The sequence below is a fragment of the Chromobacterium sp. LK11 genome (assembly GCF_001043705.1).
GTDB classification, from domain to species: domain Bacteria; phylum Pseudomonadota; class Gammaproteobacteria; order Burkholderiales; family Chromobacteriaceae; genus Chromobacterium; species Chromobacterium alkanivorans.
The window spans coordinates 166916-222510 of sequence record NZ_LDUR01000009.1; the positions used below are offsets into that span (position 1 = coordinate 166916).

Sequence of the window (55595 nt, forward strand, 5' to 3'; positions counted from 1 at the left end):
CCGGCGGCTTCGCCGGCTTTGCCGACGCCGAGGGCCAGGTGCGGGCCGGCCTCAGCGCCGCCGCGCCCTATCTCAACCCGGTGTTCAGCGAAAGCGCGTTCGCCGCGCTGCTGCATCAGCCGCTGGGCGGGCAGCGGCGGCTGACGGTGGAGGGCTTGCGCCGCGGCGGGGAAGGGGTGAGCTATCAATTGAACGCCAGCCAGCAAGCCAGGCTGACGCTGGCCGCGCCGGAGGGGCCGGCTTGCCGGCCGGACAAGGTGGACGGCGTGGCCGGCCAGCGCTGCGTGTTGCGCCGGCTGACGGCGGAGATCCGGGCGGGCGGCGACATCCGCTTGCTGGTCCGCGCCAAGCGCCCGCTGCCGGCGGGCCGTTTCCGCGCCGGCCGCGACTGGCACAGCCTGGGCGAGAGCGTGGCCATCGCCGAATTGAGCGGAGCGCGCGAGCTGGAGTTGTTCCTGCCGGCCGCGGACGGCTTGCTGCGCGGAACATCGGCGCCGGCGGCCGGCCAGCCCTTGGCCACGCTGGTGGACGCCTATTTCTATTCCAATGGCCGCCAGCATCAGGGCGACCGTTTTGCGCTGAGCCTGACGGCGAACATCCTGCCGCCGCCGCAAGCCAAGGCCGCCGCGCTCAAGCTGCTGACGATAGAGGACCAGCCCAGCCAGCAGCACTACATCACCACCTTGCAGGCCGAGCAAGGGCAAAGCCTGTACGGCGCGCTGCGGCCGCGGGCGGGCCAGCGCGCCGCCACCTGGTATGTGGAAGCGGACGTCGCCGCCGCGCGTGGCGGCGAGCTGCAAGCCAGGCAGGCCTTGCCGTCGGCCTTGATCGCCGGTTTCGCCGATCGTCAGGGGCGGATCAGCGTCGGCCGCGCGCAGCGGCAGGCGGGGCAGGTCCATCCGGTGTTCAATGAGCGCGCTTTTGCCGAATGGCTGCGCCAGCCGCTGGGCGGACGGCAGTTGCTGACGCTGGAGGCGGAACGTGGCGGCCTGCCGGTGACGCTGCGGGCGCAGGCGGAAAAAAGCGCGACGCTGCGCTTGGGTCCGCCGGCAGCCGGCTGCCGTCCGGAGACGGTGGACGGCGTCCCTGGGCAAGTCTGCGCGCTGCGCTCGGTAGCGGGCGAATCCCAGGCCCGGAGCGGCGGCGGCGTCCGCTTCAGCGTGCGCAGCCGGCAAACGCTGGCCAAGGCGCGCTTCCGGGTGGGCGCGCAGCCTTGGCATAGGCTGGGCGAGAGCGTGGAGCTGGAGCAGTTCGCCGGCGCCAAGACTGTGGAGCTGTTTCTGCCTTTGGCCGGCCGTGGCCGCCAGGCGCAGGGGATGGCGGCCGTGTTTTACTCCGGCGAGCGCGAGGATGTTCTGGCGCTGCCGCTGGAGGCGCACAAGCCGCTTGAGGCGGGAGGCCGGGTGAGCTTCGTCTTCGGCACCCGCCACGAGGGGGTGATGAAGGAGGTGCCGGCGTCGATCAATTTGGTGTTGAACGAGCAGGTGATGGCGGGCGGGCCGGATGAAATCGTGTTCGGCCAGGTGAGCGACTCGGTATCGGGGAAACAAGCGCATGTGAAGTTTTCGCCGGCGATTCTCGGCGAGCAGGACATCTCCCTGCTGGAGACGCTGAAACTGCCGGTGGGCACCCAGGCGGCGACTTTCGAGTTCAAGCACGCCTGCTTCAAAAATGAGGCATGCACCATTGATAAGGGCACCAACACCAAGGATGTCGGCGTGACCTTCAATGGTCAAAAAGCGCCGGACTGGTTCCGCTGGTTTGAGAATAAGGAGGCCAGGATCAAGCATGTCAGCGTCAACCCGGATATGGTGAGCACGGCCTTGGAGACCGAGGTCGAGTTCGCCATCGATATCATCGACGGGCCTGGCGCTGGGACTAATGACCACAAGCTGGAGTGCGATCTGAATCAGACCGCTGGGCTGTTTGGCGATCCCGATGCCGTCGAGCTTAGGGATAATCAGGGCCAATACATCGGCATGCTGCCCTTGAAGGGCCGCCAGACGCTGGAAATCCTGCCCAGCCAGCATCCGTTTCCGGTGAGGTTCAAGCTCCGAACCAAGACCGGCGGTTACACCGGCCTTAAAACCGTTTCCTGCGAGTACAACTATTCCGGCTGGTCTTATGCCTCGGTCAATGCCGTTGAGAAGGATCTGAAGCTGGTCTCCATCGATGGCCCGGACGAAGGCCGGGTAGGGGAGTCGCTGCAATACCATATTTTCACCGAAGGCGTGTCGCTGGGCGACCGCGACCTGACCGTCACCGTGGCGGGCCAGGGCGCGCCCTGGGGACTGGAGACGCCGACGTTGCAGGTGGGGGGAGTGAAGATCCCGCCGCGTTGCGACAAGGACTGCGTGTTCAGTTTGCGACCGGACAAGGGCGACCGGGTGGCCTTGGCGCTGGGCGTCAAGGCTCAGTCGGTGAGCGGCGGCCGCGACGGCTACCGCATCACGGCCAGCCTGGAGGGGGATAAGACGCTGAACAAGGATTTCGCGATTGTGCCGGCCTGGCGGCTGGAGTCGCTGGCATCCGACGGCGATGTGACGGTTGGCGCGCCGCTGCGCTACAGGCTGCGCTTGAACGCGCCGGCGTCCCAGGCCTTGACCTTGTGGCTGCGGACCCGGCCGCAGGATGGCCAGGCGCAGGACGATGGCTACGAGGGCGGCCGGGTGACGGTCAGAGACGGGGAACGCGTGTTGTCTTCGGGCTTGAATACCGGCGACTGGGGCGCGGTAGCCCTGCCGCAGGGTAGCGAAACCATTGAGGTGGAGGTGCCGACGCGGCGTTTTGACGACAGCGACCGCGCCACGCGCGCGCTCGAGTTGGGCGCGGTGTTGAGCGAGGAGAAGCCGGGCGCGGAGCCGCCGGCCGGGGCCAAGCACGCCACCGGACGCATCTACCAGCCCAAGCCCAGCGTCTCGGTGCTGCCGGCCAGCGAGGGTTCGAATCACGGCGGCGGCTGGGTGGGCGCGCCGGACGGCCGCATCCGGTTGGATTATCTGATCCGCGCGCAAATGGCCAATCTACCGCCGGCGGACAGGCTGGAACGCGGCGCGACGCGGCGCTATTTGAGCCAGCGCGGCTTGGGCGCGGTCAAGGCGAGCTTGTCGCTGGACGGTAAGCACGGCGCGAGCCAGCGAGAGGGCATGTGCCGTTTCGCGCTGCAAAGCGATGCGCGGCAAGGGGTGCTGTTCCCGGCCTGGGTCAGCTTCGACGCCGACGGCGGCGGCCGGCGCGAGCCGGACAATTGTTCCGGTACGGTAAGCCACGAGCTGGGCGCGGGAATCTGGCTGGATGATGGCAGCGATCCCGCGCAGGGGCTGGAGAAACGGAAGCTGCCGTTCAGCCTGTGGTTCCAGCTGGACGACCCGGCATCGCTGCAGACGGTTCAAGGCGCGCCCTGGTACGGTCGCGCGCTTGGCGCCGGCATGGTGCGGGTGGAAATGGGGCTGGAGCTTGCCAAGTAAGTAGAGGCGATGCGCGCGGCCGTTACGGCCCGGCGCATCGGCGAAAGGAAACGAGATGTTGATGAGTATGCGAAAGGCCTGGCCGGCGCTGCTGTGCGCTGTGTCGGCGCTGCCGGCCTGGGCCTTGCAGATGGCGCCGCTGATCGAGCTGGATGCCGATCAGAGCGAGATGCGGGTGGAACTGAAGAACGATTCGCGCCAGCCGCACAGCTACCGCATCGGTTTGCGGCCGCTGGCCGGCCTGGAGGCTGGCGCGGGCGAGGCGGAGGAGGCCGGCGCGGCCACGGTGGCGGTAGCGCCGGCGCGCTTGACCTTGCCGCCCGGCGCCAGCGGCGCGATCAAGCTGCGTTACCGCGGCGCGGCGATGGAGGCGCGGGAACGCTATTACCGGCTGCAAGTGGAGGAGGTGGCGACGGCGGCCGCCGCGCGGGGCGCGCGCCGGGCCGGCGCATGGGCGGACTATCCGCTGTCTCTGAGCAGCGTGTTGATCGTCCGGCCGCGCGCGGCCTATCTGGATTTCCATCTGGAGGGCGGCGTGCTGCGCAATACCGGCAACGCGGCCTTCTGGCTGTTGCAGGATGAAGCCTGCGGCCGACAAGCCGGCAGCACCAAGATACAGACGCCGGGGAGCGCGGCGCGGCTGGCGCCGCTGACGGGACGCTCGCTGGTCCGGGTGGGCCTGAGCGACGAGATCCGGGTGGTGGTGGATCAGTGCGGCGGGGAGCGCGGCTAAGAGCCTGTTCTTTGAACCGGCGCTAAGCGCCGCTCTCGGGAGTTTCTTCTCGCCACTGGGTTAGCGCCTGTTCGAACGCCTGGTGCCAGGCCAGCAGCGCGGCTTCGTCGGGGCGTCCGCCCTCGGCCTGCAGCGCTTGTTCCATATTGGCGGCCAGCCGCGTCAGCGCTTCCGCGCCCACGGTCAGCGCGCCGCCCTTGAGCCGGTGCACATGGTGGAGCATGGCCTCGGGCTGTTGGTCGGCGACGGCTTGCCGGAACTGGAGCAAGTCGTGCCGCGCGCTCTGGCTGTACAGCCGGGCCAGGTCCGGGGCCGAAGCGGGCAGGGCCGGCGGCGGCGCGAGCTCCTCCGTCATCAGCCACAGCCGGAGAATATCCTCCAGATCCTGCAAGCTCAGCGGCTTGGACAAGATGCCGTCCATGCCGCTGGCGATGCAGCGGCTCTTGTGCGTGAGGTCGGTGATCGCGGAGATGGCGATGATGGGGGTGAAGGGCAGGTTTCGTTCTGTTTCCAGTGCCCGGATTCGCCTGGCGGTTTCGTAGCCGTCGATGCCGGGCAGATGGCAGTCCATCAAAATCATCGAATAGACTTCGCCCTGGCGCAGTCGTTGCAAGGCGGCCAGGCCGTTTTCCGCTATCGTGACGGCGCAGCCCAGCTGGGCGAGCTGCCGGCGGATGGCTTGCTGATTCACCGCCATGTCTTCCACCACCAGCAATCTATGGCGCGGCAGGGCGGCGGGCATGGCGTCGGGAGCAGGGGCCTCGTCGACGGGCGGGTCCGCCACCTCGACATGCAGGACGAAGCTGACGGCGGTGCCCTTGCCCTCGGCGCTTTCCAGCAGAATGCTGCCGCCCATCAGCTCGATCAGCTGCTTGCAAATGCTCAGTCCCAGTCCGCTGCCGCCGTAGCGGCGGCTGGTGGAGCGCTCCGCCTGGCTATAAGCGCGGAAGAGCTTGTCCTGCCGCGCCTTGGCGATGCCGACCCCGGTATCGCGCACCGTGACCAGGAGCTTGCCGGACTTCTCGCTTTGCAGATTGAACTGCATCAACAGCGCCACCTCGCCGCGATCGGTGAACTTGATGGCGTTGGACAGCAGATTGGTCATGATCTGGCGCATGCGCATCGGGTCCAGCAGCAATAGCCGGTTTTCCAGTCCGTCCGCGGACAGCGTCAAGTCCAGGCCCTTGCGGCTGGCGCTCAGGCGCTGGCTGTCGCTGATCCCTTTCGCCAACTCCAGCAAATCGGTGGGCAGTTTTTCCAGCGCCAGGTGTCGCGCCTCCAGCTTGGCGGTGTCCAGCACATCGTCCAGCAGCTCCAGCAGATTGTGGGCGGAGGAGCTGGCCAGCAAGGACAGCTCCTGCTGTTGCCGGCTTTGTCGGGTCTGTTGCAAGAGCTCGATGGCGGCGAGGATGGCGTTCATCGGCGTTCTGATTTCGTGGCTCATCATGGCGAGGAACTTCGACTTCGCTTCCTCGCTGGCCACGGCGCGGCGTTTGGCCCAGCGGGCCTGCATGAACAGGAAGACCATCACCGACAGCACCGAGAGCACCAGCAGGATTTCCGGCAGGTAGTAGCGGCTGATCTGATGCATCGACGGTTTTCCGAAGTCGATGTCGGCGACCCAATCGTCAAAGATCTCGTCGGTTTCGGACGGGCTCAGCTGCAACAGGGATTTGTCGATGATGGAACGCAGTTCCGGATATTGCCGCGCCACCTTGATGTTCAGGCCGGTGAACATTTCCGGCATGGTGCCGGAGATTTGCAGCGTTTTGGGGAAGCGGCCCTGCAATACCGGCCGGAACACGATTTCCGCGCCGATGGCGGCGAACACCTTGCCGTCGGCGACGGCCTTCAAGGCCGCCACCGGGTCGTTGATCAACACCAGTTTCAAGTAAGGGTAGTGCGCGCGCAGATATTGCTCATAGCCGCCTCCGCCCTTGACCGCGACGGTCTTGCGTTCCAGCTGCGAGGGATTGAACAGGCCTTCGGCGCCCGCCCTGGTGATGATGATGGTGGCGGTGGAGGCGTAAGGCTGGCTATTCAGCAGCGGGATGCCGTATTCCTTGGGAATCAGCTGCGTCGCGCCCATGGTGGCCAGATAGATCTGACCCCCTTTCAACTTGCCTATCATGTCTTGGGTATTGTCTGCTTTAACCAGCTGGAACTGCAGGCCGCTCTTTTTGGCGATGGCTTTGAGGTAGGCGCAGCTGAGTCCCTTATGGTGGCCGTTTTCAATGTATTCCAATGGCCAGTAGGGGTCGATGGAGTAGGGGATGGTGGGATGGCTCTTGATCCAGGCGATTTCCTCCGCGGTATAGAGCGAGGGCTGTTCCTGAGCGGCAGCGCTGGCCATGGCCGGCCAGCAAATAAACACAATAATCCAGGCCATCGCACGAAGTGCGGGTGTAATGGCATGGCGCAGGGCCAGGGTGAGAGGGGGGAGAATAAATGGGTTAAAGGGAGTTTTTGCCATGCGGCCGCCATCTTGGGTAAGTTTGCTTGAACATTATAGTGGGTCGGGCTGATTTTACGATGCGGCGCCGTTTGACGGCCATTCATCGTGGCATGACTGTAAAATGATTTGCGAGAGAATTCCAGCCGTTTGAGAATGCTCTTGTTGACGTGGCTTTGTTGCCGAATTTAGCATTTTTCCCCATTTGACGCACACTCTGCGGTATATGCGTTTACGGTATGGCTTTGTATTGTGGTGTGTTGGAAATACCCATTTGGTTTGAATGGCGGTGATTATGGGGTTTTGGATTGGCAAAGGGTGTTTTTACTCGTTTTGGCAGCTGATTTATTTTGGCTTGCTGAATATATGCTGACGATTTGCAAACGATGTTGATGCTTGTGATTAAAACGGGGTTGTATGGGGTGGAGGACCTGCCGCAAGTTGTGGATGGCCATGATCTCTGCTAGATGGTTTTGCATGCTATATTGAGGCGATGATTAAAAAAATGAGTATTTGAATCGAATGAGAGAGGGTTTGGAGACGGTGGAGGGGAAATGAAGGAAAGCAAAATCAAAGTGATGCTGTTGGACGATCATGAGGTGGTCAGGCAGGGCCTGGGCTTTAGATTGTCGCGGGAGAGCGATATCGTCTTGACCGGCTGTTTCGGCGACAGCCGCTCTTTTCTGGCGGCGTTGAGCCAGGGCAGTCCGGATGTGCTGGTGCTGGATTATGCGTTGCAGCCTCAGGACATGGATGGTTTGAACCTGATCCGCGCCATCCGCGCGCGCTTCCCCGAGGTGGTGATCCTGATCATGTCCTCTTACTACAACACGGCCACGGTGTCCCTGGCCTTGCGGGCCGGCGCGCGCGGTTTCGTCGGCAAGCAGCAGGATCTGGACGAACTGGTGCGCGCGATCCGGGTGGTGGTGGCCGGGCGCGTCTATCTGACGGCGGAGATGGCGCTGGAACTGGCTGAGGCCCAGCAGGCGGACAGCGTGCCCGCCGACAGTTCCACGCACGCGCCGGCCGCGATGGACCGGGTGGTCCGCCTGTCCGCCTTGTCGCCGCGGGAGCTGGAAGTGCTGCGCTGTTTTCTCGACGGCATGACGGTGAGCGAGATCGCCGAAAAATTCTCTAAGAGCATCAAGACCATCAGCGGCCAGAAGCAGGCCGCGATCAAGAAGCTGGGCTTGAAGTCGGACCACGAGCTGTACTTCATCAAAGACGAAATCCAATAGACGGGCGGGCCTGGAGCCCGCCCTTCATCGCGGCCCGCCCGCGCTCAATCCCGTCCGTCCGCGCCGTAGCGCGCGTCCAGCTCGTCGTAGAACGGCTTGTTGACCAGGCGCTGGCGTTCGGAAAACGGGGTCACCAGTTGCGGGTCTTCCTGCAGGATGCCGTCGCGGGACAGCGCGCCCAGCGCCCGCTGCATGCCCAGCACCGCGCCTTGCAGCGCGGCGTTGGCGTACAGCACCAGGCCGTAGCCCAGTTCTTTCAGGTCGGCGGCGCTCAACGCCGGGGTTTTGCCGCCGATGACGATGTTCATCAGCAAGGGGTGGTCGAACAGCGCCGGCAGGCGGCGGATGTCGTCCAGCTCGCGCACCGCTTCGATGAACAGCACGTCGGCGCCGGCCTCGGCGTAGCGGCCGGCGCGTTCGATGGCGGCGTCTATGCCGTCCACCGCGCAGGCGTCGGTGCGGGCGATGATCAGCAGCTTCTCATCCTGGCGCGCGTCCGCCGCCGCCTGCAGCTTGCCGCACATTTCGGCGGCGCTGATCAGGTTCTGGCCGGCGAAATGGCCGCACTTCTTCGGCAGCACCTGATCTTCCAGCTGGATGGCGTCGGCGCCGGCGCGCTCGAGCACGCGCACGGTGCGGCGGACATTGAGCGCGTTGCCGAAGCCGGTGTCGGCGTCGACGATGATGGGGATGGACACCGCGTCGCGGATGGCGGCGGTCTGGTCCGCCACTTCCTTCAGGCCGACGAAGCCGAGGTCCGGCAGGCCCAGCTGCATATTGGTCAGGCCGGCGCCGGTCAGGTAGAGCGCGCCGAAGCCGAGGTCTTCGACGATGCGCGCGCTCAGCGCGTTGTAGGCGCCGGGCACCAGCAGGCCGGAGCGGCTGGCGATCAGACTGCGCAGGACGTGTTTGCTGTTTTGCGTCATGGTTGCGGTTCCAGGGAGGCTAGGGGATGGGTTTGATGGTACTGGCCGCGCCAGTAGACCAGCGGCTGGCGGGCCGGATCGTGATGGGCGGCCAGGACTTCGCCGATCAGAATCAGGTGGTCGCCTTCTTGGTAATGGCTTTTGCGGCGGCAGGCCAGCCAGGCGGCAGCGCCGTCTATCAGCGGCGCGCCGTGGCGCTCCAGCGTGAAGCGGGCGCGCTTGCGTTCGGCGTGGCCGGGGGCGGCGAACAGCCGGCACACGTCCAGCTGCTGTCGGCTCAGCACCTGGATGGCGAAGCGATCGGCGGAGAGAAAGCTGGCGGCGGCGCGCGATTGCCGGCGCAAGTACCACAGGATCAGCGGCGGTTCCAGCGACACCGAGCTGAAGGCGTTGATGGTCAGGCCCAGCGGGCCGTGTTCGGGGTCTAAGACCGAGGCGACGGCGACGCCGGTGGCGAAGCTGCCCAGGGTTTGGCGCAGGGCCTGCGGGTCCTGGCTCATCAGACGGCGATGGCGTAGCCGAAGTCGATGTCGCTGGCGGACTGGCCGCCGCGCATGCCCCAGTTTTCGGCCGGCTCTTCGCGCAGCAGGATCAGCACCGAGGCGGGCGCGATGTCCAGCAGCGCGGCCAGGTCGGCGGCCAGTTTGGCGTAGAGCTTTTTCTTGGTGTCCGGTTTGCGGCCGGCGAAGACGGTGATCTCGATGTGCAGGTAGTCCGGGTCGCCGCCCGGCGGCAGCAGATCGTCCGGCGCGAAGCGCTGGTAGCGCGCTTGCAGTTCCTCGTCGCTGACGCCGAACACGGCGCGCAGCGCGTCGTAGACGCAGTGGACGATGGCTTGGCGCTGGGCCGGCGTGCGCGCGGCGGCGTCTTCGATTCTGACTATTGGCATAGCGGGCTCATTTCGATGGGGGCGGCGGCGGCGAAGGAGGCGGATTGCATTTCGGCGAGCCGGCTCAGCGTGCGGTGGGTGTCCGCGGACAGCGTGACTTCGCGCAGCATGGTTTCGATGGGGCGTTCGGAAATCAGCAGCAGGCGCTGGCGGCGGTCGTAGAGCACGTCCACCAGCCAGATGAAGCGGCGCAGGCCGTCCGCCTTGTTCAACTGCGCCTGGGCGATGTCGGAGACGACCACGGTGTGCCAGCGTTCCGACATTTCCAGGTAATCCAGATGCGAGCGCGGGCCCAGGCAGAGGGTTTCGAAGTCGAACCAGACGCAGTCCGGGCTTTGCGCCCGCGCGGACAGCGGCCGGCCGGACAGCGAGACGGCGGCGGCGGGGCCCACGCTCCGGCCCTGCTCTTGCAGCAGCCGGCGCAGGTGTTGTTCGGCGTCCGCGCCGCAGGGGTGTAGATAGTGTTCGCCGGCGGCGGCTTCGCGGTAGCGGTAGTCGCGGTCGCCGTCCAGGTGCAGCACCTGCATGTGGCGCTGGATCAGCGCGATCACTCGCAGCGCGTAGCGGTGCAGCTGCGGGTCCGGCAGCAGTTGCTCCGGCGCGTAGTTGGAGGTCAGGATCACCAGCACCCGCTCTTCCAGCAGCACGGTCAGGAAGCGTTCCATCAGGATGGCGTCGGCGATGTCGTGCAGATGGAATTCGTCCAGGCAGAACAGGCGGCTTTGTGCGGCCACGCGCCGCGCCAGCGCCGGCAGGTAGTTGGCTTGCTCGCCGCCGGCCTGGGCCAGGCCGCGGTGCAGGTCGCGCAGGAACTGGTGGTAGTGGATGCGTTGGGCCGGCGCGTCGGACAGCGAGAACAGGCCGTCCATCAGCATGGTCTTGCCGCGGCCGGGCTCGCCCCACAGATAGGCGCCGGTTTGCGGCGGCGGCCGCCGCAGCGGCCAGCCGGGGCCGGGCCGCGCCTGGAGGCGCAGCGCGTCCAGCGCGTCGGCGGCGCGGCGCTGGCCGGGGTCCAGCGCGACGCCTCTGTCGATGAAGCGCCGGGCCAGCGCGGAGGGCTCAGCCATGCGCCGGCTCCGCGGTTTCGGCGAAGCGCAGCAGTTCTTCCAGCAGCGCGCGCTCCGCGGCTTCGTCGCGGCGCAGCAGATGATCCAGCGCCGCCTGCTGGTCCGCCGGGGTCTTGTCTTGCGACAGCTTGAAGCGGCCTTCCTCGTGGAGCACGTGGATGCGCAGGCCGAGGATGTGCGGCGCGTTGGCGATCACCCGGGGATCGGCGGCCTGGTATTGGAACGGCGCTTGCGGCGGCTGCAGCCGCTCGCAGGTGTCGCGCAGCGCGCGGCGGGCGGATTCGAGGTCGTCGAGGACTTCGATCTCGACGTCCATGTGCACCGCGACGTAGTTCCAGGTGGGCAGCAGCCGGCTGCGGTAGGCTTCCGGCGGGATATAGCTTTGCGGGCCCATGAACACCAGGCGCGCGGGAAAGCGGCCGCGGCCCTGGAATTGGGGGTTGCGGCGGTCGACGTGGCCGAACAGGCTGCGGTCGGCGACGCGGAACAGCGGGATGTGGCTGGCGTGGTGCCGTCCCTGGTGTTCGCTGCTGATCAGCGCCAGCGGGTAGCGGGCTATCATCCGGTCAATCAGCTCGGGGCGGCTACAGCAGTATTCCTGGTAATGGAAGGCGCATGAACTCACTGGGTGGTGTCCTTTGGCGTACGAGCTTCGGTCGGCGCGAGCCGGGCGCGCCGGCGGCGGTCGTGGGCGATGGCCGCTTCGGCCATCCACTTTAGCAGCGCGCGGCCGCGCAGCGCTCGCGAGTTGAACGGCAATAGGGCCGGGCCGGCGCCTATCAGCTGGCGGGCCAGGCTCCGACCCAGCATGAAGGACAGCGCCAGGCCGCGGCCGTTGCAGCCGGTCCAGGCCAGGACGCCGTCGCCGACGCGCCGCAGGCTGGGCAGGCCGGACGGGGTGAGGCCGACCTGGCCGGCCCATAGCCGCGGCGCGACGTCCAGCTCCAGGCCGAAGACGGCGCGGACGCGCCGGCGCAAGGCGGCGTCGTAGTGTTCCGCGCCGGCGTCGGAGCGCAGCGCGAACAGGCCGGTCAGCAATTGGCCTTCCGGCGTTTTGCGGAAAAACCACATATCGCGGCGGTTGTCGGAGAAGGGGATGTCGGCGGGCAGCACCCGCGCCTGCTGTTCCGCGCTCAGCTCGAACTGTCCGAGCGCCAGCGTCAGCGGCACGCTGTGGCGGGCGACGGCGGCGACCCCGTCGCGGCTGTAGGCGTTGCCCGCCATCAGCACGCGGCCGGCGCGCAGGCTGCCGCGCGGGGTGCGGATCACGTGCATGCCGTCGCGGCTTTCCAGTTCCAGCAGTTTGGCCGGGCAGCGCTCCAGCAGCACCACGCCGCGCCGGCGGCAGCGTTCGGCCAGGCCGCGCGCCAGCGCCAGCGGGTCGATCTGGCCGCCGTCCTCGAACAGCAGGCCGCCGTGGTAGCCGGCGGCGGCGCTCAGGGCTTGCGCTTGTTCGGCGTCCAGCGCGCGGGCGCGCACGCCCAGTCTGCGCCAGGCCAGCGCGCCGGCCTGCGCGGAACCGGGGGCGGCGAACAGCTGCATCCAGCCTTTGCGCACCGGGCTGGCTTCCGGCAGGGCCAGCAATTCGGCCGCGGCCTCGCTCAGGCCGGCCAGATAGCCTTCGGCCTGCGGTCCCAGCCAGGCGCGCAGCTCCGGCGGGCCGCAGCGCGCCGGCACCGGCACCACGAAACCGGAGTTGCGGCCGGTGGCGCCGCTGCCGACGGCGTCGGCTTCCAGCACCACCACCGAGCAGCCGGCCTCGGCGGCGGCCAGCGCCGCCGACAGCCCGGTCAGGCCGGCGCCTATCACCGCCAGTTCGCAGCTGACCGGCAGCGCGTCGGCCTTGTCCGCCAATAAGGGCCGCGCGCGCGCCTGCCAGCCGGTGGCGGCGCTCAGCAGCGCTTCAAGCGCGGGCGCCGTCATGCCGCGATCCTTGTTCCAGCCGCGCCGTCAGCGATTGCACGATGGCCTGGGAGCGCAGCGCCAGCAGGCTGAAGGAGCCGGCGTCGCCCATGCCGTGGGAGGACTCGCACAGGCCGTTCAGGTAGAGCGGCGCGCCGTGGTCGGCCTCGCCGCGCAGCCGCACGCGGTAGTCCAGCGCGATGTCCACGGTGTCGCGCTCGGCGAACAGCTGCGGCGACAGGGTTTCCAGCACGCGCGGCCAGGGTTCGCGCTTGGGGCCGCGGCCCAGGTCGAGGAAGCCGGTGGCCAGCACCACCAGGTCCACGGTTTCGCTGACCGCGTCGCCGCCCAGGAAGTGGCGCAGCCGCAGCGTGACGCCGTCGGCGCCGGGTTCGCAGGCCTCGGTCTCCATGCAGGTGAGCAGGGCCAGGCTGTCCTTGTCCTGCAGCCGGTTGGCGTACTGCTTGACGTAGAGCTGGTTGAGCACGTCGATGTCGGCGGCCGAGTAGTTGGTGAACACCAGTTCCTGGCGCAGCCTGGCCTTGTGTTCCGGGCTGGCGGCGAAGAAGGCGTCGACGAAGGCGGGGAAGTACACCTCGTCGGAGAAGGGGCTGGTGTCTTTCTGGCGGTAGCCGAAGTTGCGGGTGACGCCGACCACCCGCGTCAGCGCCGGCTCGGCGCTGGCGTGCAGCAGGATTTCCACCGCGCTTTGGCTGCCGCCTATCACCGCCACCCGGCCGCCGCCCTTGGCCTTCAGCCGCTCCAGCGCCGGCAGGTAGTGGTTGAGGTGGACCACGCGCGGGTCCGGCGCGCGCTGGAACGGCTCCGGGATGTTGGGGGTGCGGCCCGGCGCCAGCACCACGCTGAGCGCCAGGTATTCGCGGCCGTCGGCGCACAGCACGCGGTAATGGCTGAGCGCGCCGCCGCTGTCGCTGACCGGCAGGATGTCGATGACTTCGCGCTGGTATTCCACCAGGTGCTGGAAGCAGCCGGCGGCCCAGCTGACGTATTGCGCGTATTCCAGCCGCAGCGGGTAGTGCAGCGGCAGGTTCAGGTGCTCGTAGAGCCGGTTGTGTTCGTGCAGGAAGTTGGTGAAGGTGTAGCGGCTGCGCGGGTTGCGCGGGGTGACCAGGTCGCGCAGCGGGTGGTTCTGGATGTCCGAGCCTTCCAGCAGCATGCCGGGCTGCCAGGCGGCGGAGGGCCGCCGCTCCAGAAAGCGCACGGACAGCTGCGGCGCCAGTTCTTCCAGCGCGATGGCTAGCGCGATGTTGGCGGGGCCGAAGCCGATGCCGATGATGTCGTGTACGGTATGCGTCATGCTGTCGCTCCAGGTTCAGAAGGCCATGGCGGCCGGGGCGTGCGCGGCGGCCGGGGCGGCGGGCCACAAGCTGGCCAGCGCGGTTTCAAAACGGCGGACGATGTCCTCCGCGTCGTCGGCGCCGATGATCAGCGGCGGCAGCAAGCGCATCACCGCGCCGTGGCGGCCGCCGCTTTCCAGGATCAGGCCGTGTTCCAGACAGGCGCGCTTGAGCGCCTTGGCCAGCAGGCCGTTGGCCGGCGGGTGGCCCAGCGCGTCCGGCGCGCCGTTGGGGTCTATCAGTTCCACCCCCAGCATCAGGCCGCGGCCGCGCACCTCGCCGATGCAGGAGAAGCGCGCTTGCAGCGCCTGCAGGCGCTGGCGCAGCAGCTGGCCCACCTCCCGCACTTGCTCCAGCACGCCGGGCCGGCGCAGGTATTCCAGCGTGGCCGCGCCGCTGACCAGGGCGATCTGGTTGCCGCGGAAGGTGCCGGCGTGGGCGCCGGGCGCCCAGCGGTCGTATTTCTGGTGGTAGGCGACCAGGGCCAGCGGGTAGCCGCCGCCCACCGCCTTGGACAGGATGACGGCGTCCGGCACGATGCCGGCCCACTCGTGGGCGAACATGTCGCCGCTGCGGCCGAAGCCGGTCTGCACTTCGTCCATCACCAGCGGCACGTCGTGGCGCGCGGTGATCTCGCGCAGGCCGCGCAGCCATTCCGCGCTGGCCGGAATGCAGCCGCCTTCGCCCTGGATGGGCTCCACCAGCAGCATGGCCGGCTTGCCGACGCCGCTTTCCGGGTCGGACAACAGATTTTCCAGATAAGCCAGCGACAGCCGTTCGGTGTCGGCGGCGTCGGCGCCGAAGGGGCTGCGGTAGGCGTAGGGAAACGGCAGGAACTGGATTTCCGCCGGGTAGCCGCTGACCGCCTGTTTCGGCCCCAGATTGCCCATCATGCCCAGCGCGCCCATGGTCATGCCGTGGTAGGCGCCCTGGAAGGCCAGCACCGGGCGGCGGCCGGTGGCGGTCTTGAACAGCTTGAGCGCGGCTTCCACCGCGTCGGAGCCGGACGGGCCGCAGAACTGCACCTTGGCGTGTTCGGCGAAAGCGGCCGGCAGCGCCTGGTACAGCTGTTCGACGAAGGCGAGCTTGGCCGGGGTGGCGATGTCCAGCGCCTGCTGCAGTTGGCCGGATTGCAGAAAATCGGCCACCCGCTGCTGGACGAAGGGGTGGTTGTGGCCCAGCGGCAGCGCGCCGGCGCAGGCCAGGCAGTCCAGGTATTCGCGGCCTTCGCTGTCGTAGACCCGGGCCAGTTCGCCGCGGCTGATCACGCGGTCTATGCCGCGCGCGTAGGTGCGGGCGTTGGATTCGCGCTCGGCCAGCTGCAGGCGGCGGGGTTCAAATGCTTCCATTGCTTGCTCCCTGTCAGTTCAGCACGGCCGCGGCGCGCGGCTCGGCGTGGTCTTGCGCGCCGGCGCGCAGCCCCAGTTCCTTGATCCAGCGCCGGTATTCGATGCCCAGCCGGTCGCTGCGCACATGCATTTCCTGCTGGAGGTCCAGCGGCAGCCGCGCCGGGCGCTGAGACTCCACGATCAGCCGGTCCTGCTCGAACACCATGTCCTGGCGGTAGAGGATTTTCTCCTCGCTCAAGTCGGCGCCGAAGTTGATGGCGACGATCAGCCAGATCACGCACTCGGCCTCGTCCACCGGGGTGGCGTTGAGAAAGGTGCAGAAGCGCTCGGTGTCGCCGGTCTTCTTGACGAAGTAGGCGGTGGTGGGGTTGAACACCGAGTAGGTGTAACGCGCGGTGACCGGGATGCCGCGGTGGTCGCCGTAAGGCTGGAACACCGAGATTTCCGAGGTGCGCAGCCCGCGCTCGTCCTTGAACACCTGATAGTCCGGCAGCGGCTCCGGCGCGTCCGGGTCGCCGTTCAAATTGGCGTGGACGAAGGGAAAGTGCGAGGCGTCGAGGAAGTTCTCCACCGAGCGCAAGGCGTTGCCCAGATAGCGGTAGGGGCCGGCGAAAACCTTGCGGAAGCTGTCGTCTTCCCATTCCGGGAACACCGGCAGCGGCCGCTGCGGCGCGTCCAGGCTGGCCCAGATCAGGCCGTAGCGTTCGGCCGCGTGGTGGCGGAAGATCAGCCGCGCGGACGAGGGCGTGGCCTGATCCGGGTGGGCCGGCACCCGCGTGCACTGGCCGCCGGCGTCGAAGCGCCAGCCGTGGTACGGGCATTCGATCTCGCCCTTTTTGACGCAGCCCAGCGACAGCTTGGCGCCGCGATGGCCGCAATAATCTTTCCAGGCGTGGATCTGGCCGGCGCCGTCGCGCCACAGCACCAGTTCCTCGCCCAGCAGCCGCACCGCCTTGGGGCGTTCGGCGCTGACTTCGTCGGCGCGCGCCACCACATGCCATTGGTTCTTCAAGGCCTGGTAGTCCAGACCGGCGCGGTCCCATTTGCCTGCGTACAGCATGCTTGCCTCCTTTCCGGTCCGGTTCAAACGCGGTCGCGGCAAGCGCCGTCGAACTGCCAGCCCGGACGCGCCCAGCCGTCCGTCGTGTAGTCGGCCATGCAGTCGTCCACCAGCGCGCGGCATTGCTCCAGCACGCCGCTGCTCTCGCAGTGGCGCAGCATGTCCAGCCGCACCTGTTCGTTGTTGCCGGCGTAATTGTGCTCGTACAGCTCGTGGCGGCCGCCGAACTCGCTGCCCAGCGCGTCCCACAGCAGCTTGATCAGCTTGAGCCGGTCCACCGCTTCCTGGTCGGTGCCCTGGAAGTAGCAGCCGATCAGGTCCTTGAGCTCGGGATTGGCCAGGTCCAGCCAGCTGGACACCTGCATGATGGGCGAGCCGCCGAGTATGGTGTTGAACACCGGTTTGAGCTGGGACATCATCTGGGTGCCGAAATAGCGCACCGTGGCGGCGGCCTCCAGCCGCGGCACCACCGAGCCGTCGCGGCGCGGTTCCGGGTTGTGGCACAGCGATTCGGTCAGCGACCACATCAGGTTGCGCAGCGCCACGATGTCGGCCAGCCGGGCGCGCACGCCGCGGAAGCCGTCGCTGCCGTTGGACTCCAGCACCTTGGCCAGCAGGCCGCAGATGAAGTCCATCTTCACCGCCAGCCGGGTGCCGGACTGCAGCGGGTAGCGGTTGAGGAAGCCGGAGGCGGAGTAGAAGCTGCGCGCGCGCTCGATGTCGCGGTAGATCAGCACGTTTTCCCAGGGCACGAACACGCCGTCGAAGATCAGCACCGAGTCGTTTTCGTCGAAGCGGCTGGACAGCGGGTTGTCGAAGGGGCTGAGCGCCGCGGCTTCGTAGGAGCGGCGGCAAATGATTTTGAGGTTGGGCGCGTTCATCGGCAGGATGAAGCAGAGCGCGAAGTCCTCCTCGCCGCCGGGCTGGTATTGGGCGGCGCTGTTCTGGGCGACGAAGGTGGCGTTGGAGATGGCGGCGCTGGTGGCCACCATCTTGGCACCGCGCACGATGATGCCGGCGTCGGTTTCCTTCTCCACGTGCAGGTAAAGATCGCGCATTTCCGACGCGGCGCGGGCGCGGCCCGCCGGCGGGTTCACCAGCACGTGGTTGAGGAACAGCACTTTGCGCGCGCTCTGGCGGTACCAGTTCAGCGCGTTGTCGTGGAAGGGCGCGTACAGATGGGGATCGGACTTCAGCGTGGCGGTGAAGCCGGCCTTGTAGTCCGGGGTGCGGCCCATGAAGCCGTAAGTCAGCCGCGACCAGTGGGCGATGGCGTCGCGCGCCTTGAGCAGATCCTCACAGGAGCGGCTGGGCATGAAATAGCGGTGGGTGCGGTAGCCTTCCGGGTCGATGTCGGTCATCAATTCCTGGCTGTCCGGGTGGTGCAGCGCCTCGTACAGCCGCGACATCGAGTAGGCGCTGTTGCGGAAAGCCGGGTGCCGGCTGACGTCCGCCACCTTCTGGCCGTAGATGTAGACTTCGCGGCCGTCGTTGAGACTGGCCAGGTATTCCTCCGGCGTCATCATTTCGTTCAATGCAGCTTGATTCACTTGGCACTCCTCATCGATTAAGAGCAGCAAACACAATCCCGGACCGCGGGCGACAGGACGCCCTCCCGTCAGGGATAAGAGAATCGACGCCATGGGCGCGGCCGCGCGTGGTTTGGGCCGGCGGAGGGCTATGGCGGGTATTGCGTAGTGGAGTCCGCTCAGAACCTGTTTACGATCTGCTGCGCGTTGGCGATACGGCGTTGAAACCCGCTTCGAAGTGCTCATGTACCATCTGTACACTCCGCTTTCTCAGCTGTTTTCGCCTGGTCTCGCCTTCGCTCGCGAGAGCGTAAACACGTTCTCAGTGGCTGAAGTAACGGCCTAGCAGGACGATGCCGGAAAACAGGACGACGGTATTGATCACCCGGATGAACTGCTCGCGGGTCAGCCTCAGGGTGATGTGGCGGCCGGCGAACACCCCGCACAGCATGGCCGGCGCCAGGATCAGCGCCAGCAGCAGCAGGGAGGCGTCCATATAGACGCCGGCCAGCGCGAACAGCACCACCCGGGTCAGGGTGCTCAGGCCGATCAGCGTGGTCTGGGTGATGCGCAGATGTTCTTTTTGTTCGATGCGGCCGGACAGGTAAATGGCGTAGATGAAGCCGCCGCTGCCGAACAGCGCGCTGAACACGCCGCCCACCAGGCCGAAGGGCACCGCCGCGCGGGGCTGGAATTGCCGCTTGGGGCTAAGGCCGCTGAGCGAGTACAGCGAGTAGGCCACCACGAACACGCCCAGCGCCAGCAGCAGCGCGTCCGGCCGGGTTTTCAGCAAGATGGCGGCGCCGATCAGGCTGCCGGCCACCATCAGCGGGATCAGCCGCTTCAGTTCGCCGAGGTCCGCCTTGCTGCCGTCGCGCAGGATGTTGCTGAAGGCGGCGAACATGTCCATCAGCGCCAGCAGCGGCACGATCTTGGCCACCGGGATGAAAATGGCCAGCACCGGGCTGGCGACCAGGGCGGTGCCGAAGCCGGCCACGCCGAAAATCACGTAAGCAATGGTGACCGCCGCGAAGATGGCGCTCAGGTCCTGCCATGGCAAATCCAGCAACATAAGCTTTCTCCTGACCCGCCAGCCATGTCTTGGCACTGGTCTGACGGCTCCTGCTATTGCTCCGACGGCTATTTTGTCTTGGTTCAGCCGTTCTCAAGTGTTTGCATCCTACTGATTTGTCATGATGTATGTCAAATGGGAAAGTTTGTCCTTGCAGTATTTGAATTGCATTTAATGATTAATATATTTGTAGAAAAAGTTTTATCCGGAACTACGGCGCCGCTTGGCGAGCCGGACTCGCCGCGGCGGGGCGAGTCCGCTATCATCCGCGGCAAACTGAAGGCGAGGACGCATAGATGAGCGATGAACTGCAAATCACCGATCTGGTGGAGGGCGCGGGCAAGGAAGTGGTCAGGGGCGCTTTGATCACCACCCAGTACACCGGCTGGCTGGAGGACGGCACCGAGTTCGATTCGTCCCACGCCAAGGGACGGCCGTTCCAGTGCGTGATCGGCACCGGCCGCGTGATCAAGGGTTGGGACCAGGGGCTGATGGGCATGAAGGTGGGCGGCAAGCGCCGGCTGTACGTGCCGGCGCGCCTGGCTTACGGCGAGCGCCAGATCGGCGCCCACATCAAGCCCAATTCCAATCTCTTGTTCGAGATCGAGTTGCTGGAAGTGCTGACCCGGGACGATTGAGGCGGCGGGGTTCGCCCCCTCCTTTTTAGTCCTGCAGCTTCCAGGCCATGCTCTCGCCGGCGCGCAGCGGCACCAGCGCGTCGCCGTCGTAGGGCAGCGCGTCCGGCACCGTCCACGCCTGCTTGGCCAGGGTCACGCGCTCCGCGTTGACCGGCAGGCGGTAGAAGGCCGGGCCGTTGAGGCTGGCGAAGGCTTCCAACTGGTCCAGCGCGCCGGCCGCCTCGAAGGCCTCGGCGTACAGCTCGATGGCGGCGTTGGCGGTGTACATGCCGGCGCAGCCGCAGCTGCTCTCCTTGGCGTGGCGCGCGTGCGGCGCGCTGTCGGTGCCGAGGAAGAATTTGGCGGAGCCGCTGGTGGCGGCCTTGAGCAGCGCCTGGCGGTGCAGCTCGCGCTTGAGCACCGGCAGGCAGTAGTGGTGCGGGCGGATGCCGCCGACGAACAGCGCGTTGCGGTTCATCAGCAGATGATGGGCGGTGATGGTGGCGGCGACGTTGTCCGGCGCGGCGGCCACGTATTCGGCGGCGTCGCGGGTGGTGATGTGCTCGAACACCACGCGCAGCGCGGGCAGCTTGGCCAGCAAGGGTTGGAACACCTGTTCGATGAAGACCGCCTCGCGGTCGAACACGTCGATGGCCGGGTCGGTGACTTCGCCGTGCACCAGCAGCGGCAGGCCGGTTTCGGCCATGGCTTCCAGCGCCGGCATGGCCTTGTTGATGTCGGACACGCCGAAGTCGGAGTTGGTGGTGGCGCCGGCCGGGTAGAGCTTGACCGCGTGGACGAAGCCGCTGGCCTTGGCCTTGCGGATTTCCGCCGGCGAGGTGTTGTCGGTCAGGTACAGCGTCATCAGCGGTTCGAAGCGGCTGCCGGCCGGGCGCGCGGCCAGGATGCGTTCGCGGTAGGCGGCGGCGGCGTCCACGGTGGTCACCGGCGGCTTGAGATTGGGCATGATGATGGCGCGGCCCATCTGGCGACAGGTGTCGGGCAATACGGCGGCCAGCGCCGCGCCGTCGCGCAGGTGCAGATGCCAGTCATCGGGGCGGATCAGGGTCAGGGTTTGCGTCATGGTCTTGCCTGCGGATTGCGATGAAAAAGGCGGCGGCCAAAAAGAACCTGTTTACAAGCTGCTGCGCGTCGGCGATACGGCATTGAAAGAGCTTTCGGAATGCTCATGCACGTGAGTACATTCCGCGTCTTCTGCCGCTTTCGCCGGGTCTCGCCTTTGTTGTAAACGGGTTCTGAGCCATCGGGATTATTTCCGTTTCAGCACCATGCGGAATTTGCCTTCCGCGGTGGTGTCCGACGTCAACAGCGCGTTGCCGGTCTGGCGGCAGAAGGCTTCGAAGTCCTTGGGCGCGCCGGGATCGGTGGCGATCACCTCCAGCACCGCGCCGCTGTCCATTTCCGCCAGCGCCTTCTTGGCGCGCAGGATGGGCAGCGGGCAGTTGAGGCCGGAGAGGTCTATGGTCTTGTCGAAATTCATGGTCCGGCTTCCTCAGCCTTATCAGTTACAATGGAGGGAAGCCCGGCCGCTTGGAACCCGTTCAAGGCCGTAGCGCCGACGCGCGGCGGACATTGAACGGAATACAGGCCTGGTCGGAACTGTCCGCGGCTGCTCCCTAAACCCTAAGTTTACGCGAGTCGCCAAGCCATCCTCAAATCGGTCTTCATCATGTGCGTGATCGCTTTTGCCTACAAGACCCCCGGATTGGGCCAGCTGGTGTTGCTGGCCAACCGGGACGAATACTATGCGCGTCCGACCGAGCCGCTGGATTGGTGGCCGCAATATCAGAATACGCTGGGCGGCCGCGACGCCGAGTCCGGCGGCAGCTGGTTGATGGTGGACGGCCGTGGCCGCATCGCCGCGGTGACCAATATCCGCGACGGCCACCCGGTCAAGGCGGAGCGTTCGCGCGGCGAGCTGGTGGAGCGTTTCGTCAGCGGCGACGAGGACCCGTTCGCCTTCGCCGACTGGCTGCGCGCCGAGCAAGGCCGCTATGCGCCGTTCAATCTTTTGTTCGGCTATGCCTCGGACCTGTTCCATTTTCATAGCCGCGGCGGACAGATCGCGCGGGTGACGCCGGGCATTCATACGCTGTCCAACGCCACGCTGGACACGCCGTGGTTCAAGAGCGAGCGGCTGGCGGAGTATTTGCGCGAGTTCCAGCGCGTGCCCACCGAGGACCAGGCCTTCGTCGCCCTGTCCGACGGCACGCCGGCGCCGCCGGGACAGTTGCCGAACACCCGCATCGGCTCCGCGCTGGAGCGGGTGTTGTCGCCCATCTTCATCAAGGGTCGCGACTACGGCACCCGCGCGTCCATGCTGCTGACGGTGTCGGCGCGCGGCGACATGCAGTTTTCGGAGTTGAGTTGGGGCCTGGCCGGCAGGGAAACCGGCCGCCGCCGTTTCACCTTGCGTCCGGGCCAGCCAAGCGCGGCCCCAGCGCGCTGAACGAGGAGTAGTGATTTGAAGACTTTTGCCGCCATCATCGTGCTGGCCCTTTGCGCCGCGCAGCCGGCGTTGGCCGACAACAAGATCAAGAAGAACATCGATTTCGCGCCGGAGGTGCCGTGGCAGGAGGGCGATTACCAGTTGCCGCCGTATCCGGCGCAGCCGGACTGGATCGCGGTGAGCACCGACAATTTGCAGACCAACCAGTATTTCGTCGATGCCAAGACTCTGAGCGCGGGCGAGGACGGCGTGGTGCGGATGATCGTGCGGGTGAAGAGCCCGGCCGGCGCGGAGAACCTGAGTTTCGAGGGCCTGCTGTGCAATGAGGGCAGCTACCGCGCCTACGCCTTCGGCAACAGCGTGGACAAGAACTGGATCCGCTCCAACAAGGCGGTGTGGCGCAAGATCGAGCATGACGACAAGCTGCGCCGCACGCTGCGCGATCTGGCCTGCCCGGACAAGCGCGCGCCACGCGACGCCGAGGAGGCGCTGAAGCGCTTGCGCCAAGGCTGAGGCCGCAGCGCTTGAAAACCGAAAGGCCCGCGCCGGGGAACCGGCGCGGGCCTTGTCGCGTCAGGCGCGCAGCGCGCGCCGTCTTTCCCGCCAGGCCGCGTGGCGTCGCGCCAGCGCGTCGAAGTACAGATAGAGCACCGGGGTGATGTAGAGCGTGACCACCTGGGAGAACACCAGGCCGCCCACCACCGCCAGGCCCAGCGGCTGACGCAGCTCGGCGCCGGCGCCCAGGCCCAGCGCGAGCGGCAGCGCGCCCATCAGGGCCGCCAGCGTGGTCATCATGATGGGGCGGAAACGGAGCAGGCAGGCGGCGTGAATCGCCTGTTCCGGCGCCATGCCCTGCTTGCGCTGCGCCTCCAGCGCGAAATCTATCATCATGATGGCGTTCTTCTTGACGATGCCGATCAGCATCAGGATGCCGATGCTGGCGATCACCGTCAGTTCCTGGCCGAACAGCATCAGCGTGCCCAGCGCGCCGATGGCGGCGGAGGGCAGGCCGGACAGAATGGTCAGCGGGTGGATATAGCTTTCGTACAGCACCCCCAGCAGCACGTAGATCACCGCCACCGCGATGCCCAGCAGCAGGATCTGGCTGCCCTGGGTTTCCTCGAAGGCGGCGGCGTCGCCGCTATAGCTGGTGGCGATGGACGCGGGCAGGGCGATGCGTTCCTTGAGCTGGCGCAGGTGCTGGTCGGCCTGGCTCAGCGGGATGCCGGGCGCCAGGTTGAAGGACAGCGTCACCGCCTGCAGCTGGCCCTGGTGGTTGACCGAGATCGGACCGACGGTGCGTTCCACCGAGGCGATGCTGGACAGCGGCACCAGTTGGCCGTCGGCGGCGCGCACCCGCAGCCGCGAGAAGTCGAACTCGTTAACCTTGAACGGGTCGTCCGCCTGCAGGATCACCTGATAGTTGTCGCTGGCGGTGTAGATGGTGGAGATCTGCCGCTCGCCGAAGGCGCTGTACAGCGCGCTGCGTATGCTCTGGATGTCCACGCCCAGCAGATTGGCCTTGTCGCGGTCTATGTTCAGCTTGGCTTGCAGGCCCTTGAGCTGGGAGTCGCTGGTGACGTCGCGGAAGATGGGATCGAGCTGCATTTGCTGCAAGATCTTGTCGGACCAGGTGTTCAGGCTCTCTGCCTGTATGCCCTGCAAGGTGTACTGGTAGCGGCTCTTGCTCTGGCGGCCGCCCAGGCGCAGGTTCTGCGTCGGGTTCAGGTAGACGCTGAGCCCGGGCACCGCGCGCAGGTCGCGGCGCAGGCTTTCCATCGTCGGGTCCAGCTTGGCGCGCTCGTTGCGCGGCTTGAGCTGGATGAACATGCGGCCGGTGTTGCCGCCGGACAGCGAGGAGGTGGCGAAGGCGACGTTGGGGTTGGCCTGGGTGATGGCGGCGGCGCGTTGCTGCAGCTTGAGCATGGCGTCGTAGGAAATGTCCTGCGCCGCCTCGGTGCTGGCCATGATCTGGCCGGTGTCCTCGGTGGGGAAGAAGCCCTTGGGAATGCCGTTGAACATCAGCGCGGTCAGGACGAAGGTGGACAGCGCGCCGGCCAGGGTCAGCCGGCGATGCTTGAGCGCCAGGTCCAGCGTGCGGCGATAGCCGGTCAGCACCGCGTCGAAACCGCCTTCCAGCGCGGTGGCCAGCCGGCCGCGCCGCGCCTGGTGTCCAACCGAATCGGCGCGGAGAAAGCGCGAGGACAGCAGGGGGATCAGGGTCAGCGACACCGCCGCCGACACCAGCACCGCCAACGACACCACCACGGCGAATTCGTGGAACAACAGGCCGATCACGCCCTGCATGAAGAAGATGGGGATGAAGATGGCCACCAGCGACAACGAGATCGACACGATGGTGAAGCCGATCTCGCGCGAGCCGCGCAGCGCGGCCTCCATCGGCGACAGCCCTTCTTCGATGTAGCGGACGATGTTTTCCAGCACCACGATGGCGTCGTCCACCACCAGGCCCACCGCCAGCGTGATGCCCAGCAGCGAGATATTGTCCAGGCTGTAGCCCAGCCAGTACATCAGGGCGATGGTGCCGATCAGCGAGATCGGCAGCGACAGTGCCGGGATCAGCGTGGCCGCCATGCGCTGCAGGAACATGAAGATCACCATGATCACCAGCGCGATGGTGAGCAGCAGGGTCAGCTTGACGTCGTGGATGGCTTCGCGGATGGACTGGGAGCGGTCATTGAGCAGGTTCAGCCGCACCGAGCCGGGCAGCTGCGCCTGCAACTGCGGCAGCTCCTTGCGGATGGCGTCCACCACCGCCACGGTGTTGGCGTCGCTCTGGCGCATCACCGCCAGCACGATGGAGCGCTCGCCGTTGACCCAGCTGCCGGTCTTGAGGTTTTCCACGCTGTCTTCCACCGCGGCCACGTCGGACAGCCTCACCGGCAGGCCGTTGCGGCTGGCGATTACCAGATTGGCGAACTGGGCGGCGTTTTGCAACTGGCGGTTGGCTTCCACCGTCATCAGCTGAGATTTGCCCTCCAGCGTGCCCACCGGGGTGTTGACGTTGGCGGCGCGGATGCTGGCGGCCACGTCGTCCAGCGTCAGATTGCGCGAGGCCAGCTTGCCCGGATCGGCCTTGATCCGCACCGCGAAACGCTTCTGGCCGAAGATGTTGACCTGGGCCACGCCCTTGAGGGTGGCGATATTGGGCGAGATCCAGTTCTCGGCGTAGTCGTTGAGATCGGACAGCGACATCGCCGGCGAATTGAGCGCCAGCAGCAGCACCGGCGAATCCGCCGGGTTGACCTTGCGGTAGGACGGCATCGAGGTCATTTCCGTCGGCAGCGAACGCTGCGCGCGCAGCAGCGCCGCCTGCACGTCCACCGCCGCCAGGTCGATATTGCGGTCGTTGTCGAACTCCAGCGTGATCGAGGTGCTGCCCAGGGTGCTGGACGAACTGATCACCGCAATGCCGGGAATGGTGGAAAACTGCTTCTCCAGCGGCGCGGCCACCGAGGAGGCCATGCTGTCCGGGCTGGCGCCGGGCAGGCTGGCGGAGACGTTGATGGTGGGGGTGTCGAAGCTGGGCAGCGCGGCGATCGGCAATTTTTGATAGGCGATCAGGCCGGCTACCACCAGCGACAGGCACAGCAGCACCGTCATCACCGGACGGCGGATGCAGAGTTCGGAGATTTGCATCACTGGCCCCCGCTGGCCGGGCCGGCCTTGGCCGGACGCACCTTGTCGCCGGGGCGAAGATTGAGGCCGCCGTTGGACACCACGGCCTCGCCGACGCTCAGCCCTTTGACGATGGCCCTTTCCTTATGGATGGCCAGCAGTTCCACCGACACGCGCTTGACGCTGCCGTCGGCCTGCACCGCATAGCTGAATTTGCCTTCCGGCCCGGTCAGCAGAGCCGCCACCGGGATGGTGGTGGCTTGCTGGTAACGGCCGGCGTCCAGCGAGAGGGTGACGAACTGGCCCGGCCACAGCTTGCCGTCCTGATTGGAAAATTCGGCCTTCAGCGTCAGCGTGCCGTTGGCGCTGTCCACCGCGCTGTCGATGAAGACCAGTTTGCCGTCCACCTTGTCGCCGCTGTCCGGCAGCGCGGCGCGCACCAGCAGCTTGCCGGCGGCCTGGGCGGCGCGCACCGCGCCCAGCTCGCGTTCAGGCAGGGTGAAGGTGGCGTTGATCGGATGAATGCGGGTAATGGTCAGCATCGCCGCGGCCATGCCCGGCTGTACCAGGGTGCCCGGATAGACGCCGATCACGCCGATGCGCCCGCCGATGGAGGCGCGCAGCGTCTTGTAGTCCAGCGCCACCCGCGCCGCGTCCACCTGGGCGCGGTCGGCGGCGACGGTGGCGCTGAGCGCGTCCATCTTGGATTGATTGGCGTCCACCACGCTTTGCGAAACGAAGTTTTTCACCAGCAGGTCGCGGCTGCGCGCCAGGTCGCGCTCGGCGTTTTTCAGCTGCGCCTGATCGCTGAGCATCTGCGCCTGGGCTTTCTTCAACTGCGCGGTTTCCGCCGCCGCGTCCAGCGTGAACAGCAGCTGGCCCGGCGTCACGTTCTGGCCTTCCTTGACGTGAACCTTGGCCACCACGCCGGACACCTGCGGCTTGACTTCCACCTTTTCAATGGCGGTGACATTGCCGGTGGCGTTCAGCTCTATCGGCAGGTCTTCCGCCGCCACTTTGGCGATGCCAACGGCAATCGGCGGTCGCGCCGCGGTTTTAGCCGCGGCGGCGGTCGTTCTGAAGCCATACCAGCCGGCGAGGCCGGCCGCGGCCAGAGCAAGCGCCGCGGCGCTTGCGACGACTCGTTTCTTCATCTTTTATTCTCGCTCTTGGGGCGGGAGCCTAGCCCGCCGTGTGGATGCCAGGCGTCGTCCCATCGATACCTGCTGGCGCATGCCGGTGCCGGCTCTTGCCGCGGACATAAGTCCGGCGGCGGGCCGCGTGTCCCGGGCGTTCCTCCGTCGCCGGGCCGGACTCCGTCCTCTCCTTGGAATGATAGGGCCAAAAAGGCTTTAGGATCAGTGAGATGAGACGTATGATCGGCCGGGCGCGCGCCACGGCGCGCGGCATGCTTCGGGTCGAGCTTACTCAAGCTGTTCCGGTTTCGCCAAGCGCAAAAACGTTAATGATTTTATGAAAAACCATAAAGCAGAAGTTAAGACTATGCTGATATGTCTTTCGATTAATTGTATAGGCTTATTTTTCTATTCATGAGCAATGAGTATGCCTGCCAATAATTTTTAGAATGGCAGATGACTTTCCAATGAAAAGCATTATGAAATCAGCGGGCTGTGGCAGCTAATGCGGGCAAGGATAGTCAATTTGCGACAAAAACGTTAAATCGCCCGCCGTCGCGCCGTGCTTAGCACTTGAAGTATTCAAAATCCTCAGCGCATAATGGCCGCCAACCACTCTGGATACAATCGAGTGAAGATTCTGATCGCCCCGCGATAGTCGACGGGAGCGGCAATACTTAGGAGAGTAGGCGAGATGGCTGATAAAAAATCGCTACAGACAATCGCGGCCGCCGTGGCGCTGGCCCTGACTTCCGGCGCGGCCCTGGCCGCCATCGTGCCGCCGGGCACCAAGCTGGCCGCCAAGCAGGAACTGGTGCGCTCCAACGGCTCCGAACCGGAGTCGCTGGATCCCATGGTGGTGGAGGGCGTGCCCGCCAACATCATCACCCATGACCTGTTCGAAGGCCTGACCGCCACCGACAACGAAGGCAAGCTGCAGCCCGGCGTGGCCGAGTCCTGGAAACAGACCGCGCCCACCACCTGGGTGTTCAAGCTGCGCAAGAACGCCAAGTGGTCCGACGGCAGCGGCGTCACCGCCGACGACTTCGTCTACGGCATCCGCCGCCTGGTGGATCCCAAGCTGGCCGCTCCCTACGCCGGCACCTTCGGCATCTTCTTCCTGAACGGCGAGGCCATCGTGGCCGGCAAGAAGCCGGTGACCGCCATCGGCGTCAAGGCGCTGGACAAATACACCGTGCAAGTGGACACCGCCTTCCCGGTGTCCTACCTGCCGGAACTGATGTCCAACGCCCAGCTGGGCCCCGCGCCCAAGGCGGTGATCGACAAGTTTGGCAAGGACTGGGTCAAGCCGGGCAAGATGGTCAGCAACGGCCCCTTCGTGCTGAAAGACTGGCAAGTCAACAGCAAGGTGGTGATCGAGAAGAACGCGCAGTACTGGAACGCCAAGAACGTGCAGCTGACCCGCGTCAGCTTCCTGCCGATCGAAGACCAGAACGCCGACCAGAAGCTGTACCAGTCCGGTCAGACCGACATGACCTACGAGATCCCGCCGGGCAGCTTCGACAAGCTCAAGAGCGCCATGCCCAAGGATCTGAAAACCTCCACCATCCTGGGCCTGCGCTACTACAGCCTGAACAACAAGGACCCGCTGCTGAAGGACGTGCGCGTGCGCAAGGCGCTGTCCATGGTGGTGGACCGCGACCTGATGGCCAAGAAAATCACCGGCGACGGCCAGCTGCCGTCCTACAGCGTGATGGTCAAAGGCGTGCACGGCGGCCTGCCGACCAGCTACGACTGGGCGCAATGGCCGATGGCCAAGCGCGTGGACGAGGCCAAGAAGCTGCTGGCCCAGGCCGGCGTCAAGCCGGGCACCACGCTCAAGCTGTCTTACAACACCAGCGACTACCACAAGAAGATGGCCATCTTCGTGGCCTCCGAGTGGAAGAGCAAGCTGGGCTTCAACACCTCCATGGAAAACATGGAGTTCAAGGTCTTCCTGAAGAAACGCCACGACGGCGACTACCAGGTGGCGCGCAACGGCTGGCTGGCCGACTATAACGACGCCACCACCTTCCTGGCGCTGGTCCAGTGCGGCAACACCCAGAACGACAACTTCAACTGCAACAAGAAAGCGGAAGAGTTGATCAAGCAGGGCAATGAAAGCACCGATCAGGCCAAGCGCACCCAATTGCTGACCCAGGCCACCAAGCTGGTGATGGACGACTACCCGATGATCCCGGTGCTGCAGTACACGCTGCCGCGCCTGGTGAAACCGTATGTGGGCGGCTACTCGCTGAAGAACCCGGTGGATCGCTACCGCAGCAAGGAACTCTACATCATCCAGCATTGATCGCCGGCCCCGCGCCGACGCCTGAACGCCTCCAGTCCCGCGCGGGACCGGAGGCGCGCGGGCGGACGCGCGTCTGGCCCTGATCTGAAAACGGGGGCAACCCCGATGTGTTGAGCGGGCGGCCGTCGCAAGCGACGGCGCCGTCCGCCCGTGACTGTTCGGTGTCAATCGCCGTTGGTCCGTCCGCAGCCGCGCCCCGCGCCGGCGCGCGCCGGGCGCGGCGAGTCGGAGTAACTTGCAATGTGGTCCTACACTTTACGACGCGTGCTGTTGACGATCCCCACCGTGTTGGCCGTCATCACCGTCTGTTATCTGCTGCTGCACATGACCCCCGGCGGCCCCTTCGACGGGGAGCGCAAAGTTTCCGAGGCGGTATTGGCCAATCTGCAGGCCAAATACCATCTCGACCTGCCCCTGTGGCAGCAATACCTGTATTACCTGAAGAGCCTGCTGCAAGGCGATCTGGGCGCCTCCTTCCGCTACTCGGACTGGAGCGTCAACGATCTGGTGGCCAAGGCGCTGCCGGTGTCGGCGGCGATAGGCGGCAGCGCCATCCTGATCTCGCTGGTGATAGGCGTGGCGCTGGGCATCGTCGCCGCGCTGCGTCAGAACAGCGCGGTCGACTACCTGGTGATGCTGATCAGCAATATGGGCAGCGCCTTCCCGTCCTTCATCATCGGGCCGGTGCTGGTGCTGGTGTTCGCCGTCACCCTGCAATGGCTGCCGTCCGGCGGCTGGAACGACTTCGATCCGCGCTACATGGTTCTGCCGGTGGCGCTGCTGACCTTCATCAACGTGGCCACCATAGGCCGGGTGATGCGCGGTAGCCTGATCGAGGTGCTGAGCAGCAACTTCATCCGCACCGCGCGCGCCAAGGGCCTGCCGATGCGCACCATCATCGTCCGCCACGCGCTGAAGCCGGCGCTGATGCCGGTGGTGACGCTGCTGGGCCCGCTGACCATTTCCTCGATCACCTCCGCCGTGGTCACCGAGTCCATCTTCTCCTTGCCCGGCCTGGGCAAGCTCATCGTCAACGGCGCGGCCAACCGCGACTACACGCTGGTGCTGGGCCTGGTGGTGCTGGTGACTGTGATTGCCGTGCTGCTCAATCTGCTGGTCGACCTGGCTTACGCCTTCCTCGATCCCAAGATTCGCTATTGACGCGCGTGACCGCGAAGGATTTCCCATGTTGAGAAGCAAACAGAAGCAAGCGGCGATCGCGCTGGAAACCCGCCTGGACGACGCCGCCGTAGAGGGCCGCAGCCCGTGGCGCGACGCCCGCATCCGCTTTTTCCGCAACCGCGCGGCCGTGGTCAGCCTGATCATCCTGTCGCTGATCGTGCTGGCCTGTATCTTCGGGCCGATGTTCCTGCCCCATACCTATGACGACACCGACTGGGACGCCATCAGCCTGGCGCCCACCTGGCAGGGCATGCACTGGTTCGGCACCGACGATCTGGGCCGCGACCTGCTGGTGCGCACCCTGATAGGCGGCCGCATCTCGCTGATGGTGGGGGCGTTGGCCACCGTCGCCGCGGTGATCATAGGCGTGCTGTGGGGCGCCAGCGCCGGCTTCCTCGGCGGCAAGATAGACAATCTGATGATGCGCATCGTGGACATGATGTACGCGGTGCCCTATCTGCTGATCGCCATCCTGATGGTGACCCTGCTGGGCCGCGAGTTCTACCTGGTGGTGCTGACCATCACCATCCTGGGCTGGATGGACATGGCGCGCGTGGTGCGTGGCCAGACGCTGTCGATCAAGTCCAAGGAGTACGTGGAGGCCGCGCGCGCCATCGGCGTGTCCACCTCCACCATCATCGCCCGCCACATCGTGCCCAATCTGCTGGGCATCGTGGTGATCTACACTACGGTAACGGTGCCGGGGGTGATTCTGACCGAATCGGTGCTGTCCTTCCTGGGCCTGGGCGTGCAAGAGCCGATGACCAGCTGGGGCGTGTTGATCGGCGACGGCACCAAGACCATGGAAACCCAGCCGTGGCAGCTGTTGTTCCCCGCCGGCATGTTGTCGCTGACCTTGTACTGCGCCAACTATATCGGCGACGGCCTGCGCGACGCGCTGGACCCGAAAGATCGATGAGCCCGAGGTAGAACCATTATGAGCATTTTGAAAGTCAGCAATCTCGGGGTCCAGTTCCAGACCAACGACGGCATGGTCAACGCCGTCAACGGCGTCAGCTTCGAACTGGACAAGGGCCAGACCCTGGGCATCGTCGGCGAGTCCGGCTCCGGCAAGAGCCAGACCGTGTTGTCCATCATGGGCCTGCTGGCCCGCAACGGCTCCACCAGCGGCGAAGTGCTGTTCCACGGCAAAGACCTGCTGACGATGGGCGCGCCGGAACTGAACGCCATCCGCGGCGACCGCGTGTCCATGATCTTCCAGGACCCGATGACCTCGCTGAACCCCTACCTGACGGTGGAGCGGCAGATGACCGAGGTGCTGGAACTGCACAAGGGCATCAGCCGGCGCGCGGCCAAGAAACGCGCGATCGAACTCTTGGAAGCGGTGCGCATTCCTGAAGCGGCGCGCCGCGTGGACATGTATCCGCATGAATTCTCCGGCGGCATGCGCCAGCGCGTGATGATCGCGATGGCTTTGCTGTGCGAGCCGGAAGTGCTGATCGCCGACGAACCCACCACCGCGCTGGACGTGACGGTGCAGGCGCAGATCCTGACTCTGCTGAAGGACCTGCAGCGCGACTTCGGCACCTCCATCATCATGATCACCCACGACTTGGGCGTGGTGGCCGGCCTGTGCGAAAAAGTGATGGTGATGTACGGCGGCCGGGTGATGGAATACGGCGACGCCGACAGCATCTTCTACCACCCCAGCCATCCTTACACCATAGGTCTGCTGGGCGCGCTGCCGCGGCTGGACCACGACGGCAGCGAACTGGTCAGCATTCCCGGCAACCCGCCCAATATGGCGCACATGCCCAAAGGCTGCCCGTTCTCCGAACGTTGCCAGCACAGCACCGAGCGCTGCGCCGACGAACTGCCGCTGCTGCAGGCCAGCAGCCACAATCCGCAGGTGATCCGCGCCTGTCACAAGCCGGCCGTCGAGCTGGCGCAAGCAGCCCAGGAGGTGGCCCATGTCTGAACAAGCCAAGCAGGCCATTCTCTCGGTGCGCGACGTCAAAGTGCACTTCCAGGTCAAGGGCGGCGACAGCTGGCCGTGGAGTCCCAAGAAAACCCTGAAGGCGGTGGACGGCGTCAGCTTCGACCTTTACGCCGGCGAAACCCTGGGCGTGGTGGGCGAATCCGGCTGCGGCAAGTCCACGCTCAGCCGCGCCATCCTCAATCTGATTCCCGCCACCGACGGCGAAATCGTCTGGATGGGCAAGGATCTGCGCAAGGGCAGCGACAAGGATTGGCTGGCGGTGCGCAAGGACATCCAGATGATCTTCCAGGACCCGCTGGCCTCACTCAATCCGCGGATGACGGTGGCGCACATCATCGGCGAGCCGCTGCGCGTGCACAAGCCGGAGCTGGGGCCGGAAGAAGTGATGCGCCGGGTCAAGGCGATGATGGCCAAGGTGGGCCTGCGCGAGCAGATGATCAACCGCTATCCGCACGAGTTCTCCGGCGGCCAGTGCCAGCGCATCGGCATCGCCCGCGCGCTGATCCTGGAGCCCAAGCTCATCATCTGCGACGAGCCGGTGTCGGCGCTGGACGTGTCCATCCAGGCGCAGATCATCAACCTGCTCAAGGAGCTGCAGCGGGAGATGGGTCTGGCGCTGATCTTCATCGCCCACGACCTGGCCGTGGTCAAGCACATCTCCGATCGCATCCTGGTGATGTATCTGGGCCGCGAAATGGAGCTGGCGGAAAAGTCCGCGCTGTACGACGCGCCGTCGCACCCGTACACCCGCGCCTTGCTGTCGGCGATTCCGATTCCGGATCCCAAGCTGGAAAAGAACAAGGTGATCCAGATCCTGCAAGGCGACCTGCCCAGCCCGATCAATCCGCCGTCCGGCTGCGTGTTCCGCACCCGTTGTCCGCAGGCGGAGACGCGCTGCGCTCAGCAGCCCACGCCGCTGCGCCGCGTCAGCGAGCAGAGCCAGTCTTCCTGCCTGCTGGCCTGAGCCGGATTTCGCCCCGCGCCAGACCGCCCCTAGGGGCGGTTTTTTCATGCATGGCTGCGGCCTTCGCTATAGTGGCGGGGTGGCATCAAGCAAAAATCCATACATGAAAACCACGCTCAAAATCGCCACCGGCCTGCTGGCCGCGCTGGCCTTGGGGTACTCGGCGCTGCTGTGGGCCGATTCCGACGCCTTGTGGAATATCATCAGCCGGCAGTGCTTGCCCAATCAGCAAGCCGCCGGCCAGCCGGCGCCCTGCGCCGAAGTGGACCTGAGCGGCGGCGAGGCCGGCGGCTACGCGGTGCTGAAAGACCGCAACGGCTGGCTGCAATACCTGCTGATTCCCACCGTCCGCCTCAGCGGCATCGAAAGCCCAGAGTTGCTGAACGAGCGCGCGCCGGACTACTGGGGGGCGGCCTGGCGCGCGCGCAGCTTTCTGGAACAGCGCTACGGCCGGGCTATCCCGCGCGAACTGCTGTCGCTGACCATCAATTCCCAGTACGGGCGCACCCAGAACCAGCTGCACATTCACATCTCCTGCACCGACGCCACCGTGCGCCAGCAACTGGAGGACCTGAAGGACAGCCTGAGCGAAGAGTGGCGGGAATTGCCGGTGGAGCTGCAGGGCCACGCCTATTGGGCGCGGGCGGTGGCCGCCAAGGCCGACGGCGGTCCCGAGGTGGACCCGTTCAAGGCGCTGGCGGCCGGGCAGCCGGAAGCCGGTCTGGACATGGGGCGCTACGGTCTGGCGCTGGTGGCGACGCGCTTGGCCGACGGCCGCGACGGCTTCATCCTGTTGAGCAGCCGCGCCAGCCTGATAGGCGCCAACCGCGCCTCGGTCGAGGAATTGCAAGATCACGGGTGTCCGGCGCTGCGCGCCGGCGAGCGGGGCGCGCCTGCTAATGGTTCGTATGCGTTGCGTCGCCGCGACAACCATTCAGCGCCCGCTTGGCCGCCGGCTTAGCACGCTTGCGGAAAAACCTTTGTGTTGGCAAGGGTTTGCCGGCGGCAGCGATTGAGAGTCCGTGACCGGAGGATGGCGGGTAGTTATGCCAATCGCTTTTCAAGCGGAGGCAAAGCGGATAGCATCCGTCTGCTTTGTTTGTAAACTGAATCTGTAAGTTAAATAAGAGACTGACACAATGAAAAAATTCGCTCTGACCGTTTTGGCTGCTGCCTGCCTTTCCGCTCCGGTACACGCTTTTGATCTGGGCGCCATGATAGGCGCCGGCACCGACCTGGTGAAATCCGCCACCCTCAGCGACGCCGACGTCAAGGCCATGGCCGCCGAATCCAGCGTGGTGATGGACAAGAAAAACAAGGTGGCTCCGGCCTCCAACGCCTACTCCAAGCGCCTGGCCAAGATGGTCAAGGGCCTGGACAGCGAAGACGGCACCAAGCTGAACTTCAAGGTCTACCTGACCAAGGAAGTCAACGCCTTCGCCATGGCCGACGGCACCGTGCGCGTGTACAGCGGCCTGATGGACAAGATGAACGACGACGAAGTGCGCTTCGTCATCGGCCATGAAATCGGCCACGTGAAACTGGGCCACACCAAGAAAGCCATGCAACTGGCCTACGCCACCTCCGCGGCGCGCAAAGGCGCGGCCGGCAGCGGCAACAGCGTCGCCAGCAGCCTGTCCGAATCCGAGCTCGGCGGTTTCGCCGAGGCGGTGGTGAACGCCCAGTTCTCCCAGTCTCAGGAAAGCGACGCCGACGCCTACTCGGTGGGCTTCCTCAAGCGCCACAACTACAACGTTCAGGGCGGCCCGGCCGCTTTGCGCAAGCTGGCGGACCTGTACGGCAACGACAGCAGCCTGCTGTCCAGCCACCCGGCCCCGGGCGACCGCGCGGTGAAGCTGGAAAAGCAGATCCAGGGCATGTAAGCGGCGCTCGTCCGCAAGCAAAAAGCACCGCCACGGCGGTGCTTTTTTGTTGCCGGGACAGAGGCTAGCTGCGTTTGGCCTTGGGCGGCTTGGCCAAGTGCTTCAAGGCTTGCGCCACCGCCACCAGGCCAAAGGTGGCGGTGACCGTCATCGCCGCGCCGAAGCCGGCGCAGGACAAGCCCTGAGGGCCGCGGGCCTCGCCGACGTCGCAAGCCTGTTGTTCCTGCGTGTCCGGATAAACCAGCTGTTCGGTGGAGAACACGCAGGGAACATGCAGCTTCTTGCCGGGTTCGCGGCTGAACTGGTGGTGACGGCGCAGGTTGTAGCGCAGCTTGGACAGCAGCGGGTCGTAGGTGACCTCGCCCAGGTCCGCCACCCGGATCAGCGTCGGGTCGGTCTGACCGCCGGCGCCGCCGGACACGATGAAGGGCTGGCGGCGGCGCGCGCACCAGGCCGCCATCGCGGTCTTGATGCGCAGGCTGTCGATGCAGTCGATGACGAAGTCGTAGCCCTGGCCCAGCATCTGTTCCAGATTGTCCTCGGTGACGAAGTCCTCGATCTCGATCACCTGGCAGGCCGGGTTGATCGCGCGCGCGCGTTCGGCCAGCGCGGTGACCTTGGCCATGCCGTAGTTGGGGTCCAGCGCCGGCAACTGGCGGTTGGTGTTGGACTCGGCCACATTGTCCAGGTCTATCAGGGTCAGTTTGCCGATGGCGCTGCGCGCCAGCGCTTCCACCGCCCAGGAGCCGACGCCGCCGACGCCGACCACGCAAACGTGGGCGGCCTGGAAGCGGGCCAGCGCCTCCGGCCCGTAAAGACGGGCGATGCCGCCGAAGCGGCGTTCCAGATCTGCGTTGTGGGTGTCCATGCCTGCAATCGTCAACAATCAAATCGGCGAAGGATACTGCAAGCCCCGGCAACTGACCAGTGCGGCGGCCATCGAAGCGGGGCTTGCCCGCGGTCAAAAAAACCACAGTTAAGTGGCTGATTGCTGGGAACCTTTCGCCGGCGGAGCTATCCTTCACTTCAGGTCGGCCATGAAGCGCTTCCTGCTCTTCCTCTGGCCGGCCGGCCTTTGTCACAGCAAGGGAGATTCCCATGAAGCAGCAAAGATTCGATATTGATCTGGACAAGCATTACAACGCCACCGTCGTGGTCGCCTGCGAGGAATGCGGCCATGAAATCCGCCATCATCTCAAGTCCCTGCATCCCGACAGCGTGTTGCGCTGCCATTGCGGCGCCCATGTGGCCATGAGTCCGCTGACCGTTCAACAGGCCGAGCGCCGCGTAAGCGAGATCAAGCAATCGTATCGAATCCATTAAGCCACTGCTGACAATCTGAGAGTGTTTCCACCGGCCGTTTCAGGCCGGATTCGCCGGGCATAACCCGGCCTCCCGCAGCAGCGACACGGCGACCGCAAGGTCGCCGTTTGTATTGGCCGGCCTCGCTGCGCGGCGATCAGTCCGCGGCCAGGTGGGCGTCGTAGTCGCGGAAGCCGTTCTCCACCGCCGGCAGGATGTCGACGAACTCGAAATAGGGTTCGGTGGCGAGCTTGCTGTCGCGCAGCGCGTCGATCAGATAATAGAAGTCCTTGATCGACTCGGTTTCGAACAGCGCGATGTCGCTGCAGCGGGTGGTGAAGGCCTCGGCGTCGAACCAGCGCATGCGCACCGCCGGATAGCGCGCGTAGATGGGGCGCAGGGTTTCCGCTTCGAATTGCCGGCGTTCGGGCCGGCTCAAGCGCAGCCAGTTGGGGTGGACGCGCAGCAGCGCGAAGAAGGCGTAGCTTTGGCTCATGATTCCGCTTTCATTGAGGGTTGACGACGCTTTCAATGTATCCGCCCTTGTCAGCGGGTAAAACTCGTGTTTTGCTAAGCGTTTGCCGCCGTCTTTTTGCTGTCGGCCCCATGACCGCGGCGCAAGCTTTCCGCCCTTACGGACCGCAGCATGCCCATGATCCCGCAAGCCCGCAAATTGCCCAGCCAAGCCCGTTCCCGCCACGCGGTGGCCGCCATCCTGGAGGCGGCTGCTCGCATTCTGGAGCGCGACGGCTATGCCGGGCTGACCACCAACAAGGCGGCCGAGCTGGCCGGCGTCGGCATCGGTTCCTTGTACCAGTACTTCCCCAACAAGCAGGCGCTGGTGGCGGCGCTGCACCGCCGCCACGGCGAGGAAACCCTGGGCACGGTGCGGGAGGCCTTGCGGCTGAGCGCCGGCCTGCCGTGGCCGGCGCAGCTGGAACAGCTGGTGTCCGCCTGCCTGCGGCTGCATCTGGCCGCGCCCGGGCTGCACCGGGTGCTGGAGCGGGAGTGGCCGCAGTTCGACGCGCCGCCGGCGGACAATCCGCTGGACGCGGCGCTGCTGGACTGCGTGGCCGAATGGCTGGCCGGCGGCGGCCTGCCCGTCGAGCGCGCGCCGCGCCTGCTGAGGATGGCGGACAGCCTGATTCACGGCCTGGCGCTGGACGGCGCGCCGGACGAGGCGGAGCTGACGCGCTGCGTCGCGGCGGCCTTGACCGCCTACCTGGCCTTGCCGCGGCAAGGCCCCGAGATTTCCACTTAGCGAAGGAGACAAGCATGCAATGGATTGATGTGCGCAGCGATACCGTGACCCAGCCGACGCCGGCGATGCGCGAGGCGATGTTCAACGCCGAGGTGGGCGACGACGTCTACGGCGACGATCCCACGGTGCAAGCGCTGGAACAGCTGGCCGCGGAAAAGCTGGGCAAGGAGGCGGCGCTGTTCGTGCCCACCGGCAACTTCGGCAACCAGCTGGCCATCTTCACCCACTGCCGGCGCGGCGACGAAGTGATTCTGGAAGAGGGCTGCCACATCGTCTGGCACGAAACCGGCGGCGCGGCGGTGATAGGCGGCGTGCAGCTGCGCACCATCGCCGGCGTGGACGGGGTGATGGCGCCGGAGGCGATAGCGCAGCGCATCCGCGTCGGCGAGGACATCCACTGGCCGCGCACCAGCTTGATCTGTCTGGAAAACGCGCATTGCAACGGCCGGGTGATTCCCCTGGCGGCGATGGCCGCCAGCGCCGATGCGGCGCGCCGCCACCAGGTGCCGGTGCATCTGGACGGCGCGCGCATCTTCAACGCCGCCGCCTATCTGGGCTGCGAGGCGCGCGACATCGCCCAATACGCCGACACGGTGATGTTCTGCCTGTCCAAGGGCCTTGCCGCGCCGGTGGGCTCCATCCTGGCCGGCAGCGCCGATTTCATCGCCCGCGCGCGCCGCAACCGCAAGCTGCTGGGCGGCGGGATGCGCCAGGCCGGCGTGATCGCCGCGCCCGGCATCGTGGCGCTGAACGAGATGGTGGACCGGCTCAAGGACGACCACGCCAACGCCCGCTACCTGGCCGAGCGGCTGGCGGCGCTGCCCTGCGTCGAGGTGAAGCTGGAGGACGTGCACATCAATATGGTGTGGTTCCGCTTCACCGCGGACATCGACGTGGCCGAGTTGATGGCCGCGTTGCGCCAGGCCGGCGTCAAGGCCAATCCGCCCGAGGGCGGCCTGATGCGCATCGTCACCCATTGGCAGGTGCGGCGCGAGGATCTGGACCGGCTGGTGGACGCGCTGCAACGGGTGTTGTCCGACTGAACGCAGGCCCGGCGGCTATAAATAAGGGGCTGCGGCGTGAAAACGGGAGGCGGGATGAAACGATGGCTGGGCGCTTGCTGCGCCGCGCTGGCCTGCGGCGGCGCCCCGGCGGGCGCGCTGGACGAGGTGCGGCTGTTCAGCAGCGACGATCCGCCCTATGTGGAACTGGGGCCGGACGGCCGGATCCGCGGCGGGCTGGCGGTGGCGCCGGTCCTGGCCATCCTGGACAAGCTCGGCCTGCCGCCGTCGCGCATCGAGACGGTGCCGTGGGCGCGCGCCTACGAGGAGGCCAAGACCCGGCCGGGCGCGGTGATCTTTCCCATCGCCAAGACCCGGGAGCGGCTCAAGCACCTGAACTTCGCGGTCAAGCTGCTGGATTCCGACGTGTATTTCTATCAACTGGCGTCGCGCCGCGACATCCAGGCGCCGACGCTGGCGGCGGCCAAGCGCTACTCGGTGTGCGTGGTGCTGGGGGACTACCGGCAGGAGTATCTGAAGGCGGAGGGCTTTCCTAGGCTGGACCCGACCTCCGACTCCAGCATCAACGTCAAGAAGCTGGCGTCCGGCCGCTGCGACCTGCTGCCCTCCACCGAGATCGGCATGCGCAGCAAGCTCAAGTCCCTGGGTCTGGACGCGGCGCTGGTGCGGCGCGGCATGAAGCTGGCGCAGCTGGACAGCGCGCTGTACGCCGCCTTCAACCGCGACACCGCGCCGGCGGTCATCGCCCGTTTCAAGGCCGCCGCGCGGAGCGCGGATTAGGCCTTGGCGGCCGGCAGCGGCAAGGCCGTCAAGGCCAGCACGGCTTCTACGGCATGGCGCTGGGCTTGCGGCGCCAGCGTTTGCTCCCGGCCGTTGCCGCGCAGGATGGACAGGCCTTCGATCAAGGCGACGATGAGCACCGCGCGCTCCCTGACGGCGCTGTCGGGCGCGTCCGCCGGAGCCTCGCGGCGCAGCAGCGCGCAGACCCGGTCGGTGTAGCCGGCGTAGAAAGTCTTGAGCGCCGCGTCGGCGGCCTCGTTGCGGCTGGACAGCGCCCACAGCTCCCAGAGCAAGGCGCAGCCGCCGTGCTGAAGCTGGGTCGCCAGCACAAAGTCCAGCGCGCCGACCAGGCTGGCCGGCGCGTCCAGCATCAGTTCATCCCAGTCTTCCAGGTAGCGAACCATGACGCCTTCCATCACCGCGTCGATGTTCTTGAAGTAGTACTGGACATGGCTGATGCCCACCTGGGCTTCCGCCGCGATGGCGCGCATGCGGAAGCCCTGTCCGCCGTCGCGGGTCAATACCCGCATCGCCGCGCGCAAAATCGCTTCCCGTCTTTCCTCTCCTTTGACCGACATCCTTCCTCCTTCGTGATCGTCCAGCGTCGCTGATGCGCCAGTTTAATTGTTCAAACGACCAAGTTCATGTTTTAATATTGGTCAATTGACCAAAACAAGGGTGGGGCATGACTTCTTCAAGCGTTGTTCTTGTCGGCGGCAGCGGCGTGGTGGGCGCGCAAGTGGCGTCCTTGCTGGCGCGGCGCAGGCCGGATCTCAAGCTCGTCATCGCCGGCCGTCGTCTAGACGCGGCTAGGGCTGTGGCGGAGCGATACGGCGCCGAGGCGTTGGCGATGGATGTGGACGCCCCGGTCTTGCCGGCGCATCTGAAAGGCGCGCTCATCGTCGGTTTGGTCAACGACGCGCATGACCGGCTGCTGCGCCTGGCGCTGACTCAAGGCCATGCCTATCTGGACATCACGCGCTGGACGGAGAGACTGAAGCAGGCGTTGCTGACCGTGGCCGCCCATGGACGGCCCAGCGCGCCGGTGGTCTTGTCATCGGCCTGGATGGCCGGCGTGGCCAGCCTGGCGGCGCGCGACGCGGCGAGGGCCATCGCCGAGGTCGAGCGCGTCGGCATCGACATCCTGTTCGCGATGGCCGATCAGGCGGGGCCCAACTCCACTGCCTACATGGATCGGCTGTCCGAGCCTTTCCACACTATGGAGCGGGGGGAATGGGTTCAGCGCAGCGGTTTTCTAGATGGCCACGCCGCCGACTTCGGCGCCGGCGGCCGCCACCGGGTTTACCGTTTCGATACCCCGGATCAAGCAAATCTGCCCGCCATCGTCGGCGCAGCGCAGGTGGACGCGCGCATAGGTTTCGACGACGGCAAAGCCACCGCCTTGCTGCATTTGCTGGTGCGCAGCGGCGTATGGCGGCTGCTGTCGCGGCCGATGTTCAACAGCGCGCGGCGGGCGCTGCTCTACAATCCGGGGCCGGGCGCGGCTCACCGCATCCGCATTGCCGTTGCGGGCAAGGACGCCGCCGGCCGGCCGTGCGAAAAAACCGTGCAACTGGCGGATCCCTTGGGGCAGTCGCACTTGACCGCCTTGGGCGCCGTCTTGCAGATCGAGCATTTATTGGGGGCGGACGCGCCGCCCGCCGGCGTCTATCTGGGGGAAGCGCTGCTGGACCCCGAGCACGCCTGCCGCCAGCTGCGGGGGGAGGGTGTGGAGATCTCCGCGGTCTGAACTTCGGGCGCAGCGGGTGTGGCGCATTTGGCGTTGGCGGCGCGGGGTGCTAACCTCGCGGCCATTGATCCGCAACCGTGATGACGCCGATGTCCGACTATAACGCTCCCGATCCCCACGCCTGGCTGGAAAACCTGGACGATCCCGCCGCCGCCGAATGGGTGGCCGCGCAGAACGCGCGCGCCCAGGCGCTGCTGGACGCCGACCCGCGTTTCGCCGGCCTGCGCGACGAAATCCTCGCCCATCTGCGCGACACCCGCCAGATCCCGTTCTGCGCCGAGCACGACGGCTGGCTGTACAACTTCCACCAGGACGAAGCGCATCCGCGCGGCATTTACCGCCGCACCACGCTGGCGGCCTACCGCGCCGCCGAGCAGGACTGGCAGATCGTGCTGGACATCGACGCGCTGGCCGAAGCCGACGACGAGGACTGGTATCTGGACGGCGTGTCCCATTGCACGCTGGCGCCCTTGCAAGCCATGGTGCACCTGACCGCCGGCGGCGGCGACGCCGGCATCGCGCGCGAATACGATCTGGCCGCAGGAACCTGGCGGCCGGACGGTTTCAGCTTTCCGGAAGGCAAGAGCCATGTCGCCTGGCGCGATCCGGACAGCGCCTGGGTCTGCCCCGGCTGGCCGGGCGCGCCGCTGACCCGTTCCGGCTACCCGCGCGAAGTGTGGCTGGTGGAGCGCGGCGAGGAGGGGCGGCATGCCTGGAGCCAGGTGTTCGCCGCCGGCGAGGACGCGATGATGGTGGCCGCCTGGCGCTTCCTCGACGCCGACGGCGCGCCGCTGGACCTGATCGAGTGCTCGGACAGCTTCTACAGCAAAAGCTACCATCTGATCGACGCCGAACTGGAAACCCAGGCGCTGCCGCTGCCGCCCAAGGCCGAGCTGGAGGCTTATCTGCACGGCGATTTGATCGTCAAGTTGGCCGAGGACTGGAGCGCGGCCGGAACCGTCTATCCGGCGGGCGCGCTGCTGGCGGTGGCGCTGGAGCCGCTGCGGCAGGGGCGCATCGCCGCGCAATGGCTGGTGGCGCCGCAGCCGCGCTTGGCGGTGGAGTCAGTGGAGACCACGCGCGCCAGCGTGGTGGTCAATCTGCTGGACCAGGTCAAGAGCCGGCTGCTGGCCTTCGACAAGGCGGACGGCGTCTGGCGCGAGCGCGAGTTGCCCACGCCCAGCGGCGGGGTGATCGAGTTCGCCGACCAGCCCTGGGACAGCGACATCCTGTGCTACAGCTTCAGCGATTTCCTGACCCCCACCGGCCTGTACCGGCTGGACGTGGCCAGCGGCGAGCAGGAATGCCTGCGCCGCCAGCCGGAGGCTTTCGATCCGGCCGATTTCGTCGCCGAGCAATGGCAGGCGCGCGCGCCGGACGGCGAAAGCATTCCTTACTTCGTGGTGCGTCGCCGCGACGCGCCGCTGGACGGCGCCGCCCCCACCTTGCTGTACGGCTACGGCGGCTTCGAAGTGCCGATGATGCCTTACTACGTGGAGAACTTCGGCCCGCACTGGCTGCAACGCGGCGGCGCCTTCGCGCTGGCCTGCATCCGCGGCGGCGGCGAGTTCGGCCCCGGCTGGCATCAGGCGGCGCAGGGGGTGAACCGCCAGGTGGGTTTCGACGACTTCATCGCGGTGGCGGAAGACATGGTGGCGCGCGGCCTGACCACGCCGGCCAGGCTGGGCATAGAGGGCGGCAGCAACGGTGGCCTGCTGGTGGGCGCCTGCATGACGCAGCGGCCGGAGCTGTTCGGCGCGGTGGTGTGCGAAGTGCCGCTGCTGGACATGCTGCGCTACACCGAGCTGCTGGCCGGCGCCAGCTGGATAGACGAATACGGCGACCCGGACGATCCAGAGCAACGGCCGGCGCTGGCGGCGTACTCGCCCTATCACCGGCTGCGCGGCGATCTGGCCTATCCGCTGGCGCTGTTCACCACCAGCGCCAAGGACGACCGCGTGCACCCGGCGCACGCGCGCAAGATGGTGGCGCGGATGCGGGAACTGGGCCACGACGCGCTGCTATTGGAAACCGAGGCCGGCGGCCACAGCGGCAACGCCGGCCAGGAGCAGACCGCGCAGGAATTGGCGCGGGTGCTGGTGTATCTGTATCAGCGGCTGATGGATTGAGCGGGGGCGGGGGTTGCGGCCAACAGTGTCGGCAACTCCTCCAGGAAGGCCGCGCGCGAGCGCACGCCGGCGGTGCCCGGCTCTTTCTTGTCGTCCTGGATCAGGCGCACGAAGACCAGCGAGCGTTCGCCCTTATTGGCCCAGCCCACGTACCAGCCGTAGGGGTGTTCCTCGTCGAACTCGCCGTCCGCCTTGCGCGGATAGGCCATGCCGGTCTTGCCGTGAGCCTGCCAGCCGTCCGCCGCCGCGCTGGTTTCCACGATCTTCATCGTCAGCTCCTGCGCGCGTTTGGACACCGGCAGTTCCAGGTTGACCAGCTTGCGCAGGAAGGCCAGTTGCTCCAGCGGCGACACCTGCAGCGATGAGGCGATCCAGGAGCGTTCCAGGCCGTTGCGCTTGCCCGGGTCGCCGCTGAAGTCGGCGTTGCCGTAGCCGAAGGCGTCGGCGTAACGGCCCAGCCGCTCCTCGCCCAAGGCCTTGGCGATCTGCTGCGAATACCACACCACTGAATACTTCAGCCAGCGCACCGGATCGGTGGGCTGTTTCCAGTTGTCGCCGCCCCAGTCCACGTAGCCGTCTCGATACGGCAAGGCCGGCTGGTGCTCGCTCTGGAGGAAGCCGGAATCGAAGCCCATCACGCTGAGCGGAATCTTGAAGGTGGAGGCCGGGGTGTAGCGTTGTTCGCAGCTGCCCTGTTGCAGCAGGATGTCGCCGCTCTTGGCGTCGGCCAGCAGCGTGCACAGCGTGGCGGCGTGGGCGGGCAGGCTGAACAGGCCGGCGCAGATCAGGCCGGCGGCGAGACGTGGTGTGCTCATGATGTTTCCCTTGATTGGATTCGGCGCGACGCATCCGCTGGGACCGCCGCGGTCTGGAGTCAGATGGGGCACCGGATTCCAAAGTTCCGCGCGCAGCCGGGTTCAGCCTGCAGCCTGTTGCTTCAGCCAATCGCTGGGCGGCAATCCCAGCCGCTGCGCGAAGACCCGGCTGAGCGCGGCGGGGCTGGCGTAGCCCACTTGCGCGGCGATGCGCTTGATCGGCTGTCCCTGGCGCAGCTGGTGGCGGACGACGGACAGCCGCCAGTCGGTCAGGTAGTCCAGCGGGGCGAGGCCGACCTGCTCGCGGAAGCGGGCGGCGAAGCGCGCGCGCGACATGCCGGCCTGCTCCGCCAGCAGCTCCACGGTCCAGCCGCGCTCCGGGCGCTCATGGATGGCGTTGACGGCGCGCGCCAGCCTGGGATCGGACATGGCGGCGAAGATGCCGCTGTGGATCTGGCCGGCGTTTATCACCACGCGTATCGCCTGGATCAGGAAGTATTCCATCAAGCGGTCCAGCGCCGCCTGGCGGGCGAAGCGATCGGAGAAGGCTTCGTCGAACAGCAGTTGCAGCGTGGGCAGCAGGTTGGGGGTGTCGTCCAGATAGAGCACCAGACACTCCGGCAACGCCAGCGCCAGCGGGCCGCCGGTCTTGAAGCCCAGGTCCAGCGTGGCGCAGACCAGATCGGCGCCGCGCTCCCCCACCGGCAGCAGGGTATGGGCGCTGGGGCGCGGAAACAGCAGCGCGCAGGGACGGTCGGTGTCCAGCACCAGCGCGTCGCGCAGCGTGCAACTCAGGCGGCCGCCCTTGAGCAAGTGCAGGTGGCCGGCGGTTGCGCCGGGGTCGAAATCGACCAGATGGCATAGATTGCCATGGTGGAACACGCGCGCGGAAAACGCGCTTTGCTGCAACAAGGGTGTCAACAGGTCCATTTCGATACGATCTGCAAAGTTTTCGAGACGATAGACGTCTGATTGTATTGCAAGATGGCTCCTGTGCAGTCCCCATCGTCGTTCAACTTGAGATTCAGGAGCCCGTCATGTCCCGCATCCCCACCGTAAACCGCAATCAAGTCAGCCCGGAACTGGGCGCCACTCTGGACGCCGTCAAGGCCAAACTGGGCATGGTGCCCAATCTGTTCGCCACCTTCGCCCAAGCGCCGGCGGTGCTGAACGCCTATCTGGGCTTCTCCGAGGCCTTGACCAAGGGCAAGCTCAGCGCGCGTCAGCGCGAAGTGATCGCCTTGGCCGCCGCCCAGGCCAACGCCTGCCAGTACTGCCTGTCCGCCCATACCTTGATGAGCAAGGGCGCCGGCCTGAGCGAGGCCGACATCCAGGCGGCGCGCGCCGGCCAGGCGGCCGACGCGCAGACCGGCGCGATCGCCAAGCTGACCGCGCAAATCGTCGGCCAGCGCGGGGCGCTGTCGGATCAGGACCTGGCCGCGGCGCGCGCCGCCGGCGTCGACGACGGCCTGCTGGTGGAGGTCATCGCCGCGGTGGCGCTGAACACGCTGACCAATTACGCCAATCTGATCGCCGGCACTGAGATTGATTTCCCGGTGGTGGACTTGTAGACGGCGCTTGACGTCGATTGAAAGCGGCCGAGGCTAGGCCGGTGTACTGAGGTATGCCGGCGGCCTCGGCCGTTTTCGTTTTGGTCTTGCCACCGCGCAGTTAAGACCCGCTAACAAAACCCCTGACCCTGCGTTGCGCCTCCTTGTCGTACTACGGTGCCTGCGTCGGCGCGCCTTGGCTCAGGTATGCTGCGCGGTTTTGTTAGCGGCTCTTAAGAGCCTGTTCAAAATCTCGCGAGATCGTAAGAACGTTCTCAGCCGCCGTCTTGGTCGGCTGCTTCCGCCGGCGGCTCGCCTATCAGGTAGCGCGGTCCTTCGCCCAGGCTGGCCGCGCGGTCGCCGGGGTTGTACAGCGCGCACTGGCTCAGCGACAGGCAGCCGCAGCCTATGCAGTTGCCCAGCCGGTCGCGCAGCCGGGTCAGTTCGTCTATGCGCTGCTGCAGGCGCGGCAGCCAGTCCGCGGACAAGGCCTCCCAGTCGCGCGGGGTCGGCGTGCGCTGGCTGGGCAGCGCGGCCAGCGAGCCGCGGATGTCGTCCAGGCTGATGCCGACGATCTGGGCGGCGCGGATGAAGGCGACGCGGCGCAGCGCGTCGCGCGGGTATTGGCGCTGGCCGCCGGCGGAGCGGGCGCTGTGCAGCAGGCCCTGGGTTTCGTAGTAGCGCAGGGCGCTGGCGGCGACGCCGGAACGGCGCGCCAACTCGCCTATGCTGAGCCAGGGACAGGGTTTGGGGACGGGAGAGGCGGGCATGAGCGGACTCGCTTGACTTAAAGTTGACTTTAACTTTTATCGTGTCGGCATGAATTTTTCAAGGAGGACGCCATGAACGCGCCAAGCCGTCACACTGAACTGCATGCCTTGCTGGACGCCAACCATGAGTTTTCGCTGATGCACAGCGACACCACCAACCATTGCCCGATGGCGCTGACCGCGCTGGCGGAGATGGGGGCGGAGCCGCATCAACTGCGCGCATTCTTCGATTTTTGGGAAAGCGAGCGCGCCCAGCCCGCGGAAGCGGCGGACTACGATATCGGCTGGGGCCGCTGGGACGCCGCGCTGGGGCGGCTGGACACCTTCCCGGCCTTGTTGCGGGTGATGGAGGAGAGGGTGGCGGCGCGCGGCGTGGAAGACACCGCGCGCGAGGTGCTGGGCAGCCTGCCGTTTTCGCCCGGCGGCGGCGCCTTTCATCCGCTGATCCGCCTGGCCTTCGCCCTGCGCGCCGGCCACGCCGGCGAGGCGGCGGCGGGCCTGGCCTATTATCTGAGCAGCTATCTGCGCCTGCCCGCCGGTCTGGACGCGCGCGCGCCGGCGGCTTCGGCGGAGGACGGGTTGGAGCGCTTGTCGCAGGCGCTGGCCGGCTGGAACAGCCCGGAGTACTGGATACAGGAGCGGTTCGAAGAGGTGCTGGCCGATGCGCGCTTCGCCGCCGCGCTGCCCGGCGCGCCGCAAACGCCGGACTGGCTGGACGCCTTGGCGCGGGCGGCGTTGCGGGTGTACTGGCAGACCGACAACTTCACCGCCCTGCACATGGTGACGGCGACGCTGGCGCTGCGCGACGTGCTGGAGCATCTGCCCGGCCTGCCGGCGGAGGATTGGCATCCGGCGCTGTGGCAGACCTTCTGCGTCGCCTATGTGTCGATCGGCGCGCCGGCGCTGGAGGCGGAGACTCTGCCGGACGCGCAGCCGGCCTGGTCTCTGTTGCTGCAACGCGCGCTCAATGTGCGCAACGAGCATGTGATCAAGCTGGTGTACGCCTGCCACCGCGAGTTCCAGCGCAGCGGCGACGTCTTTTATCACGCGGCCGCGGCGCGGGCCTTGTGGGACGCGGTGTGAGTCACCAGTCCTCCATCTCCTTGGGCACGCCGCCTGACATGATCGCGTCCTGCATCCATTGGGTCATCATGCTTCCGATGCCCATATTGCTCACCAGCGATGTCAGTAATGCGGTGTGCAGCGGCGAGTGCTCGTCGATCTGCTCCAGGGTGCGCTGGATCATGTCGTTCTTCTGCTTCAAGGTGGTGAAGGCCAGCTCGCCGGTGGCCGGGTCCTTGAAATCGCGCAGCAGCTTGCCGACGGCGTCGGCGTAGCGCTGCTTGTCCTCTTGCGAGTCGGTCGCCGGCGGCGGCAGCCCGCGCAGCGCTGCGAGAAAGGCGACCGCGACGGGGTCGGACTGGAAGTCCGGCCATTTGAACGGCGGCGGATCCACCGGCTTGGCGTCGCCCGTCTTCGGGGTTTCCGTCGGCGGCGCGGCGCCGTCGGCGTCTTGCGCCGCGGCCAGCAGCCGTTGCTGCAGCGGGATGAGGTCGTCGCCGGCCGCGGCGGCGCGGCCCAAGGCGGAGGGGGGCAGCGAGGGGATCATTCCGGGCTCCTGTCTGCGGCGGCCAAGGCCGCCAGGTCTTGTTCCAGCCGCGCGATCAAACCGCGCAGCGCCTGCTCCGACAAGCGGCGGCAGTCCTGGGGCAGGGGCTCCAGGCATTGCAGCAGCTGGCGGCTGGCCGGCTCCACGTATTGTTCCGGCGAGAACTCCGCCGCCTGGTCCGCGCAGCGCATCATGAAGCGCGTGTCGGCGTGATAGTCGATCTGGATGGCGCCGGGCCAGTTTTCCGTCAGCAGCGTCATCAGCTGCGGCTGCAGCGCGCGGGCGCGCTTGGGTAGTTGCAGGTAGAGCGTGGCGTCCGGCTGGTCCAGGTCGCGCAGCCATTCGTCCAGCAGCAGCAGCAGGGTGTCCGGATGGTCCACCGCGGCGGCCAGCATCGCGCGCGCTTCTTGCTCCAGCCGTTCGCGCCAGCGCCAGGCCATGGCCTGGCTGGCGGCGAAATGGCCGGCGGTCTGTTCCAGCGCGGCGAGCATGCCTTGCTGGTAGCCAGCCTGGCAGGCTTGCTGGCGCAGGGTTTCCGCCTGGCGCTCGGCGTCGCGCAGCACGCGCTGCGCCTGTTGCCGCGCCTCGCGTTCCAACTGGTCGGCGCGTTCGGCGCGGCGCAACTGGCCGCGGCGCACCAGCACGCCTTCAGCGGCGGTCGGAGGGCGGGTTGTGGGGATGTCTCTGGGCATGTTGTAGGGCCAAGGTCAGAATCAGGGCGTCGGCGGCCGGCTGCGGCGGCGCGGCGTCGGCTTCCGGCGGAAACAGCAGCGGCAGGCGTTGCGCCAGCGGGCGCGGCAGCCGTTCGCGCCAGGCTTGCAGGCGGCCGTAGCCGGTGAGCAGCAGCGCGCCGTGGCTGAGCGCCGGCCGTTGCGCGGCGGCGGCATCCGGCGGCAGCGCCACGGAGGCGAAGTCCTGCGCCCAGTCCGGCAAGCGCAGCAGGCCGGCTTGCCAGCCCAGGCCGGCGCGCAGCGCGTGGCAGCCCAGCAGATAGGCGGTTTGCGGCAGCCGCCGCCAGTGGCGCAGCCATTGCCGCGCCAGCGGGTCCAGCTGGGCGTCGGCGCAGTCGCTGTCCAGCCGATAAGCGGAAATCACCAGTTCATTGGCCGCCGCGCGCGCGGCGGCGGAGGCGGTCAGCGCCGGCGGCAGAACCAGCCGCCGCGGGTGCAGATAGGCCAGCGGGTCGTACAGCAGCGCTTGCAGCGCCGGGGAACGGGCGGCCGGCGGTTTACTCATGTCCGGCCTGCGGCTCGGCGGCGGGCGGCGCTGCCGCGGCTTTGGGCGCGCGGCGTTGCCACAGCCAGGCCGCCGCCGCGCCCAGAAGCGCGATCAGGGCCACGCCGGCCATCAGCCAGTTCAGGCCGGAGCCGCGTTCTTCCGCCGGCGCGGTGGGCGCCTGCTGCTGCGCCTCGCTGCGGCGCGACAGCACCACCGAGATATTGTCGTAATCGATGTCGGCGAAGCTGTTCTTCAGGAAACGTTTGATGTCGTTGACCATCTGCGCCGGGTCCACGTCGCGGTCGTACACCGCCAGCGCGGACAGGTGGATAGGTTTGGCGGCGCGGCCGCCTTCGCCGGAATCCAGGTCGTAGCTGACGTGCACGCGCGCGGACAGCACGCCGTCCATGGTCTGCAGCGACTGCTCCAGCCGCTGCTCGATGGCGGAATACAGCCGCGCCTTTTCCGCGCGCGGCGAGGACACCAGCGAATCCGCCGGGAACATCTGCGCCACTTCCACCCGCGGCCGCGACGGCAGGTTGTAGGCCTTCAGCCAGTCCACGGCGGCGGCGAAGTCCGGCTGCGCCACGGCGATGCTGAAGCCGGTCTTGCCGCGGTCGGTCTTGTCGGCCTCGATATTGTGGCGCTGCAAGACGGCGATCACTTCATTGGCCTGCTGCTGATCCAGGCCCTTGAGCAAGTCCTTTTGCTGGCAGCCGGTCAGCAGCAAGGCCAGCAATACGGCTTTGAAACCATGGCGGATCATGAGCGCAGCAGGCTTTCTACCGCGCCCACGGTCTTGCGGGTGAGGGTACTGATCATGGACACCTCCAGGTTGTAATTGGATGTGCGCTGCTGCAGCTCCATCAGCATGGCCGGATTGCTCAACAGACCCGGCTGTTCCAGCCGTTGCAGGATGGCGTCTTTTTCCATGCCTATGTCGACGGCGTTTTGCGAGAAGGCCTGGATCAGGCGGTCGTCCAGCGACACGAGATTGTGCTCGGAGCGAGTGATGTCACTGGCCTGGGTGGTCAGCGCGTCCAGCGAGCGGGCGGCGATGGGGGTCATGGGTGGCTCCAGGAGCGCCGGCGCAGCCGGCGCCGGGGTTTAGCGGAAGTTCTGAATGATGGCCGCGTCGATGTCCTTGAACACCTTGACGGTGTTGGACTGGGCGTTGCGGTACAGGTTGTACTCGGACAGTTTGCTTTGGTAGTCGGCCAGGATCTTGGGGTTGGACGGGTTCTTGTTCAGGTCGTCCAGAGCGGTTTTCAGGTCCTTTTGTAGGTCCGCGACGCCCTTGTCGAATTCGCCGGACATATCGCTGAGCGTCCAGTCTTTGGAGGGGAGGTCGATTGCCATGGTGGTTTGCCTTTGGGTTTACAGGGGTTTGGGGAAATACCAGTGGCCAGTCGCCATCTTGACGTAACCCTGGTTGCCGTACTTGAAGGACTTGCCCTTGAGCCAGTCGTCCTTCAATTCAATGGCGAATTGCACGTAGCGGCCGCCCCATTGGCGGTAGTAGTCGTCGACGAAGCGGCGCGCGCGCAATAGTTCGCCGTCGTCCAGCGCGCCCTGGATCACGAAGGTGACGCCGTTGGGCTGCTCGCTGCGGGTGAAGGGCAGCGCCTGGCGCGACAGGCCGGTTTCGGCCTGGCTCGCGGCGGCGGCGTCGTCCACCGGCACGATGTCCACCGCGTCGGCGTAGGGCATCTGTTCGGCCAGCCGCTGCGACAGCGCCTGGCTGGCCGGGCCGCCCAGCGCGGCGCGCTGCTGGCTGACCCACAGCTGCGGCCGGCGCGGGTCGTCCAGCTGCAGGCGGTAATAGGGGAGGTGCGGGTAGTGGTCGGCCAGCCAACGGCCGACGCGTTCGTTTTCCTGCTGCGGGCTGAGCACTTGCGCCGGGCGGTTGTAGTCGCCGCGCGCCAGCACTTGCCGCGCCCAGGCGCTGTCGCGCTCATTGGCGGCGGCGACGTAGAACACGCCGTCGCGGCCGGGCAATACCTGGAAGCGCTGGCTGTCGCGTCCCAGCAGCGCGTTCAATTCCGAGGCCTGGCGCTGCGGGGTGTTCCACAGCCAGTAGCCGCCGCCGGCCAGCAACAGCGCGGCGATCACCGCCAGCGCCACCGCGGCGGCGGCGTGGCGGCGCGCCGGCTTCTGCTCCGGCGGCGGCGCGTCCTGGCCGTGGCCCAACACTTCCGGCGACCAGGACAGGTGTTCCGGCCGCAGCGCCAGCTCCAGCGCGCCGATGCGCAGCGGGCGGTTGAACTCGGCCGGACGCTCGTCCGTGCCGGCGTCGCGCAGTTCGCGCAAGGTCACGCGGTCGGGTTCGGCGCGGTCGATCAGCACTTCGAAATTGATGCCGCCCTGCTCCAGCGGAATGAATAGGGCGTCGGCCGGCAATTCCGGCAACTGGCCGGTCTCGGTCAGCGCGGCGGCCGGGCCGACCAGGAACAGGGTCTTGCCCGGCTGCAACAGGAATTCGCAGCCGCGCAGCGGGCTGTTGAGCAGGCGGACCACGATGGGCGCCGGCGCGGAGAGTGTGATGTCTTCAGCTGCCATGGTGTCTGTCGGTGAGTGCGCAAGATTCTGCGATGTTGGCATCCACTTTACGGACATGCGGGGACGGATTCCTGATGGAAAACCGATGAAATCTCGGGAGGGGAATCAGATTCGGGGGAGGAGGGAAAAAGCATGGCGGCGTGCCGCGAAGACGGCGGCCGCCATGTAAAGGGGGATCGGGGATGGCGCGGCTTCAGCGCTCTTGGGCGCCGGCGGCCCGCGCCGCCATTCTTTGTTCTCTAAGGATCTGTCGTTCTTTCAACTCGTTGATGAGCTCCTTTCCCGCCGAGGAGGCGGCGTGATTGGAAGCCGGCTCCTTGCGCAGTTTTTGGCTCTCTACATCGCGCAATTGCTGTATGTCGGCCGCCGGGGCCGCCGCGTTGACGGGCGGCGTCGCCGCGGGCAGCGCGAGCGGGGCGGGAGAAAGCGAGCGAATCATGAGAGTTCCTTGCTTGGGGGTGGGGCGGCTTGGCGCAGCTTCTGGTAGCGCCGCCACACTTGCTCGGCGTAACGCATGCGCAAGGCGCGGCGGTTGGGCGCGGTGCCGGCGTTGTAAGCGCCCACCGCCTCCCAGGAATAACCGTAACGTTTCATCATCTCGGCCAGGATGGAGGCGCCGACGACCACGGACAGGCAGGCGTCGCCCATCAACTGCGGCTCGGTGACGCCCAGCCGCCGCAGCCGCGGCAGATGGGTGCTGTTGATCTGCATCAGACCCAGGTCCCGGCTGCCGTCGCGGTTGCGGCCCACCGCGTCCGGCTTGAGCCCGGACTCCTGTTGCGCGATGGCGTAGAGCAGGTCCGGCGCGATATTGAACATGCCGCCGGCGCGATCCCAGCAGTCCGCCCGCGCGGCGCCGGCGCACAAGAAGAGAGCGGACAGCAGACAGGCGCGGATCACGCCGCCTCCGGCTGGCAGGGCTGGGCGTGTTCCGCCAGCTCGCTCAGACGCGGATCGTGGCGCCAGGCCTTGATCCACAGATAGCCTTCGGCCTGCAATTGGCGCCAGTGCTGAATGGCGGCCTCCGGGCCCTGCGCGGCCAGGATCAGCGGCAGCAGGCTGGAGCGCACCTGGCGGCTGTCCACCTTGGCGAGGAAGGCGCGCAGCGCCGGCAGCGCGGCGTCGCCGCGCCGGCAGTAGTCCACATAGCTGTGATTGAGGGCGAGCAGGCCGGCCTCCTCGCCGGAGTCGCGCACCGCCTGGACCAGTTCGTCGGCTTGCGCGTGCTGGCCTTGCAGTCCCAGCAGCAGCGCCAGCACGCTTTGCAGCACCGGGTGGTTCTGCCCGTATTGGCACAGTTGGCGCTTGCCCAGCGACACCGCGTCGTCGATGCGGCGCTCGTAATAAGTCAGCCACAGTTTGAGGATGCTGGCGGCGATGCGCGAGGGGTCGCGCTCCAGGCAGGCGTCCAGCGCCTGCTGCGCCTGGGCCAGCTTGCCGGACAGGAATAAATGCCAGGCGTGGTAGTAATGGATGTCGACGGCGTCCGGCGCCAGCATCCGCGCCTGCTCGAACAGCGCCTCGGCCACCGCCTGCTCCGAGCGCATGCTGCTGAGCAGGGCCAGCAATCCCAGCGCCTGCGGGTTGGCCGCGTCCAGCTCCACCGCCTTGTTCACCGCCTGCTGCGCCTGGATCAGCGCCTGGGCCTGGTCGAACAGGCCCAGCTGGGCCAGGGTCAGATAGCACTCGGCCAGGCTGCAGTAAGGCAGCGCGTGGCTGGGGCCGGCGTTGACGCACTGGCGCAGCAGCATCAGCGCGCGGCGCAGGCTGGACGGGGTGTGTTGCTGCAGTTCGTGGCGGCCGTTCAGATAGGTGATGGCCATGTCCAGCGAGCCCAGCTCGTTGTTCTGGCCCTGGTTCCAGCGCAGGCCGGGAATGCGTTGCGGCAGCAGGCTGGCCAGCCGAGTCTGCAGCGCGGTGATCGGCTGTTCCGGGCTCAGCTCTATGCTTTCGTGATGGATCAGCTGGTGGCCGGCGGCGCGCACCAATTCCACCCGCAGCTTCCAGACGCCGCCTTGCTGCAGGGTCTGGCCGGCCAGGTAGTAGTCCGGGCGCAGCTGGTCGATCATCGCCACGATGTCGGTGACGTCGCGGCAGTTCTGGGTGATGGTGGCCGGCAGCACGATCAGGCCGAACGGCGAGTAGCGCGACAGGCATTGCACCAGGGCGTTGTGCAGGCTGACCGCGTCCAGCTGCGGATGGGTGCGGAAAGGGAGCACCGCCACTGAGCACTGCGCTGCCAGCGGGGTGGGTTTGGACACCATGGCCACTGGGCGGCTGAAGCGGTAGCCCTTGCCGTACACCGTGTCGATGTAGCGGCAGTCCTTGGTTTCCAGCAGGATGCGCCGCAGCGCGTAAATGCAGCGGGTCAGCGATTCTTCGTTGACCTCGCCGTCCGGCCAGACGCGGTCCAGCAGCGCGTCCTTGCTGACCAGCTCTCCCGCCGCTTCCAGCAGGGTGGTCAGCACCGCCAGCTCCTTGGGCGGAATGCTGATCTGCTGCTCTCGGTGCAGCAGCATGCCGTCGAAGTGCAGGACGAAGTCGCCAAAAACAAATTGCCTGTTCATGAAGCCATCTTTATGTAACGCCATCTTCTAGTTCCTCTTGCGCGCAGGGCGCAATAGCGCATGGCGGACCATGCGGATCGAGTCGACCAATACCGCGACTTGTGTGCTGTTCCCCGTAGCATCGCGGCATGTCGGCGTGTTTTTTGTTCGGTGGATCTGTTGGGTGATTTGCGCTGGTTCTTGGGGCCGGCTGCGGATTCGCATCGCGCGGCGTGTGTCCGCCGCTTCCCGCCCGCTGTCGCCTGGAATTGCCAGTGTCGTCAACTGGCGCTCAAAACCTTTATCCGGTCATAAAAACAGAGAGAGTGGATGGTACTTTTGCCGACGAGGGCCAGCTTGCAAAAAATGTTCAGCGAATGACATGGTCTTGTTTGTCCTGTTGTTATGTCATTGGGTTGATGTGGATGTTTTTGATTTCCTTCGCATAATTGAGTGTATGTAGGAATACTACGTGAGGGAGTGCTTGCTACAAATGGGAAAACTCTCAAAAACGAGGGGGCGGCATGGACGGGGCCGCGGCCGATTTATGCAAGTTAGGCCAGGGGCGTTGGGGTAGTTTGACGCTGTCGCCGAGCATGCGCCGGCGGCCCCTCATCACCGTCGTTCTGGCCTCGCCGCCAAATCAGGAGCGTTTCAAATGTCTTTTAATGTTTCGTCGAAGCCGCCCGCCGCCCCATCCCGTTTGGCGGCGCTGTCCGAGCCGCAGCCAAGCGCGGCGTCCGCGCCGACGCAAAGCCCGTTCGCGGCCGCGCTGCGTAGCGGCGGCATGACGGCGTTGGAGCCGGCTGTCGAACAGAAGCCGGCGCCCAACAGCGCCGACGCCTGGCAGGCCGTGAGAGCCGACCTGGCTCGGGATTGCGCCAAATATCGCGATTTAGCGGCCCAGGGCTTGAAAGACGCGACGGTCAGCCAGGAGACGCGCGGGCAATTGCAGAGACTGTTGCTGGGCTGGGCGGAGATGGGGCGGGAGTTGCAGTCGGACAGGCCGTCGCCGCTGGCGCTGGCCGCGAATTTGAAAGCCGGCAACGGCGAAAACTAGACAGGCGCTACGGGCCCGAC

Annotated in this window: 54 protein-coding genes (1 of these 54 cut by a window edge); 22 read left to right on the forward strand and 32 right to left on the reverse strand. The window is 66.5% G+C overall.

Translation table 11 applies throughout. The annotated features are described in order from the left end of the window. Positions 1-3467: the 3' portion of a hypothetical protein gene (locus VK98_RS05420; protein ID WP_197082967.1), read on the forward strand. Its footprint begins 1282 nt before the window's first position; 3467 of the gene's 4749 nt are visible here — the last part of the coding sequence; its start codon lies off the left edge, out of view; the stop codon is at positions 3465-3467. Between the two features lie 61 nt (positions 3468-3528). Beyond that, entirely contained in the window at positions 3529-4200 is a 672-nt protein-coding gene (locus tag VK98_RS05425) for a fimbria/pilus periplasmic chaperone (protein ID WP_197082968.1), read from the forward strand. Positions 4201-4222: 22 nt separating this feature from the next. On the opposite strand, the gene VK98_RS05430 is transcribed toward VK98_RS05425, so the two are convergent. After that, positions 4223-6553: an ATP-binding protein gene (locus tag VK98_RS05430; protein ID WP_197082969.1), complete on the reverse strand. Its 2331-nt coding sequence runs from the start codon at positions 6551-6553 to the stop codon at positions 4223-4225. A 653-nt stretch (positions 6554-7206) separates the two neighbouring features. Here VK98_RS05430 and VK98_RS05435 point away from each other — a divergent pair. After that, a complete protein-coding gene (locus VK98_RS05435) occupies positions 7207-7890 on the forward strand; it encodes a response regulator transcription factor (protein WP_048413058.1) in 684 nt (227 codons plus the stop codon). A 44-nt stretch (positions 7891-7934) separates the two neighbouring features. Here VK98_RS05435 and VK98_RS05440 read toward each other — a convergent pair whose 3' ends face one another. The 11 genes from VK98_RS05440 to VK98_RS05490 form a co-directional block, all read right to left on the reverse strand. Then, complete coding sequence (locus VK98_RS05440) at positions 7935-8816, reverse strand: oxaloacetate decarboxylase (RefSeq protein ID WP_048413059.1); 882 nt, start codon at positions 8814-8816, stop codon at positions 7935-7937. Then, on the reverse strand, positions 8813-9316 hold the full coding sequence (locus tag VK98_RS05445; RefSeq protein WP_048413060.1) for a flavin reductase family protein: 504 nt from the start codon (positions 9314-9316) through the stop codon (positions 8813-8815). The genes VK98_RS05440 and VK98_RS05445 overlap by 4 nt, the downstream gene beginning before the upstream one ends. Next, positions 9316-9705, reverse strand: a complete 390-nt coding sequence (locus tag VK98_RS05450) for a tautomerase family protein (protein WP_048413061.1) — start codon at positions 9703-9705, stop codon at positions 9316-9318. The genes VK98_RS05445 and VK98_RS05450 overlap by 1 nt, the downstream gene beginning before the upstream one ends. Continuing rightward, positions 9696-10772: a cell division protein ZapE gene (zapE, locus tag VK98_RS05455; RefSeq protein WP_048413062.1), complete on the reverse strand. Its 1077-nt coding sequence runs from the start codon at positions 10770-10772 to the stop codon at positions 9696-9698. The genes VK98_RS05450 and zapE overlap by 10 nt, the downstream gene beginning before the upstream one ends. After that, entirely contained in the window at positions 10765-11397 is a 633-nt protein-coding gene (locus VK98_RS05460) for an FMN-binding negative transcriptional regulator (protein ID WP_156187771.1), read from the reverse strand. Before VK98_RS05460 ends, zapE begins: the two co-directional genes overlap by 8 nt. Then, positions 11394-12695, reverse strand: a complete 1302-nt coding sequence (locus VK98_RS05465) for an FAD-binding oxidoreductase (RefSeq protein ID WP_048413064.1) — start codon at positions 12693-12695, stop codon at positions 11394-11396. Before VK98_RS05465 ends, VK98_RS05460 begins: the two co-directional genes overlap by 4 nt. Beyond that, complete coding sequence (locus tag VK98_RS05470) at positions 12676-13992, reverse strand: lysine N(6)-hydroxylase/L-ornithine N(5)-oxygenase family protein (RefSeq protein ID WP_048413065.1); 1317 nt, start codon at positions 13990-13992, stop codon at positions 12676-12678. Before VK98_RS05470 ends, VK98_RS05465 begins: the two co-directional genes overlap by 20 nt. Before the next feature lie 15 nt (positions 13993-14007). Beyond that, entirely contained in the window at positions 14008-15381 is a 1374-nt protein-coding gene (locus VK98_RS05475) for a diaminobutyrate--2-oxoglutarate transaminase family protein (protein ID WP_048413066.1), read from the reverse strand. A gap of 13 nt (positions 15382-15394) precedes the next feature. Next, entirely contained in the window at positions 15395-16441 is a 1047-nt protein-coding gene (locus VK98_RS05480) for an aromatic ring-hydroxylating dioxygenase subunit alpha (RefSeq protein ID WP_048413067.1), read from the reverse strand. Positions 16442-16464: 23 nt separating this feature from the next. Then, positions 16465-17991: a 4-hydroxyphenylacetate 3-hydroxylase family protein gene (locus tag VK98_RS05485; RefSeq protein ID WP_197082970.1), complete on the reverse strand. Its 1527-nt coding sequence runs from the start codon at positions 17989-17991 to the stop codon at positions 16465-16467. A 301-nt stretch (positions 17992-18292) separates the two neighbouring features. Next, entirely contained in the window at positions 18293-19042 is a 750-nt protein-coding gene (locus tag VK98_RS05490; protein ID WP_048413068.1) for a sulfite exporter TauE/SafE family protein, read from the reverse strand. 296 nt (positions 19043-19338) lie between these two features. Here VK98_RS05490 and VK98_RS05495 point away from each other — a divergent pair, with 296 nt between their 5' ends. Next, complete coding sequence (locus tag VK98_RS05495; protein ID WP_048413069.1) at positions 19339-19680, forward strand: FKBP-type peptidyl-prolyl cis-trans isomerase; 342 nt, start codon at positions 19339-19341, stop codon at positions 19678-19680. Positions 19681-19705: 25 nt separating this feature from the next. On the opposite strand, the gene pyrC is transcribed toward VK98_RS05495, so the two are convergent. Both pyrC and VK98_RS05505 read right to left on the reverse strand, forming a co-directional pair. After that, the gene (gene pyrC / locus VK98_RS05500; RefSeq protein ID WP_048413070.1) at positions 19706-20743 is read right to left on the reverse strand and encodes a dihydroorotase; all 1038 of its coding nucleotides are present in this window, start codon (positions 20741-20743) and stop codon (positions 19706-19708) included. A 186-nt stretch (positions 20744-20929) separates the two neighbouring features. Further along, on the reverse strand, positions 20930-21160 hold the full coding sequence (locus VK98_RS05505; protein WP_043589636.1) for a sulfurtransferase TusA family protein: 231 nt from the start codon (positions 21158-21160) through the stop codon (positions 20930-20932). A 189-nt stretch (positions 21161-21349) separates the two neighbouring features. On the opposite strand from VK98_RS05505, the gene VK98_RS05510 reads away from it, so the two are divergent. Both VK98_RS05510 and VK98_RS05515 read left to right on the forward strand, forming a co-directional pair. After that, a complete protein-coding gene (locus VK98_RS05510; protein WP_048413071.1) occupies positions 21350-22129 on the forward strand; it encodes an NRDE family protein in 780 nt (259 codons plus the stop codon). A gap of 15 nt (positions 22130-22144) precedes the next feature. Continuing rightward, complete coding sequence (locus VK98_RS05515; protein WP_053077234.1) at positions 22145-22642, forward strand: CNP1-like family protein; 498 nt, start codon at positions 22145-22147, stop codon at positions 22640-22642. A gap of 60 nt (positions 22643-22702) precedes the next feature. Here VK98_RS05515 and VK98_RS05520 read toward each other — a convergent pair whose 3' ends face one another. Beyond that, positions 22703-25789, reverse strand: coding sequence for an efflux RND transporter permease subunit (locus VK98_RS05520; protein WP_048413072.1), 3087 nt, complete (start codon positions 25787-25789; stop codon positions 22703-22705). Next, positions 25789-26922, reverse strand: coding sequence for an efflux RND transporter periplasmic adaptor subunit (locus tag VK98_RS05525; protein WP_048413073.1), 1134 nt, complete (start codon positions 26920-26922; stop codon positions 25789-25791). Before VK98_RS05525 ends, VK98_RS05520 begins: the two co-directional genes overlap by 1 nt. A gap of 676 nt (positions 26923-27598) precedes the next feature. Between VK98_RS05525 and VK98_RS05530 the strand changes: the two genes are divergently transcribed. The 7 genes from VK98_RS05530 (at position 27599) to VK98_RS05560 (ending at position 35204) form a co-directional block, all read left to right on the forward strand. Beyond that, positions 27599-29215, forward strand: a complete 1617-nt coding sequence (locus tag VK98_RS05530) for a peptide ABC transporter substrate-binding protein (protein ID WP_048413074.1) — start codon at positions 27599-27601, stop codon at positions 29213-29215. Between the two features lie 240 nt (positions 29216-29455). Next, positions 29456-30376 (forward strand): oligopeptide ABC transporter permease OppB, encoded by a 921-nt coding sequence (oppB, locus tag VK98_RS05535; RefSeq protein WP_048413075.1) that lies wholly within the window; start codon positions 29456-29458, stop codon positions 30374-30376. Between the two features lie 25 nt (positions 30377-30401). Next, positions 30402-31316: an ABC transporter permease subunit gene (locus tag VK98_RS05540; protein ID WP_039755096.1), complete on the forward strand. Its 915-nt coding sequence runs from the start codon at positions 30402-30404 to the stop codon at positions 31314-31316. 18 nt (positions 31317-31334) lie between these two features. After that, complete coding sequence (locus VK98_RS05545; protein ID WP_048413076.1) at positions 31335-32336, forward strand: ABC transporter ATP-binding protein; 1002 nt, start codon at positions 31335-31337, stop codon at positions 32334-32336. Next, positions 32329-33321: a murein tripeptide/oligopeptide ABC transporter ATP binding protein OppF gene (gene oppF / locus VK98_RS05550; protein ID WP_048413077.1), complete on the forward strand. Its 993-nt coding sequence runs from the start codon at positions 32329-32331 to the stop codon at positions 33319-33321. Before VK98_RS05545 ends, oppF begins: the two co-directional genes overlap by 8 nt. A 103-nt stretch (positions 33322-33424) precedes the next feature. Next, positions 33425-34282 carry a CDP-diacylglycerol diphosphatase gene (locus VK98_RS05555; protein WP_053077235.1) on the forward strand — a complete coding sequence of 286 codons (858 nt, stop codon included), beginning with the start codon at positions 33425-33427 and terminating at the stop codon, positions 34280-34282. A 178-nt stretch (positions 34283-34460) separates the two neighbouring features. Further along, on the forward strand, positions 34461-35204 hold the full coding sequence (locus VK98_RS05560) for a M48 family metallopeptidase (protein ID WP_082158766.1): 744 nt from the start codon (positions 34461-34463) through the stop codon (positions 35202-35204). A 64-nt stretch (positions 35205-35268) separates the two neighbouring features. On the opposite strand, the gene tcdA is transcribed toward VK98_RS05560, so the two are convergent. After that, complete coding sequence (tcdA, locus tag VK98_RS05565) at positions 35269-36072, reverse strand: tRNA cyclic N6-threonylcarbamoyladenosine(37) synthase TcdA (protein ID WP_048413079.1); 804 nt, start codon at positions 36070-36072, stop codon at positions 35269-35271. 230 nt (positions 36073-36302) lie between these two features. Between tcdA and VK98_RS05570 the strand changes: the two genes are divergently transcribed. Next, positions 36303-36527: a hypothetical protein gene (locus VK98_RS05570; RefSeq protein WP_048413080.1), complete on the forward strand. Its 225-nt coding sequence runs from the start codon at positions 36303-36305 to the stop codon at positions 36525-36527. A 136-nt stretch (positions 36528-36663) separates the two neighbouring features. Here VK98_RS05570 and VK98_RS05575 read toward each other — a convergent pair whose 3' ends face one another. After that, positions 36664-37002 (reverse strand): darcynin family protein, encoded by a 339-nt coding sequence (locus tag VK98_RS05575; protein ID WP_048413081.1) that lies wholly within the window; start codon positions 37000-37002, stop codon positions 36664-36666. 150 nt (positions 37003-37152) lie between these two features. Between VK98_RS05575 and VK98_RS22670 the strand changes: the two genes are divergently transcribed. The 3 genes from VK98_RS22670 to VK98_RS05590 are packed head-to-tail and all read left to right on the forward strand — an operon-like array spanning position 37153 to position 39569. Then, on the forward strand, positions 37153-37767 hold the full coding sequence (locus VK98_RS22670; RefSeq protein ID WP_082158767.1) for a TetR/AcrR family transcriptional regulator: 615 nt from the start codon (positions 37153-37155) through the stop codon (positions 37765-37767). Positions 37768-37781: 14 nt separating this feature from the next. Beyond that, a complete protein-coding gene (ltaE, locus tag VK98_RS05585; protein ID WP_048413082.1) occupies positions 37782-38810 on the forward strand; it encodes a low-specificity L-threonine aldolase in 1029 nt (342 codons plus the stop codon). Between the two features lie 54 nt (positions 38811-38864). Continuing rightward, on the forward strand, positions 38865-39569 hold the full coding sequence (locus tag VK98_RS05590) for an ABC transporter substrate-binding protein (protein ID WP_048413083.1): 705 nt from the start codon (positions 38865-38867) through the stop codon (positions 39567-39569). On the opposite strand, the gene VK98_RS05595 is transcribed toward VK98_RS05590, so the two are convergent. Further along, entirely contained in the window at positions 39566-40147 is a 582-nt protein-coding gene (locus VK98_RS05595; protein ID WP_082158768.1) for a TetR/AcrR family transcriptional regulator, read from the reverse strand. The two genes, VK98_RS05590 and VK98_RS05595, sit on opposite strands and share 4 nt — an antisense overlap. Positions 40148-40254: 107 nt before the next feature. On the opposite strand from VK98_RS05595, the gene VK98_RS05600 reads away from it, so the two are divergent. Further along, on the forward strand, positions 40255-41319 hold the full coding sequence (locus VK98_RS05600) for a saccharopine dehydrogenase NADP-binding domain-containing protein (protein WP_048413085.1): 1065 nt from the start codon (positions 40255-40257) through the stop codon (positions 41317-41319). A gap of 89 nt (positions 41320-41408) precedes the next feature. Further along, entirely contained in the window at positions 41409-43448 is a 2040-nt protein-coding gene (locus VK98_RS05605) for a prolyl oligopeptidase family protein (protein ID WP_048413213.1), read from the forward strand. On the opposite strand, the gene blaOXA is transcribed toward VK98_RS05605, so the two are convergent. Further along, entirely contained in the window at positions 43430-44263 is an 834-nt protein-coding gene (blaOXA, locus tag VK98_RS05610; protein WP_048413086.1) for a class D beta-lactamase, read from the reverse strand. The two genes, VK98_RS05605 and blaOXA, sit on opposite strands and share 19 nt — an antisense overlap. Positions 44264-44365: 102 nt before the next feature. Beyond that, the gene (locus VK98_RS05615; RefSeq protein WP_048413087.1) at positions 44366-45193 is read right to left on the reverse strand and encodes an AraC family transcriptional regulator; all 828 of its coding nucleotides are present in this window, start codon (positions 45191-45193) and stop codon (positions 44366-44368) included. Between the two features lie 107 nt (positions 45194-45300). Between VK98_RS05615 and VK98_RS05620 the strand changes: the two genes are divergently transcribed. After that, on the forward strand, positions 45301-45834 hold the full coding sequence (locus tag VK98_RS05620; protein WP_048413088.1) for a carboxymuconolactone decarboxylase family protein: 534 nt from the start codon (positions 45301-45303) through the stop codon (positions 45832-45834). A 254-nt stretch (positions 45835-46088) separates the two neighbouring features. Here the strand turns inward: VK98_RS05620 and soxR are convergent, their stop codons facing one another. Next, complete coding sequence (gene soxR / locus VK98_RS05625) at positions 46089-46583, reverse strand: redox-sensitive transcriptional activator SoxR (RefSeq protein WP_048413089.1); 495 nt, start codon at positions 46581-46583, stop codon at positions 46089-46091. A 72-nt stretch (positions 46584-46655) separates the two neighbouring features. On the opposite strand from soxR, the gene VK98_RS05630 reads away from it, so the two are divergent. After that, positions 46656-47666 (forward strand): questin oxidase family protein, encoded by a 1011-nt coding sequence (locus tag VK98_RS05630; RefSeq protein ID WP_048413090.1) that lies wholly within the window; start codon positions 46656-46658, stop codon positions 47664-47666. Position 47667: 1 nt separating this feature from the next. Here VK98_RS05630 and VK98_RS23645 read toward each other — a convergent pair whose 3' ends face one another. The 10 genes from VK98_RS23645 to VK98_RS05680 all read right to left on the reverse strand — a co-directional run bounded on the left by VK98_RS23645 (position 47668) and on the right by VK98_RS05680 (position 54560). Continuing rightward, on the reverse strand, positions 47668-48192 hold the full coding sequence (locus VK98_RS23645; RefSeq protein ID WP_053077238.1) for a hypothetical protein: 525 nt from the start codon (positions 48190-48192) through the stop codon (positions 47668-47670). Beyond that, positions 48189-48884, reverse strand: coding sequence for a hypothetical protein (locus VK98_RS05640; RefSeq protein ID WP_048413091.1), 696 nt, complete (start codon positions 48882-48884; stop codon positions 48189-48191). The genes VK98_RS23645 and VK98_RS05640 overlap by 4 nt, the downstream gene beginning before the upstream one ends. Next, positions 48841-49428, reverse strand: a complete 588-nt coding sequence (locus tag VK98_RS05645; RefSeq protein ID WP_048413092.1) for a type III secretion apparatus protein OrgA/MxiK — start codon at positions 49426-49428, stop codon at positions 48841-48843. Before VK98_RS05645 ends, VK98_RS05640 begins: the two co-directional genes overlap by 44 nt. Next, complete coding sequence (locus VK98_RS05650) at positions 49421-50176, reverse strand: EscJ/YscJ/HrcJ family type III secretion inner membrane ring protein (protein ID WP_048413093.1); 756 nt, start codon at positions 50174-50176, stop codon at positions 49421-49423. Before VK98_RS05650 ends, VK98_RS05645 begins: the two co-directional genes overlap by 8 nt. Further along, positions 50173-50478, reverse strand: a complete 306-nt coding sequence (gene sctI / locus VK98_RS05655) for a type III secretion system inner rod subunit SctI (protein ID WP_048413094.1) — start codon at positions 50476-50478, stop codon at positions 50173-50175. Before sctI ends, VK98_RS05650 begins: the two co-directional genes overlap by 4 nt. 39 nt (positions 50479-50517) lie before the next feature. After that, positions 50518-50769 (reverse strand): type III secretion system needle complex protein, encoded by a 252-nt coding sequence (locus VK98_RS05660; RefSeq protein WP_048413095.1) that lies wholly within the window; start codon positions 50767-50769, stop codon positions 50518-50520. Positions 50770-50787: 18 nt separating this feature from the next. Next, the gene (locus VK98_RS05665) at positions 50788-51969 is read right to left on the reverse strand and encodes a PrgH/EprH family type III secretion inner membrane ring protein (protein WP_082158771.1); all 1182 of its coding nucleotides are present in this window, start codon (positions 51967-51969) and stop codon (positions 50788-50790) included. A 193-nt stretch (positions 51970-52162) separates the two neighbouring features. Beyond that, a complete protein-coding gene (locus VK98_RS05670; RefSeq protein WP_048413096.1) occupies positions 52163-52408 on the reverse strand; it encodes a hypothetical protein in 246 nt (81 codons plus the stop codon). Next, entirely contained in the window at positions 52405-52869 is a 465-nt protein-coding gene (gene iagB, locus VK98_RS05675) for a type III secretion system invasion protein IagB (protein WP_304413550.1), read from the reverse strand. Before iagB ends, VK98_RS05670 begins: the two co-directional genes overlap by 4 nt. After that, positions 52866-54560, reverse strand: coding sequence for a HilA/EilA family virulence transcriptional regulator (locus tag VK98_RS05680; protein ID WP_048413097.1), 1695 nt, complete (start codon positions 54558-54560; stop codon positions 52866-52868). The genes iagB and VK98_RS05680 overlap by 4 nt, the downstream gene beginning before the upstream one ends. A 613-nt stretch (positions 54561-55173) precedes the next feature. Between VK98_RS05680 and VK98_RS05685 the strand changes: the two genes are divergently transcribed. After that, positions 55174-55575, forward strand: coding sequence for a hypothetical protein (locus VK98_RS05685; protein WP_156187772.1), 402 nt, complete (start codon positions 55174-55176; stop codon positions 55573-55575). Positions 55576-55595: the final 20 nt, after the last annotated feature.

Excerpts from the sequence above, each read along its gene's own strand:
- VK98_RS05425 (WP_197082968.1), top strand. The coding sequence starts at position 3,529 with ATGAGTATGCGAAAGGCCTGGCCGGCGCTGCTGTGCGCTGTGTCGGCG.
- VK98_RS05430 (WP_197082969.1), bottom strand. The coding sequence starts at position 6,553 with ATGGCCAGCGCTGCCGCTCAGGAACAGCCCTCGCTCTATACCGCGGAG.
- VK98_RS05435 (WP_048413058.1), top strand. The coding sequence starts at position 7,207 with ATGAAGGAAAGCAAAATCAAAGTGATGCTGTTGGACGATCATGAGGTG.
- VK98_RS05440 (WP_048413059.1), bottom strand. The coding sequence starts at position 8,816 with ATGACGCAAAACAGCAAACACGTCCTGCGCAGTCTGATCGCCAGCCGC.
- VK98_RS05445 (WP_048413060.1), bottom strand. The coding sequence starts at position 9,316 with ATGAGCCAGGACCCGCAGGCCCTGCGCCAAACCCTGGGCAGCTTCGCC.
- VK98_RS05450 (WP_048413061.1), bottom strand. The coding sequence starts at position 9,705 with ATGCCAATAGTCAGAATCGAAGACGCCGCCGCGCGCACGCCGGCCCAG.
- zapE (WP_048413062.1), bottom strand. The coding sequence starts at position 10,772 with ATGGCTGAGCCCTCCGCGCTGGCCCGGCGCTTCATCGACAGAGGCGTC.
- VK98_RS05465 (WP_048413064.1), bottom strand. The coding sequence starts at position 12,695 with ATGACGGCGCCCGCGCTTGAAGCGCTGCTGAGCGCCGCCACCGGCTGG.
- VK98_RS05470 (WP_048413065.1), bottom strand. The coding sequence starts at position 13,992 with ATGACGCATACCGTACACGACATCATCGGCATCGGCTTCGGCCCCGCC.
- VK98_RS05475 (WP_048413066.1), bottom strand. The coding sequence starts at position 15,381 with ATGGAAGCATTTGAACCCCGCCGCCTGCAGCTGGCCGAGCGCGAATCC.
- VK98_RS05480 (WP_048413067.1), bottom strand. The coding sequence starts at position 16,441 with ATGCTGTACGCAGGCAAATGGGACCGCGCCGGTCTGGACTACCAGGCC.
- VK98_RS05490 (WP_048413068.1), bottom strand. The coding sequence starts at position 19,042 with ATGTTGCTGGATTTGCCATGGCAGGACCTGAGCGCCATCTTCGCGGCG.
- VK98_RS05495 (WP_048413069.1), top strand. The coding sequence starts at position 19,339 with ATGAGCGATGAACTGCAAATCACCGATCTGGTGGAGGGCGCGGGCAAG.
- pyrC (WP_048413070.1), bottom strand. The coding sequence starts at position 20,743 with ATGACGCAAACCCTGACCCTGATCCGCCCCGATGACTGGCATCTGCAC.
- VK98_RS05505 (WP_043589636.1), bottom strand. The coding sequence starts at position 21,160 with ATGAATTTCGACAAGACCATAGACCTCTCCGGCCTCAACTGCCCGCTG.
- VK98_RS05510 (WP_048413071.1), top strand. The coding sequence starts at position 21,350 with ATGTGCGTGATCGCTTTTGCCTACAAGACCCCCGGATTGGGCCAGCTG.
- VK98_RS05520 (WP_048413072.1), bottom strand. The coding sequence starts at position 25,789 with ATGCAAATCTCCGAACTCTGCATCCGCCGTCCGGTGATGACGGTGCTG.
- VK98_RS05525 (WP_048413073.1), bottom strand. The coding sequence starts at position 26,922 with ATGAAGAAACGAGTCGTCGCAAGCGCCGCGGCGCTTGCTCTGGCCGCG.
- VK98_RS05530 (WP_048413074.1), top strand. The coding sequence starts at position 27,599 with ATGGCTGATAAAAAATCGCTACAGACAATCGCGGCCGCCGTGGCGCTG.
- oppB (WP_048413075.1), top strand. The coding sequence starts at position 29,456 with ATGTGGTCCTACACTTTACGACGCGTGCTGTTGACGATCCCCACCGTG.
- VK98_RS05540 (WP_039755096.1), top strand. The coding sequence starts at position 30,402 with ATGTTGAGAAGCAAACAGAAGCAAGCGGCGATCGCGCTGGAAACCCGC.
- VK98_RS05545 (WP_048413076.1), top strand. The coding sequence starts at position 31,335 with ATGAGCATTTTGAAAGTCAGCAATCTCGGGGTCCAGTTCCAGACCAAC.
- oppF (WP_048413077.1), top strand. The coding sequence starts at position 32,329 with ATGTCTGAACAAGCCAAGCAGGCCATTCTCTCGGTGCGCGACGTCAAA.
- VK98_RS05555 (WP_053077235.1), top strand. The coding sequence starts at position 33,425 with ATGAAAACCACGCTCAAAATCGCCACCGGCCTGCTGGCCGCGCTGGCC.
- VK98_RS05560 (WP_082158766.1), top strand. The coding sequence starts at position 34,461 with ATGAAAAAATTCGCTCTGACCGTTTTGGCTGCTGCCTGCCTTTCCGCT.
- tcdA (WP_048413079.1), bottom strand. The coding sequence starts at position 36,072 with ATGGACACCCACAACGCAGATCTGGAACGCCGCTTCGGCGGCATCGCC.
- VK98_RS05570 (WP_048413080.1), top strand. The coding sequence starts at position 36,303 with ATGAAGCAGCAAAGATTCGATATTGATCTGGACAAGCATTACAACGCC.
- VK98_RS05575 (WP_048413081.1), bottom strand. The coding sequence starts at position 37,002 with ATGAGCCAAAGCTACGCCTTCTTCGCGCTGCTGCGCGTCCACCCCAAC.
- VK98_RS22670 (WP_082158767.1), top strand. The coding sequence starts at position 37,153 with ATGCCCATGATCCCGCAAGCCCGCAAATTGCCCAGCCAAGCCCGTTCC.
- ltaE (WP_048413082.1), top strand. The coding sequence starts at position 37,782 with ATGCAATGGATTGATGTGCGCAGCGATACCGTGACCCAGCCGACGCCG.
- VK98_RS05590 (WP_048413083.1), top strand. The coding sequence starts at position 38,865 with ATGAAACGATGGCTGGGCGCTTGCTGCGCCGCGCTGGCCTGCGGCGGC.
- VK98_RS05595 (WP_082158768.1), bottom strand. The coding sequence starts at position 40,147 with ATGTCGGTCAAAGGAGAGGAAAGACGGGAAGCGATTTTGCGCGCGGCG.
- VK98_RS05600 (WP_048413085.1), top strand. The coding sequence starts at position 40,255 with ATGACTTCTTCAAGCGTTGTTCTTGTCGGCGGCAGCGGCGTGGTGGGC.
- VK98_RS05605 (WP_048413213.1), top strand. The coding sequence starts at position 41,409 with ATGTCCGACTATAACGCTCCCGATCCCCACGCCTGGCTGGAAAACCTG.
- blaOXA (WP_048413086.1), bottom strand. The coding sequence starts at position 44,263 with ATGAGCACACCACGTCTCGCCGCCGGCCTGATCTGCGCCGGCCTGTTC.
- VK98_RS05615 (WP_048413087.1), bottom strand. The coding sequence starts at position 45,193 with ATGGACCTGTTGACACCCTTGTTGCAGCAAAGCGCGTTTTCCGCGCGC.
- VK98_RS05620 (WP_048413088.1), top strand. The coding sequence starts at position 45,301 with ATGTCCCGCATCCCCACCGTAAACCGCAATCAAGTCAGCCCGGAACTG.
- soxR (WP_048413089.1), bottom strand. The coding sequence starts at position 46,583 with ATGCCCGCCTCTCCCGTCCCCAAACCCTGTCCCTGGCTCAGCATAGGC.
- VK98_RS05630 (WP_048413090.1), top strand. The coding sequence starts at position 46,656 with ATGAACGCGCCAAGCCGTCACACTGAACTGCATGCCTTGCTGGACGCC.
- VK98_RS23645 (WP_053077238.1), bottom strand. The coding sequence starts at position 48,192 with ATGATCCCCTCGCTGCCCCCCTCCGCCTTGGGCCGCGCCGCCGCGGCC.
- VK98_RS05640 (WP_048413091.1), bottom strand. The coding sequence starts at position 48,884 with ATGCCCAGAGACATCCCCACAACCCGCCCTCCGACCGCCGCTGAAGGC.
- VK98_RS05645 (WP_048413092.1), bottom strand. The coding sequence starts at position 49,428 with ATGAGTAAACCGCCGGCCGCCCGTTCCCCGGCGCTGCAAGCGCTGCTG.
- VK98_RS05650 (WP_048413093.1), bottom strand. The coding sequence starts at position 50,176 with ATGATCCGCCATGGTTTCAAAGCCGTATTGCTGGCCTTGCTGCTGACC.
- sctI (WP_048413094.1), bottom strand. The coding sequence starts at position 50,478 with ATGACCCCCATCGCCGCCCGCTCGCTGGACGCGCTGACCACCCAGGCC.
- VK98_RS05660 (WP_048413095.1), bottom strand. The coding sequence starts at position 50,769 with ATGGCAATCGACCTCCCCTCCAAAGACTGGACGCTCAGCGATATGTCC.
- VK98_RS05665 (WP_082158771.1), bottom strand. The coding sequence starts at position 51,969 with ATGGCAGCTGAAGACATCACACTCTCCGCGCCGGCGCCCATCGTGGTC.
- VK98_RS05670 (WP_048413096.1), bottom strand. The coding sequence starts at position 52,408 with ATGATTCGCTCGCTTTCTCCCGCCCCGCTCGCGCTGCCCGCGGCGACG.
- VK98_RS05680 (WP_048413097.1), bottom strand. The coding sequence starts at position 54,560 with ATGGCGTTACATAAAGATGGCTTCATGAACAGGCAATTTGTTTTTGGC.
- VK98_RS05685 (WP_156187772.1), top strand. The coding sequence starts at position 55,174 with ATGTCTTTTAATGTTTCGTCGAAGCCGCCCGCCGCCCCATCCCGTTTG.